The 57,671-nt window shown below is 54.5% G+C and carries 40 protein-coding genes and 3 tRNA genes (1 of these 43 running past the window's edge); 17 read left to right on the top strand and 26 right to left on the bottom strand.

Features of this window, described 5'->3' with window-relative positions:
* Entirely contained in the window at nucleotides 1-1,950 is a 1,950-nt protein-coding gene (locus ABEA08_RS16145) for an alpha-L-fucosidase (RefSeq protein ID WP_345336401.1), read from the bottom strand.
* A gap of 874 nt (nucleotides 1,951-2,824) precedes the next feature.
* Here ABEA08_RS16145 and ABEA08_RS16150 point away from each other — a divergent pair.
* A complete protein-coding gene (locus ABEA08_RS16150; RefSeq protein WP_345336402.1) occupies nucleotides 2,825-3,391 on the top strand; it encodes a nuclear transport factor 2 family protein in 567 nt (188 codons plus the stop codon).
* A gap of 121 nt (nucleotides 3,392-3,512) precedes the next feature.
* Here the strand turns inward: ABEA08_RS16150 and ABEA08_RS16155 are convergent, their stop codons facing one another.
* A complete protein-coding gene (locus ABEA08_RS16155) occupies nucleotides 3,513-3,743 on the bottom strand; it encodes a hypothetical protein (RefSeq protein WP_345336403.1) in 231 nt (76 codons plus the stop codon).
* A 177-nt stretch (nucleotides 3,744-3,920) separates the two neighbouring features.
* On the opposite strand from ABEA08_RS16155, the gene ABEA08_RS16160 reads away from it, so the two are divergent.
* The 3 genes from ABEA08_RS16160 (at nucleotide 3,921) to dmeF (ending at nucleotide 7,945) form a co-directional block, all read left to right on the top strand.
* Entirely contained in the window at nucleotides 3,921-5,156 is a 1,236-nt protein-coding gene (locus tag ABEA08_RS16160) for an NnrS family protein (protein ID WP_345336404.1), read from the top strand.
* A 21-nt stretch (nucleotides 5,157-5,177) separates the two neighbouring features.
* The gene (locus ABEA08_RS16165; protein WP_345336405.1) at nucleotides 5,178-6,557 is read left to right on the top strand and encodes an ammonia-forming cytochrome c nitrite reductase subunit c552; all 1,380 of its coding nucleotides are present in this window, start codon (nucleotides 5,178-5,180) and stop codon (nucleotides 6,555-6,557) included.
* Nucleotides 6,558-6,985: 428 nt separating this feature from the next.
* Nucleotides 6,986-7,945, top strand: coding sequence for a CDF family Co(II)/Ni(II) efflux transporter DmeF (gene dmeF / locus ABEA08_RS16170; RefSeq protein ID WP_345336406.1), 960 nt, complete (start codon nucleotides 6,986-6,988; stop codon nucleotides 7,943-7,945).
* 374 nt (nucleotides 7,946-8,319) lie between these two features.
* Here dmeF and ABEA08_RS16175 read toward each other — a convergent pair whose 3' ends face one another.
* Nucleotides 8,320-9,534 (bottom strand): hypothetical protein, encoded by a 1,215-nt coding sequence (locus ABEA08_RS16175; RefSeq protein ID WP_345336407.1) that lies wholly within the window; start codon nucleotides 9,532-9,534, stop codon nucleotides 8,320-8,322.
* A gap of 521 nt (nucleotides 9,535-10,055) precedes the next feature.
* On the opposite strand from ABEA08_RS16175, the gene ABEA08_RS16180 reads away from it, so the two are divergent.
* The 5 genes from ABEA08_RS16180 (at nucleotide 10,056) to fabA (ending at nucleotide 16,234) form a co-directional block, all read left to right on the top strand.
* Nucleotides 10,056-10,457 (top strand): hypothetical protein, encoded by a 402-nt coding sequence (locus ABEA08_RS16180; RefSeq protein ID WP_345336408.1) that lies wholly within the window; start codon nucleotides 10,056-10,058, stop codon nucleotides 10,455-10,457.
* Between the two features lie 487 nt (nucleotides 10,458-10,944).
* Nucleotides 10,945-12,003 (top strand): tyrosine-type recombinase/integrase, encoded by a 1,059-nt coding sequence (locus tag ABEA08_RS16185; protein ID WP_345336410.1) that lies wholly within the window; start codon nucleotides 10,945-10,947, stop codon nucleotides 12,001-12,003.
* A 161-nt stretch (nucleotides 12,004-12,164) separates the two neighbouring features.
* Complete coding sequence (locus tag ABEA08_RS16190) at nucleotides 12,165-12,914, top strand: hypothetical protein (RefSeq protein ID WP_345336411.1); 750 nt, start codon at nucleotides 12,165-12,167, stop codon at nucleotides 12,912-12,914.
* 987 nt (nucleotides 12,915-13,901) lie between these two features.
* On the top strand, nucleotides 13,902-15,629 hold the full coding sequence (locus ABEA08_RS16195; protein WP_345336412.1) for a S16 family serine protease: 1,728 nt from the start codon (nucleotides 13,902-13,904) through the stop codon (nucleotides 15,627-15,629).
* A 68-nt stretch (nucleotides 15,630-15,697) separates the two neighbouring features.
* Entirely contained in the window at nucleotides 15,698-16,234 is a 537-nt protein-coding gene (gene fabA / locus ABEA08_RS16200) for a bifunctional 3-hydroxydecanoyl-ACP dehydratase/trans-2-decenoyl-ACP isomerase (RefSeq protein ID WP_345336413.1), read from the top strand.
* 121 nt (nucleotides 16,235-16,355) lie between these two features.
* Here the strand turns inward: fabA and rmf are convergent, their stop codons facing one another.
* From rmf to rlmKL, 5 genes are all read right to left on the bottom strand, one after another.
* Entirely contained in the window at nucleotides 16,356-16,532 is a 177-nt protein-coding gene (gene rmf / locus ABEA08_RS16205) for a ribosome modulation factor (RefSeq protein ID WP_345336414.1), read from the bottom strand.
* Between the two features lie 202 nt (nucleotides 16,533-16,734).
* Nucleotides 16,735-18,837, bottom strand: coding sequence for a DUF3466 family protein (locus ABEA08_RS16210; protein WP_345336415.1), 2,103 nt, complete (start codon nucleotides 18,835-18,837; stop codon nucleotides 16,735-16,737).
* A gap of 9 nt (nucleotides 18,838-18,846) precedes the next feature.
* Complete coding sequence (uup, locus tag ABEA08_RS16215; protein WP_345336416.1) at nucleotides 18,847-20,757, bottom strand: ATP-binding cassette ATPase Uup; 1,911 nt, start codon at nucleotides 20,755-20,757, stop codon at nucleotides 18,847-18,849.
* Entirely contained in the window at nucleotides 20,754-20,975 is a 222-nt protein-coding gene (locus ABEA08_RS16220) for a glutaredoxin family protein (RefSeq protein ID WP_345336417.1), read from the bottom strand. Before ABEA08_RS16220 ends, uup begins: the two co-directional genes overlap by 4 nt.
* 7 nt (nucleotides 20,976-20,982) lie before the next feature.
* Entirely contained in the window at nucleotides 20,983-23,082 is a 2,100-nt protein-coding gene (gene rlmKL / locus ABEA08_RS16225; protein WP_345336418.1) for a bifunctional 23S rRNA (guanine(2069)-N(7))-methyltransferase RlmK/23S rRNA (guanine(2445)-N(2))-methyltransferase RlmL, read from the bottom strand.
* Between the two features lie 179 nt (nucleotides 23,083-23,261).
* Here rlmKL and ABEA08_RS16230 point away from each other — a divergent pair.
* From ABEA08_RS16230 to ABEA08_RS16245, 4 genes are all read left to right on the top strand, one after another.
* A tRNA-Met gene (locus ABEA08_RS16230) sits at nucleotides 23,262-23,338 on the top strand.
* A gap of 18 nt (nucleotides 23,339-23,356) precedes the next feature.
* Nucleotides 23,357-23,433 (top strand) — tRNA-Met (locus ABEA08_RS16235).
* Between the two features lie 34 nt (nucleotides 23,434-23,467).
* Nucleotides 23,468-23,544: transfer RNA gene (locus ABEA08_RS16240), tRNA-Met, on the top strand.
* A gap of 561 nt (nucleotides 23,545-24,105) precedes the next feature.
* The gene (locus ABEA08_RS16245; protein ID WP_345336419.1) at nucleotides 24,106-26,550 is read left to right on the top strand and encodes a sulfatase family protein; all 2,445 of its coding nucleotides are present in this window, start codon (nucleotides 24,106-24,108) and stop codon (nucleotides 26,548-26,550) included.
* 321 nt (nucleotides 26,551-26,871) lie between these two features.
* Here the strand turns inward: ABEA08_RS16245 and ABEA08_RS16250 are convergent, their stop codons facing one another.
* From ABEA08_RS16250 to ABEA08_RS16315, 14 genes are all read right to left on the bottom strand, one after another.
* Entirely contained in the window at nucleotides 26,872-27,411 is a 540-nt protein-coding gene (locus ABEA08_RS16250) for a cell division protein ZapC domain-containing protein (protein ID WP_345336420.1), read from the bottom strand.
* Between the two features lie 176 nt (nucleotides 27,412-27,587).
* On the bottom strand, nucleotides 27,588-28,613 hold the full coding sequence (gene pyrD, locus ABEA08_RS16255) for a quinone-dependent dihydroorotate dehydrogenase (protein ID WP_345336421.1): 1,026 nt from the start codon (nucleotides 28,611-28,613) through the stop codon (nucleotides 27,588-27,590).
* A gap of 60 nt (nucleotides 28,614-28,673) precedes the next feature.
* Entirely contained in the window at nucleotides 28,674-33,521 is a 4,848-nt protein-coding gene (locus ABEA08_RS16260; protein ID WP_345336422.1) for an NAD-glutamate dehydrogenase, read from the bottom strand.
* Between the two features lie 244 nt (nucleotides 33,522-33,765).
* Nucleotides 33,766-36,102, bottom strand: a complete 2,337-nt coding sequence (locus tag ABEA08_RS16265) for an efflux RND transporter permease subunit (RefSeq protein ID WP_345336423.1) — start codon at nucleotides 36,100-36,102, stop codon at nucleotides 33,766-33,768.
* Nucleotides 36,103-36,114: 12 nt separating this feature from the next.
* Entirely contained in the window at nucleotides 36,115-37,122 is a 1,008-nt protein-coding gene (locus tag ABEA08_RS16270; protein ID WP_345336424.1) for a WD40/YVTN/BNR-like repeat-containing protein, read from the bottom strand.
* Nucleotides 37,123-37,171: 49 nt separating this feature from the next.
* Nucleotides 37,172-38,536 carry a DUF1329 domain-containing protein gene (locus tag ABEA08_RS16275; protein WP_345336425.1) on the bottom strand — a complete coding sequence of 455 codons (1,365 nt, stop codon included), beginning with the start codon at nucleotides 38,534-38,536 and terminating at the stop codon, nucleotides 37,172-37,174.
* 16 nt (nucleotides 38,537-38,552) lie between these two features.
* Nucleotides 38,553-40,628 carry a DUF1302 domain-containing protein gene (locus ABEA08_RS16280; protein ID WP_345336426.1) on the bottom strand — a complete coding sequence of 692 codons (2,076 nt, stop codon included), beginning with the start codon at nucleotides 40,626-40,628 and terminating at the stop codon, nucleotides 38,553-38,555.
* A gap of 293 nt (nucleotides 40,629-40,921) precedes the next feature.
* The gene (locus ABEA08_RS16285; RefSeq protein WP_345336427.1) at nucleotides 40,922-41,143 is read right to left on the bottom strand and encodes a DUF2835 family protein; all 222 of its coding nucleotides are present in this window, start codon (nucleotides 41,141-41,143) and stop codon (nucleotides 40,922-40,924) included.
* Nucleotides 41,144-41,180: 37 nt separating this feature from the next.
* A complete protein-coding gene (pepN, locus tag ABEA08_RS16290; protein ID WP_345336429.1) occupies nucleotides 41,181-43,784 on the bottom strand; it encodes an aminopeptidase N in 2,604 nt (867 codons plus the stop codon).
* 195 nt (nucleotides 43,785-43,979) lie between these two features.
* Nucleotides 43,980-45,353: a sodium-dependent transporter gene (locus ABEA08_RS16295; protein WP_345336430.1), complete on the bottom strand. Its 1,374-nt coding sequence runs from the start codon at nucleotides 45,351-45,353 to the stop codon at nucleotides 43,980-43,982.
* Nucleotides 45,354-45,478: 125 nt separating this feature from the next.
* Nucleotides 45,479-47,524: a carboxy terminal-processing peptidase gene (gene prc, locus ABEA08_RS16300; protein WP_345336431.1), complete on the bottom strand. Its 2,046-nt coding sequence runs from the start codon at nucleotides 47,522-47,524 to the stop codon at nucleotides 45,479-45,481.
* Nucleotides 47,525-47,561: 37 nt separating this feature from the next.
* The gene (gene proQ, locus ABEA08_RS16305) at nucleotides 47,562-48,236 is read right to left on the bottom strand and encodes an RNA chaperone ProQ (RefSeq protein WP_345336432.1); all 675 of its coding nucleotides are present in this window, start codon (nucleotides 48,234-48,236) and stop codon (nucleotides 47,562-47,564) included.
* Entirely contained in the window at nucleotides 48,226-48,525 is a 300-nt protein-coding gene (locus ABEA08_RS16310) for a hypothetical protein (RefSeq protein ID WP_345336433.1), read from the bottom strand. The genes proQ and ABEA08_RS16310 overlap by 11 nt, the downstream gene beginning before the upstream one ends.
* Nucleotides 48,522-48,998 (bottom strand): GAF domain-containing protein, encoded by a 477-nt coding sequence (locus ABEA08_RS16315; RefSeq protein WP_345336435.1) that lies wholly within the window; start codon nucleotides 48,996-48,998, stop codon nucleotides 48,522-48,524. The genes ABEA08_RS16310 and ABEA08_RS16315 overlap by 4 nt, the downstream gene beginning before the upstream one ends.
* Nucleotides 48,999-49,176: 178 nt before the next feature.
* On the opposite strand from ABEA08_RS16315, the gene ABEA08_RS16320 reads away from it, so the two are divergent.
* From ABEA08_RS16320 to ABEA08_RS16330, 3 genes are read left to right on the top strand one after another with little or no spacing between them, the layout of a single operon-like run.
* Nucleotides 49,177-49,788 carry a paraquat-inducible protein A gene (locus ABEA08_RS16320; RefSeq protein ID WP_345336436.1) on the top strand — a complete coding sequence of 204 codons (612 nt, stop codon included), beginning with the start codon at nucleotides 49,177-49,179 and terminating at the stop codon, nucleotides 49,786-49,788.
* A complete protein-coding gene (locus ABEA08_RS16325) occupies nucleotides 49,766-50,374 on the top strand; it encodes a paraquat-inducible protein A (protein ID WP_345336437.1) in 609 nt (202 codons plus the stop codon). The genes ABEA08_RS16320 and ABEA08_RS16325 overlap by 23 nt, the downstream gene beginning before the upstream one ends.
* Nucleotides 50,367-52,967 (top strand): MlaD family protein, encoded by a 2,601-nt coding sequence (locus tag ABEA08_RS16330; protein ID WP_345336438.1) that lies wholly within the window; start codon nucleotides 50,367-50,369, stop codon nucleotides 52,965-52,967. Before ABEA08_RS16325 ends, ABEA08_RS16330 begins: the two co-directional genes overlap by 8 nt.
* Nucleotides 52,968-53,029: 62 nt before the next feature.
* On the opposite strand, the gene ABEA08_RS16335 is transcribed toward ABEA08_RS16330, so the two are convergent.
* The gene (locus ABEA08_RS16335; protein ID WP_345336439.1) at nucleotides 53,030-54,256 is read right to left on the bottom strand and encodes a nucleoside recognition domain-containing protein; all 1,227 of its coding nucleotides are present in this window, start codon (nucleotides 54,254-54,256) and stop codon (nucleotides 53,030-53,032) included.
* A gap of 64 nt (nucleotides 54,257-54,320) precedes the next feature.
* Between ABEA08_RS16335 and rsmF the strand changes: the two genes are divergently transcribed.
* Entirely contained in the window at nucleotides 54,321-55,730 is a 1,410-nt protein-coding gene (rsmF, locus tag ABEA08_RS16340; protein ID WP_345336441.1) for a 16S rRNA (cytosine(1407)-C(5))-methyltransferase RsmF, read from the top strand.
* Nucleotides 55,731-55,917: 187 nt separating this feature from the next.
* Here the strand turns inward: rsmF and ABEA08_RS16345 are convergent, their stop codons facing one another.
* The 3 genes in view from ABEA08_RS16345 to holB are tightly spaced (at most 60 nt apart) and all read right to left on the bottom strand, a layout consistent with a single transcriptional unit that may run on beyond the window.
* Entirely contained in the window at nucleotides 55,918-56,682 is a 765-nt protein-coding gene (locus ABEA08_RS16345) for a TatD family hydrolase (RefSeq protein ID WP_345336442.1), read from the bottom strand.
* Between the two features lie 60 nt (nucleotides 56,683-56,742).
* The gene (locus ABEA08_RS16350; protein ID WP_345336443.1) at nucleotides 56,743-57,069 is read right to left on the bottom strand and encodes a PilZ domain-containing protein; all 327 of its coding nucleotides are present in this window, start codon (nucleotides 57,067-57,069) and stop codon (nucleotides 56,743-56,745) included.
* A gap of 26 nt (nucleotides 57,070-57,095) precedes the next feature.
* A protein-coding gene (gene holB, locus ABEA08_RS16355; protein ID WP_345336459.1) for a DNA polymerase III subunit delta' crosses the window boundary here: on the bottom strand, nucleotides 57,096-57,671 show its 3' portion. It continues 315 nt past the right edge of the window; 576 of the gene's 891 nt are visible here — the last part of the coding sequence; the start codon falls outside the window, past its right edge; it ends in the stop codon at nucleotides 57,096-57,098.

A 57,671-nucleotide genomic window follows, 5' to 3' on the forward strand; every position in this document is an offset into this window, starting at 1 on the left:
CTATGACCACATTGTCGACCAGGTTGCAGATGCTTGGAACAGCTTTCGAAAAGATGCAGAACAAGTGCGGCATCTTTGCAGCAGGGAATGGGCCAGACTGACCAAATAGATAATGGAATTGGTATGACACGCACCATGACGTACTTGTGCCTTGCCGGCGTACTCGGCGCTGATCGCGTTGAGTGTGATATTGCCGTCTGGGCGCTGTAGTGCATCCGGGAGGTGCTTGATGGTCAGATCCGATACATTGACCGGCGCGCTGCCGTTGCGCGGCGTCAGGGTCAATGTTTGCGCACCGCCTTGCGTCACTACCAACTCACCCACAGTGAAGGGTTTGAGGTACTTGTAGCGCATGTTGGTTTCGCCTGTGGCGGGCAGCCACAGCTCGCTCTGGTATTCGCCCAGCTCTAAGTTCAGGAACGCATCGTCGTTGTTGCCATAGAGCATCTCGATGGCGTAGCGGCCCGGCTCACTAAAGTCGACGTTCCAGCTCAGTGAGGTCTCTTGCCCCTGCCAGTCCATCACACTGTTGTGCCAGGGCTCGTACTTGGCGCCTTGACGCTGAGCATCCAGCGCGCGCAAGACCATGCCATCGGCGGTCATCACCCCGCCCACCTCGAAGATCTCCAGCTCGCCGGTTACTTCCAGAACCACGGTGCTGCTGTGGGGATCCGGCGCTTCGCCGCCCACAGCGATGGTGACGCCTTTGTCATCGCGGTTGACGCTCAGCGCGCTGCGCTTGTCGTCCGCCAACAGGTAGGCGCTGAGCTTGTCGTTGCCCACACCCAATACGCGCAGTTCGCCATCGGATGGCCAGTCGTAGACGTGCAGGTACAAGGTGGTGCCCTTGTCGTGTTGACGCTGGGTCACCGCACCGTTAAACGCCTGCTGGAACTCGAATGGCGTGGCATTCGTACCATGAATGGCTTCGCCGTTCACATCCATCCACTGACCGATCTCCTGCAATCGGTCGATCGACGCTTGTGGGAAGGTGCCGTCCGGCTTAGGTCCGATATTGAGCAGGTAGTTACCGCCCTTGGCGACCACACCGGTCAGGTTGTGGATCAAAGTCGTGGTGCTCTTCCAATCGTGATCCGACACCCGGTAACCCCAGGTGTGGTTCATGGTCATGCAGCTTTCCCAATGGCTGTCGAGCTGAGGTACCGCGGGAATGGACTGTTCATGGGTATCAAAATCGCCGTAGTCCAGGGTGTTGAAGCGACTGGTCAGGCGGCCATTGGAGACGATGTGCGGCTGGTTCCCCCAGAGGATATCGGCCAGCATCTGGCCTTGGCGATCGGTAATGTTGGCGGCCATGTCCCACCAGAAGATATCCAGATCGCCGTAGCGGGTGGTCAGCTCTTCCACCTGAGGACGGGCTATCTCGGCATGGTACTGCTCCACGCGCTCAGGCCACAGAGATTCATCCATGTTCAGATAGGGGCTGAAGCTCTTGTCCCAGTTCGCGCCACCGGCATCACCATGGTTGCCCCAGTCCATTGACTGGGAGTAGTACAAGCCAAAACGCAGGCCCGCGTCGGTCGCCGCGTCTTTCAGCGGCCCCAGCAGGTCTTTGCCCCATGGGGTGTCTTTGACACCCCACTCGGAGGTCGGGGTGTCCCACAGTGCCCAGCCATCGTGGTGCTTGGCGGTGATCACCATGTAGGTCATGCCCGCCTGCTCGGCCATCTCGGCCCAGGCCTTGGGATCGTAATTGACCGGGTTGAACTGGTTGCCCATCTCGATGTATTCGTTGGCGGGGATCTTAGCATTATTCCAGATCCACTCGGCGTAGCGCTGGGTATCATTGCCCTGATACTGGCCCTCCCACATGGCGTACACGCCCCAGTGGATGAACATGCCGAATTTGGCATCGCGGAACCACTCGGTCCGCTGAGCGCGGGTGGCATTGAGATCGACACCACCGGCCATCAAGACATCTTGCGACACAGCGTCCGGGGCCCCATGTGTAGGGGCAGCCAGTGTGGGCAGCGAAAAGCTGGCCAGGAGACAGCCTGTTAATAACGACAGGCGAGGAAAGGGAACGGCGTTTGACACGAATAACTCCATTGTTCTTTGTTCTATTTTTGTTTTGCCATGACAGCGGCTTCGCGCCAACCATAGCAACAGAGTGGCCCTCGCCACCGTGACCTAAATAGCCAGCATCCCTCAATTTACTAATTTTTACAAAGGGTTACACGTAGATATCCAGGTGCCGGGGACGGACTCAAAAGCTTCCGCCAGCACGAACTGATGAGTCGATCGCATGGGCTTACAGCGCATTGAACCGTTGAGGAATGGCACGGATCCGGTTGCATCGCGGTGGGGATCGTGCTGCCGGCCCGTAGGCGACACGCGACACTGGCTGTGTTTCAGACGACGGTTGAAACTACCCGTCACATTGCTCTAAGACCACAAGCGGAGAACGAGCTCCAATGGTTTCGCAACCGGCTTGCTTCAGTACCCGCAGGACGTCGCGTCGCGGTTTCCTATCCAGCAACAAACGAACTTGGGCCCAGGCCAAGAGCCAATGGATGGCTATGGTGGGGCATAACGCCAGCGTCGGGAACGCGTCAAGTCGTGGCATCAGCCAGAGCCAGCCCAAGGGGAGAATAAACAAATGCGATCAGAGTGACGCGGGCAAGCGTTTTGCCTTGCCTTTGGGCGCGTAGCGCGCCGATGCGCCGGAGCCCACTGGGGTTCCAATCGCCCGATGTCATGGGTAAAGTTTCGAATGCTGTGTTTTTATCATCAAAACAGCGTCTAACGGAAGCGAGACGGTCTGATGGGATCGTAGGCAATGGATAAGTAAGGATGTCGTAGCATGGAATTGCTCAATGAAACAAAGCTTAAGCAACTGCTGGATAGGCAGGAGATCGTCGCCTTGGTCAACGATTACTGTAATGCCGCCGATCGGCATGACCAAGAGAAGATGCGAAGCCTGTATCACCCAGATGCGCTGGACGATCATGGCTCCTTCTTCTCGGGATTGGCGATGGAGTTCATCGACATGCTGCCGCAGATCCAAGCGCCCATGGCGATCTTGCATCACAACGTCACCACGGTGAACATCAAGTTGGATGGCGACCGTGCCGAGGGCGAGATCTATATCCTGGCGTTTCACCAGATCAACACCGATGAGGGTCCGATGGATCTGTTGATCGGTGGGCGTTACTTCGACAAATACAGCAAACGGGAGGGTCTCTGGAAGTTTTCGCACCGGGCCGTCGTGGCGGATTGGGCCAACCTGCACCCCAGATCGATCGTCAACTTGGATAACCCGATCATCAAAGGCTCGCTGATCGGCAAACCCGGCACCGCCGATCCCTCCTATGAGTTCTTCTCCCTGTTGAAACGAGGCGAGCGTTCTTGGGGCGATGTCATTGAGTGATCCCTTATTCCCGGCGCCGCAGGCTCATACTCCAAGTTGAGCCCGCGGCAAGGTTAGGCCTGCGACCGCAGGAGCGTCTTTACCGCTCGTGCTTCTCCGTGCCGGGTTGACCATCACCGCATCATAGCGGAATGTCTTTCTTCAAGGTTTCCTGCAGATCCTCGCCACACTGACATTGGGCTTCAAGCTCGTCTAACTTGTCCGAGAGTTGGTCGATGGAGCCTACCGACATCGACGCTTGCTCCGTCGCCATTGGGTAGAGTTCATACTGACCGGAATGAGGCTGCGGGGTGCGCAGGCCATAGCCCAATAACGCCGCACGCTTTGCCAATAAATTAAATCGTAATCCCATCTGCTCGCTCCTGTGCGCTTTGCCCTTGCTTTAAGTGTAACCTGATAGCGGCCAAGGTAACGACATTGTTTCTGGTGGGTTGTTACGCTGCAGCGGGATGGGCAAAACATAGTTAATGCGCACCACTCAGAGGCTATGCTCTAATGGGGTCGCTAAATTCGGATACTGAGGGGCGCCATGCTAAATATCGATGAACCCGTTAGCGCAACACGGCGATGGGCGTTATGGGATCTCGCATTCCGGCCATTTTTCCTGTTTGCCGCACTGTATTCGTGTTTGGCGCTGACGCTTTGGATCACCCATTGGTACCAAGCGGCTCTTCCTATTCCTCAACTGTATTCCCAAGGGTTCTATCGCACCGTGGCCCCGTTATGGTGGCACCCTCATGAGATGCTGTTCGGCTACGCCATGGCGATAGTGGTTGGCTTTCTCTTAACGGCAGCGAAGACGTGGACGCAGCAGCCGACCTATCGTCATAGTGCGTTGATCGTCGTTTTTCTGCTGTGGGCCAGTGTCCGTGTCTTGCTGTTATCGCCGATCAATTTGCCGCTTTGGCTTCCCGCCTTGCTAGAAAGTGCCTTCTTATTGGCCTGCGGCGTGCGTCTTTGGCTGATGGTCTGGCGCGTGCGTCAGTATCGCAATATGGTGTTTCCCCTGCTGTTATTTGGCGCGCTGCTGATCAATCTGTTGAGCTATTACGCGTTGCTTGAGCAAAACTTTTCGTTGGCCAATCATGTGTGGCAAACGATGATCTGGTGGATGGTATTGATGATCACCTTGATCGGCGGACGGGTGATCCCCTTCTTCACCGCGGTACGGCTCAAGCTAACAAAGCCTGAGCCCATCCCGGCTCTCGAGTGGTCAGTTTGGCTCTTTACTGGGGCCATCGCACTGTTCGCTGCCCTTCCGTGGTTCGGGGAAATTGAGGTGATATATCGACAAATGCCCGCGTTCATGTTACTAACGGCTGCGATCCACCTTTACCGCATGTCCCGTTGGAACGGGTGGAAGGCTTACCGAGAGCCGCTGCTTTGGTCTCTGCATCTGAGTTATCTCGTCATCCCCTTTGCCTTGATCGCCATGGCGTATTGGCATGGCGATCCCTACGCCCAACGTCAACTGCTTCACCTACTGGCCGTCGGCTCGATCGGTGGCATGACGCTGGCGATGATCGCACGAGTCTCACTGGGTCATACTGGACGGGATCTCTATGCCGGTCCCTCCATGGCACTGCCATTTGCACTGGTATTATTGGCGGCACTAAGCCGAGGAGTGTTGCCGCTCCTTTGGCCCGAGCGGACGTTTGTTTGGCATTGGCTGGCTGTGATCGGTTGGGTATTGGCATTTGGCTATTTTGTCCTGCGTTATACTCAAATATTGCTCCGCCCCAGACCGGATGGCCGCCCTGGTTGATCCTTATATGGATAATACCTTATGTTAAATGGCGCGTACTTTTCATGTGGCAGCCTGATAACCCTGCTGATTTTGTCGGGTTGCTACGAACCTCAACCGTTTGTCGACAACGCCTCTCAGGCGGAGTCCTATCCGCAGCAATTTCAGGATTGGCAAGCAACGGGGCTCAACTCACAACGTGATGATCTGTTAGCACAGCGCCCCGCCCTGGTGATCCTCTGGGCCGGATCGGCTTATGCCAAAGAGTTTCACAGCCCAAGGGGGCATCGATTTGCACCCGCGGATGTCAGCCACACATTGCGCACTGCCCAGCCACGCTCTTCGACCCCCGAACCTGACGCCGCGGCTCTATCCGCCAGCTGTTGGACCTGCAAGAGTCCAGACTCGGCGCGGATGATCGAGCAGCAAGGTCAATCGACGTTTTCGGCCAGCAGCTTTTACGCCGTGGGGCCTCAGATCGAAAATTCGATCGGCTGCAGCGATTGTCATGATCCACAAACACAGGCTCTGCGCCTCGCCCGACCTCAAGCCCGAGACGCCATGGCGTATGCGCAGCAGACGTATTCGCAACAAAGCCGCGCCATGCAAGCGGCTCAAACCTGCGGCCAGTGCCATGTCACCTACTACTTTCAACGAGATAATCACAATAAGGTGGTGTTTCCTTGGATGTTCGGCTCAACCGCTGCGAAGATCCTGAAATACTACGATGAGCGCCGCTTTGTTGAATGGATCCACCCGATCTCACACGCTCCGATGTTAAAAGCCCGACATCCCGAATACGAGACCTGGAGCCGCAGCCAACATGCCGATGTCGGTGTGACCTGCATCGACTGCCATATGCCGATGAAAACCACGGCGTCCGGGGAAAAAGTGCATGAGCATCGTATTTTGGCAGAAGAGACGGAGCTAGCCGAAGCGTGTGCACAATGCCACCGGGAGCCTCAAGCGGTGTGGCGAGTCATCCAATTGGCGAAGCAAGAACTTGAGCAGGCAAGAGATGAGGTCGAATCGCTGCTTGTGTACGCCCATTATGAAGCCGGCGCAGCGAGAGAGGCGGGGGCGACGTTTGAGGAACTGGCGCCGGTCCTCGTCGCGATCCGCCATAGCCAATGGTACTGGGATTTTGCCGTGGCTTCTCATGGGGTGTATGCCCACAATCCGCAGGAAGCTCGGCAGCTGTTGAATGAGGCTACGCAGATCGTCCTCGGTGCCAGAGCCGAACTTGCGAGCCTACTGAGTGCCCGCGGTGTAAGTGCCGTTCCCTACCCTGATCTTTCCAGTAAAGCCGCTGCGCAGGCGGCGATCGACTTGGACGTGCCTAAATTAATACAGTCGAAAAAGGACTACCTCCTTAATGAGGTCGATAGCAATTGGCCCGCCGTCAACCGACTTGGATACTAAGCGAATTCGATCGAATACATTCCAAAGGTAGCTCACTTCGGTGCCAATACCGGTCATTGGACGTCCCCAAGACCAGATGGATCGACTAGGTGTTGGTCTGCATGGTACTTAAATTCACTCTGACCCTATTGCTATCCATCCACTACAGCTACTGATCCTCGTCTATTACCGATACCCTGCAGGTCGAGGGCATTTTGACGCTTGGTAATTGGGACGGCAAGCTCTCGGGCCCGTGACCGGGGAACGAGCCGTGAAAGCTAGCATCACCACGATCCCGCTGTTCTGTTTGCTTCCTTGAACTAGCTAGACATAAAGTGTTCTGAAAAGTGGCTGCGTAACAATCAAGTGCAAAATCGTGAGGACGGTCACGCCAACTTTTCGATATACCCTTACAATCGACCCACCAAAAGGAATTGAGAATCACTCCCATGCATGAGCATTCATTAGCGCGCTGGCAGCACCAGCACAATTTCGCCGAGCAACAAAAACAGAAGAGGCATGAACGCCGGACGCTATACGTCGTCGTGCTCACGGCGACAATGATGGTCATTGAGATCGTCACCGGCTATGTTACCGGCTCCATGGCGTTGTTGGCAGACGGTTGGCACATGGGGACCCATGTCGCGGCATTTGGATTAACACTGTTTGCCTACAGGTTCGCTACAAAAGCGGCCAACAACCCGCTGTACAGCTTCGGCTCCGGCAAGGTCAATATCCTAGCCGGTTTCACCAGTGCCGTGGTCTTGATCATGGTGGCTGTATTGATGGCTATTGAATCCGCTTGGCGCTTGGTAGCGCCGGTGGCGATCGACTACGACAATGCCCTGTTGGTTGGGGTGGTCGGACTGGTGGTAAACTTGGTTTGCGCGGTGTTGCTGCATCAAGGCGATGATCACCACCATCACCACGGCCATGAAAATCAGGGCCACGACCATAACCACAGTCATGAAAACCACAGTCATGATCACAACCTGTACGCCGCCTACCTGCATGTCATCGCCGATGCGCTCACGTCGGTCACTGCCATCATTGCCTTACTGGGTGCCCGCCACTTTGATTTACCCGGGCTTGATCCCATCATGGGGATCGCTGGTGCTGTGATCATCACGCGTTGGGGTTGGGGACTGATCAAACAGACCTATCCCACGCTACTGGATCGTTGCCCGGACGTTGGATTAACTGAAGAGTTGAAGGACCGGATCGAACAGGACAGCGATAACAAAGTGGTCGATCTGCATGTGTGGCAGATCTCGGGACACCATTGTGCCGCGATCATCAGTTTGGTCACCCATGAGCCCAAGGATCCGTCCCACTACAAGTCACGCCTTGCAGATCTACCCAAGTTGGCCCACATCTCGGTTGAAGTACACCATTGCAGCCAGGGCTGATCAAGTCTTGTTGACAGCGAGCACAGTAAGGCGCTTTTGATGTCAGTGGGACCAACGGGCAATTGGTTCAAGTATGATTCTATTACTCGTCTACAGAGCATAGCCGGCGGCCAGAATAATATGGATTACTACACTAACCGTTTAAAGCGAGTTAACTAAGTACGCTAGTCGCTCATCTCTATCTGATCGTATCCTTGAGCATATCTAAATGAGAACACCACGGCTTGAGAAAATGGCAGTGGCCGAATAACTCATTCGGTTATGTTGGAACAGCAATCGCCATTGGCATCGGTGACACGATTGGGTTGTGACGGAAACTGAAACAGAAAGCGATGCTGACTCAGCACCGCTTTCTAATTGTTTACGAACCGAGATTAAGGACGGCCAACCGGAGGGTGGATCTGGACATTGCCGCCATCCATCTCACCGGTGCACTCTGCTACCGTATTACCAGCAGCATCGGAGATCACCATGTTGATCTGATCCGCCATATTGTCTTTCTTCCCTTGTGGCTCTCCGGAGTCGAGCAGATAGCCGGCACAGGTATAACCGCTTTCATTGTTGAAGCGGCCAGTACATTCAAACACCAAGGTATCGATCTCAAATCCCTTCTTACCGCCGGGCTGTTTTGGTCCAGTGCTGTCCATGTCTAAACATTCGACCACTTCGATGTCGTTGGTGTGGAATTTGTCACCGTCGTTGTCGCCACTGTGGAAGTTGACTTCAAATGCCCCGCTGGGTGGTGGCCCGACGTTACCGCCAAAGGTACACTGTTTCGGACCAGAGACGACGCCGGAATTAAAGAAGCCACCGGTTGTCACCCAACAAGGACGCTCCGGCTCTTCGTCAAAGGTGATCCCGGTAACTGCGCCGGACCCGTTCATCACGATGCGCATAAGGGTTACGCCCTCAATGCCGATATCCGCAATGGTGTTAAAGCCATTATCGCCAACGGCATTGAGTGAGATCATCTTACCGACCTTCGGTAAGCGCGGGCCGTACAGTTCGATGCGGGCACCGCTCTCCCCTTCCTCTTCCTCGATATCCAGATAGCTGACAGAGTTGATCGTCACGCTCTTGCTTCTGGCTAGGCCGCTGAAGTCGAACTCAAAAAATTGACCTTGCAGATCCGCATCGTTTGGATCGGCGACATCTGCATCATCGGCATCAATTAGACCATTGGTATTGGTGTCTTTGAGTCCACTGGACTCATTTATAATCAGTACGTTGTAGAGAGACTGATTGTTTTCATACTGGGAATTTAACTCACCACCGACAACGTCGCCCATATCATCGTCAACACCAAAGCCACCAAACGCTTCATTGGGCGTCCCTAAGTCGTCATCGCCGCCAGTTGGGTTGGCACTGTCGAAGATCACCGCAGCATTGTCGTTTGTCGATAGCTTTGGATTGAAACCGTAGACGGTGATCTCGCCGCCCCTTGTGCCACTGACACCACTTCCTTCCGTCAATTTGTTTACGATATCGCCTTTATTCAGCCCTTCAAAGTTGATCTCTGCTGCATTGAGCGAGGCGGCGATCATGGCACTACTGAGCAATGACATGACCGGCATACTTCTCGATGTCATCATATTTTCCACCTGAATGATTAAGGGATAGAAACGCTTGAAATTGGAGCCCTAAAAGTTTAGTGGCTGCATTCAGTTCCCCAAAGATATTCGACATAAAGTCCGGCGCTTTAGTCATTGTTTTTATTGGACAAATTAAGTTACAGCAATTTATGGCCAGTTAAATCGATAAAAATCAGTTCATTGAAGTTAGATGATTTACGACCTTCAATATTCCAATCTATTCTTTATCGAGTCGACTTTTGCACGCCGTCAACCCGAGCGCTCAATGAGAACGAGGTTAAAACAGCCCAAAGCGTCATGCGGTTTTCACTCTGCTCTTTCTGGTGCCAACACGCGCGCCGGTTACCACATGTGGTAACCGGCGCGCATCTGCTCGGAAACGTACAGTGTTTCACCCGTTGCTGCCTAAGTCTTGCGCGGCGGACGCGTGATCGCGCACTTAGTTCTCTGTCTAGCTGCTTTTCGTATTACCACATGTGATAATGGGCTATCTGTTTGATTACTTGTGCGATTTATCCATGCCAAAGGCCCTCCCATTAGACTGCCAATTTATCGAATTTCTGCTGTCCCGATCGGACCCGTTCCTGATCCGCTATGCCAGCTTGACCCACGCTCAGAATTGGCGAACACGCGTCCGCAAGCAACATCTGCCTCATTGGCAGGAGTTAGAGTTTCATGATCCGGATGCGCTGGAAGCTCAGATCAACGAGTTTGTGGTGCTCACCTTTGGTTCGGGTCGGTTGCCCATGCTCAGGCGGCGCTATGCTACCGAGCGACACCGGCAAAGCAAATCCACTCAGGCGATTGAGCTGGACTCGGATCTGATCCAACGATTGCAGCAACTGAAAACCGAACAGCAGCATCGCAACCTGTCCGACACGGTTCGTTGGTTGACGGAGCAGTTGGATCGAGGCGAGTAAGGGACAAAGTGAGATCAGCGGGAATGGGAAAGGGGATATGAGCAATGCCCTACCGCTTCGGGTTCACTGTCGAAATTAACAACCAAATCTGCATTATGTAAAATGCGCCCTCATGTGGGGGAGTCAGGGTCATGGCGCGCGTTCACGCTTCGAGCTTTACACAAACGATGGCCGCGCAAGGCGCCTGACTGATCGGTTCGGGCCAAGGGCTGCAGCTCGAAATCGACCTTAGCCCGAATGGCGCATTCGTGTTCGCCCTCGGCCACCTTGTCTTACTTTCATTCGGCACGCACCGCACCGCTGGAACGGCAGCCTTCGATATCGTAATTCAAGCCAGTCACTAACCGGTCGATAAGGCCCCCTTGTCTCTAACGCTCCATCAGCTCGATCGTTCGCGATCCTTTTAGATCAACTAATTGCCGTTAGTTGATCTAATGCTGCCGTTCCTCTATTATGCTTAAACTTATGTTTATATGAGCTTTTTAGTGTGGATCTTGTACTGCCGAATTTGCCTGAGCTGATGAATGATCGGCAACTGCCTCAGTTTACCGCTCAGGTTGATCAGTCGGATCTTGATCGTCTGGCTGAGTTTCATCGGGCCCGCCTCGCGGAGAAATCCTGGTTAGCACGCCAGTCCGATCTCCGTCAGTACCTGATCTGGAGTCACTATCAAGGGGTCGAACCGAATCATCCGACCTCCGCCGATCTGTGCTTATGGCTCAGTCATATGGCAACACCGGGCCGGATGAACCGGCTGAAATATTGTCCACAACGGCATGAGTCAACCTTATACGCTGGCGAAGCGCTGGCCATACGCTCCATCCGGCGACGACATTCGAGTGTAAAGTGGTACCTGCAGCAAGTTGGCCCAAACAGCAGCAATCCCGCCGCGGACGATCTGGTGCTGCAGCAGCTCGCGGGCATTGTTCGGATCCTGCCGAGCAAACCCAAACGCGCACCGGGTCTGACCCCCGTAGAGCTGAGCAAGGTGCTGAACGCTATCTCCGGAGATGACTTCATCGGATTGCGTGACAAGCTCTTACTTTCTCTCGGTTTTGCCGGTGCTTTGCGGGTGAGTGATCTTGCCGCATTGCGGATCGAAGATATCCGGATCCAGCCGCAAGGATTGGTATTGGGATTTGAGCAGCGAAAACGTAAGGCTCAGTTTAATCAGATCGCGATCCTGGCCGGCTCAGATCCGAGCCGCTGTCCCAAGATCCTATGCCAACAATACTTAGCACTTCGGGGATGGTTTAGCGGCCCTCTGTTTCGTCGCGCCAATCGTAATGGCGAACCAACCGACAAAGCCCTGCATCCAACTTCTGTTGCCCGCATCATCACCAAACGCGGCGCTGGCAACGTGTCATTACACAGTCCGTTAAGTGGTCACAGCCTACGACGTGGCTTTATTGATTCAGCATTATCAACTGGTGCCCCCATCAGTGAAGTCATGAAGATCTCGGGTCATCAGGATCCCAAAACCCTCATGCTCTATTTGGATGAGATAGGCCAATTTAATCAGCATCCGGCCCAAGGCCTTTATTAATACCCGAGCACTCCGCTACTCTCGCAAATGCGTTAGCCCAGCCCTACTCCGAGTCCGCTCGCATAATCAAGCAGCCTTTGGTTATGGGCCAGAGCAGCGCGCCACTCCGAGCTGATCCGCGCTAGAGCAGCTTAGCGCACAGCGCCCGACGAACTTGGCACGTGCCAAACGCCACGCTGCGCCGAGACCCGCTCTCGTCGTCGACTCAGCACTATGGGATCAGATCTGAACTGATCACCGCCCCATTACTGCTGAACGAGTTGGACTGGTCTGCCATCGGGGATAGACAAGTCATCCATCTCGAGATCGACGTGAAAACGGTACGGGGCCTGCGCATGGGCCTGACGCTGCACGCTGAACCGGCGGATCTTACGGTGCAGTTCTTTGCCACGGCTCAACACCGGCTCATCGCACAACAGCCGATCGCCGCAAGCTCAACCCACTTCTCTCGATTGTTAACCGGCAGTTCAATCACCGCCGAGCTGAGCCTGCCATCAGAGCACAGGATCCCCGACGATCTTCAACTGACATCACTGAGTTTGATCGACACACTGACGCCCATGTCGACCACAACCAATCGCGACAGCAGCGAACTGCTCAACGCCAGCTGTTACGCACCGTCGCTGAACAACGCGATCAACTCCACGGTGATGCTGCTGATCCCAAATGGCTACCTATGCAGCGGTAACCTACTGGCACCCACCGACCAGGCCGATCCGGATAAGCTCTATCTCTATACCGCCGCACACTGCATCTCCGATAGGGCGACGGCACGACATACCCAAGTCATACTGGATTTTTCTGTCCCCTGCGATCAAGAACATCGTCTGGACTACGCCACCTACCTTGGCCAGCTCGGCACGGAACCGCTTCATTCATTAAGCGAGGGCGAACTTGTTGTCACGGGATAGCCCAACTTCCAGCCTCGAGAGGACGGTTCGCTCTATTCGGACGAATCTGATAATAACTTCGCATTGCTTGCCTTTGACAAAGCAGCCCTGCCCGCCGGTGCTGAAGTTCGGCTCTTAGGCTGGTCGGGGGGCCACAGCGATCACATCGGCTTGATCGCGAACAACGTCTCTCATCCACTGGGGTACGCCAAGTCATATAGTGAATTTCTGATCGAAGGCAGTTTAGCGGGCACTCAAACGCTGTTGGCTCGCCCCCTATTGGGCCACACTCAGGCTGGATCCAGCGGTTCGGCGTTGATCAGTGCAAAAGAGCAAGCGTTAGGGGTGCTGTCAGCCGGGCAATTGGAGCCGCCCTATCTTTCCACCTTCTCAAGCTTAGAACGCGCCTATCACCTAGGTTTTTGTGAGCCTTTGACTGGTGATCCCACTTGCAGCGATGCGGTGCCTCAGGCAAGGATGTTTCCTCGCCTGAGGCACCGCAGAGCACAAGGTCAAGCGCTGGCGGCTTAACCCTGTTCGGCCTGTTGCTCGTGCTGATCAGTGTAAGTGAGCGGTGGCGAAGAGTGAATGTTGGTGCGGTTCGTTCCGGCCTGGCATAGGTTGCCAGGTACCCCTTTAGTGGTATGTAGGCAACCTCTTTCTCTGTTGCTAGTAGCTCTCAATGATCTCTACTGCCGGTATGCTCAGTCTCAACTTCACAAACACCACTTCGCCTATACACGTCTGACATCAATGGAACGCTCACACATCTCACATAACCTTTGCTCGTCAAGGATCGAGTTGCACCTCAAGGGCATTCACTATGACGTTGAGGTGCTATGGACTCGGCTATTGCCGGGCAATGTGGACGCCGATCATATCCTAATCAATAGCACGCTGTATATACATACAGGGCGATCAATTTCCTAGCCAAAACCCGCCATAAAGCCCTGTGCTAACTTAAGGGTGTGATATATTCTCTCTTTTCGCGTTTTCGGAGTCCTATCCTTGCACCCTTTGCGTCTTGAGCCGCACCGCCTAATTCCTCGCTTTGAGTTCTCCCCCACCCTAGCTGAGCAGCCCGACACCAGCCCCTGGTTGTTGGGACAGGAGCGCTGTTGCAATGCCTGGCAACTGTTTACCCGTTGCCAAGGCCAACACTTGTTTGTCTCCTCTTTTGCCGGTTTCGATCCTGAGGCCATGCTTGAGAGCCTTTATCGGTCGGCCCCCCTCGTCGCTACGCCGGGCCTGCTCATTGCAGAGGAAACCGAGAGCGGCCAGGTGCTCAAGAAGATCTCCGCGGATGAATGGCAAGGCGAAACCGCAAAACAGACTCTGCTGACGCCTTTGGAGGGGATCCGATTTGTTGACCAACCCCTCTCGCGCAAGACCTTACTTGGTACGATAGACAAGCAAGGTCATTACCATGCAGGCTTGCTGGCCAGCTGTGAAGTTCTGGTGATCCCGGCAGAAGGCTTACTGAATAAACCGTCCCGCTGGTCATTGATCAAAGAAGCGGTAAAACGCGGCTATCTGGCGTTCAGTGGCAGCCCGGTACGTATTCCCCTGACCTGTAAGCTGGTCGTGCTGGGCGACGCCATGGCGTATGACACACTTAATGCCTTCGATCCTGAGTTTGCTGATCTTGTCAGTCTGCTGGCTGAGGCCCAATCCGAATGGTTCGTTGATAAGCCCGAAGATACGACCCAGTGGGCTGCCGCGGCAGATCAGATCAGCACGCTCTATAGTGGCCGTGCGCTCACGACCGATGGACTTGCCCGCTTGGCCCGCTACGCAAGCCGCCTGTGTGAACATCAGGGACGTTTGACCCTCGCGTGGCACCAATTAGGCCAGTTGTTGGCACAATGCCAGGACGGTTCTGAGATCGGCGCTACTGAACTCGAGCACGCATTGACCGCACAGAGTCACCGTCACAACAGCGTTGAGATCTACTCACAGCGCAACGTCGAGGAGTCGCTGGTCAGGGTCGATACGCAAGGCGACAAGGTGGGTCAGATCAACGGCCTAACGGTTGTCGACTATTTTGGCCATAGCTACGGTGAGCCGGCACGGATCACCTGCTCCGTGCATTATGGTGACGGTGAGGTGGCCGATATCGAGCGTAAGTCGGAGCTCGGTGGCAACATCCACGCCAAGGGCATGATGATCCTCTCCGCCTGCCTCTATCGGATCTTCGGTCAAGACGAGCCGCTTCACCTCAGCGCCAATATCGTCTTTGAGCAGTCGTACCAGACCATTGATGGCGACAGCGCATCGCTGGCCGAATACTGCTGCTTGATCTCAACCATCGCCGATGTTCCGGTTAAACAGTCGCTGGCCTTAACCGGCGCAATCGACCAGTTTGGCAATGTTCAGGCTATCGGTGGCATCAATGAAAAGATTGAGGGGTTCTTTCACTTATGCCGCTATCGGGGACTAACCGGCGATCAAGGTGTGATAGTACCAACCGCAAACCTAAGCCAGTTAAACCTCAGCGACGATGTGATCAACGCCGTTAAAGAGGGTCAGTTCCATCTGTATCAAGCCGATAAGGTCGAGGATGCCTTAGCGCTGCTGACCGGCAAAAGCGTCGGCGAAGCCAACGACGACAATCGTTTCGATGATAAGACCTTGTATGGTCTGGTGCAGCAACGGCTGGATACCATGGCGGGCAATAATGAGTCCCAACCCGGCTTTTTGACCCGGATGCTGGGAAAACTTCTCACCCGTAGCTGATCGGAGTTGTTTAGCGTACAAGTGTTCGCTAATCTGTCGGCAGTTTATTGATGTAGGACTCAAGTGAGATGCAAGTGGCAGAAAAGCAACAAGTACAAGCCAGCAGTTACGATAAAGAAGCCTTAGTGCGCAGTGGCCATGGTGCGCTATTTAGTGCCAGCTCACCCCGTCTGCCCAAAGACAATATGCTGATGCTGGACCGGATCGTCGAGATCAATGAAACCGGCGGTAACTTTGGTAAAGGCGAGTTGATCGCTGAACTCGATATCAATCCCGATCTGTGGTTCTTTGATTGCCACTTCGAGTCGGATCCAGTGATGCCGGGTTGCCTCGGCCTCGATGCCATGTGGCAATTGGTTGGTTTCTTTCTTGCGTGGCAAGGCGCTGAAGGTAAAGGCCGTGCATTGGGTGTTGGCGAGGTGAAGTTCACCGGCCAGATCCTGCCGACCAACAAAAAGGTGACGTACCATATCCACCTTAAGCGCACCATCCATCGTAAGCTGATCATGGGTTTAGCCGATGCGACTATCAGCGTCGACGGCCGTGAGATCTACACTGCAACCGATCTGAAGGTTGGCGTGTTCCAGGACACCTCCTCGTTCTAAGCTCGCGATAAAACAACGCCGCGGCTCCATCAGAGCCGCGGCGTTTTTCTTGTCTGTAAGGCGTCCTCGTCGCTCCTTGAGCAGCAACAGAAAAGCCCTCATCGCAGAGGGCTATCAGGGATCATTTAGTAAAGAGTCCGGTTATTCGTCCATCGATGGCTTCGCGCCAACCACCTAACCATTGCATTTTAATGTCGACAGATTGATAGGGGCATTCATCTTTCGACCGACCGGTCAGTCCGGCTTGAAACCCGCGGGAAAAAGCCCGCTCCATTTTGTCCCGTTTTTGTCTCTTCATTGGCATTCCATCCCTATAGACAGTGATGTAGCTTTCGAATCGGCCCGAGAGCCTAAGTCAATATTTGATCTATTATTCACCAAGATCAACTAAGAAAACGACCAAACAAAGCACATTCCGGCTAAGTCCATGAGTAATTTAGATTACTTTTTTATTAAAAAAGGGGCCATTCGGCCCCTTTCATTTGTTGTCTTTTCGACAATTAGCGCTGACGACGGCGCAACCAAGCCAGCGGCGCTAACGCCAACAACCAGCCAAAGCCCAGGCCGGCCCCTTGTCGTTTGTTCGGCTGCATGTTCAGCCCGTCATCCAAAGGAACACCACAGGCGTCGCTTGAAGTGGTTTGCTTCAACACCACCGAGCGCGGAACCTGATCGGTAATGAAGTTGCCATTCGCATCGACGTCGATCACCGGCTTGCCCCGGTTTTCGCCGATCACAATACGGCGAACCGTGCCAATCACGTTACCCTCTTCGTCTTCAACATCAACGAAGTCGGTCTTCAGCCTCGGCAGATTAACCAGCGCCGTTGCAGCAATGGTGCCGTCGTCGGCAATGTGGACACCGTCCACAACCGCAATGTCGACTTCATAGGTCACATCATCATCAAAGTTTTCCGTATCCGTGACCCGATAATTCACGTAAACCGGTTCGCCGTCTTCAGCCAACTCAGTGCCTTCAACCAAACCGCGGGAGCGACAGGTCAACAGCTCATTGAGGTTAACAAACTCATCTTCCGGTTGGTTGTACAGGAAAGCACGGACACGTCTTGGTAGATTCTGCACCGTATCCACTTCAATATTGCCGACGATCATGCCGTTATTGTTAATGGAGCGGGCACGGGAGCTGAAGTCACTCTGCTGTTCGAAGAAGTCGTTGGGCTCGGTGAACTCCAGATCGCCTTCAGCGTTCAGATCAACCCAACCAAATTTCAAACGGGTGTAACCTGAGATAAAGCGCTGAACCACGCCAACCGCGATCCCGCTATCGTTCACGTCATACGCGATCGACTGAAACACTCGGTCACTGTCTTCTAGCGTCGGGCCGATCAACCTGGGTTGATCATTGAAGTCCCACGCCATTGCCCATAGGTTCGAGTTGATGAACTCAACATCATCGGGCGCCGCGTCCGGATCTTTCGCTGCGGGCGAACGACCCACAACCCAGCCTTGGTCGTTCACTCCCAACGCCTGCGTGGTATAGACGTCAGTAGAGCCCTCTTCGACATTAAATGGCAGCGGCAACGCGCGAGAACGTGCCTCATCCACCGTCAAGTCACCAAAGTCCATCTCCCAGCGATAGGCTCGGCTTTGATACGTCAGCGCACTGTTCTGCGCACTTTGAACACAGATCTCGATCGGGTTCGGCTCGGGGACAAAGGTATTGTCGTCCTCATCCTCATCCTCCTCTTCACTTGGGGCACCCAAGTAGAAGGCATCGACACAGCTTTGCAGCGTAGTTTCACTGCTGGAGGACAAGCCAATGGAGGCGTAACCCACCACAGAGCCAAGGTTGTTCATGGCCGAAGCAACGCTGATCCCACCGACATCGATGATCCCATCAAATTCAGTGCCATCGTCAAACGGCGAGATGGCGGTGAACTGAGTAAATGGCGGCGCTAACAGCGTAAACTCGTCCAGTGCATCACTGCGCTGAACGAAGGCACGATTTTCAAAGTCACGGTAGTAAAAGAACTGGTCGTCATCGTAGGGCTGATTGTCGTCATCAACGCCATCCTCATCTTCAAACTCCTCGGGAGAGGGGTTGAAGTTGGGATTCTCGACCGGTGCTTCTTGCGGAGCCGAAGTGGATCCAAAACGTAAGCCGTACGCCTCGGCGCCCGCACCGAAATAAAAGGCGTTGATACGTGGGGTATCATCGTCCTCTGGATCGGGGTTAACCACCGGCACTTTGTCTTCCAACAGAGGCACGTAGACCGGCTCATAGCCATTAGCTTCGTCATGTTGGAACAAGAAATTGTTGCCGACAAACTGACGCCGGATCGAATTCGCCGTTACGCCGCTTTCCGGCAGGATGGCGTTAATATCGTCATCCAGATCGGTGTCTTCGTCTTCGGTGCTGGCATCGTTGACCCCTTTTGACAGGCCGATAACGACGCCGTTACTGACCGCCATACCATAACCCTGTTGGGTGTTGGTGAGCGTGCCTTTAACCGAAAACACCTCGTCCAAATTTACGATTTCATAAACAGGCCACATCTGTGCGGCCTGTGCTGTCGCTCCTAAGGTCAACGCTGCAGCTACAGCAACGGCAACCCCTTGAGCACGATAAGGCATTTGGCTCATACTTTCCCCTTAAGCCTGATCCGATAACGCTTCGAGTTCTTCCCAGCGTTCCAGATCACGTTCCAATTCTTGTTCTTTATTGGCCAAGTCATTGATGACTTTGGTTGTCACCTTTGAGTCTTGCTCAAAAAATCCTGGCTCGGCCATTTGCGCTTGCAGCGCTTCTATCTCAGCTTCTAGGGCTTCGAGTTTTGCTGGTAAAGCTTCAAGCTCGCGTTGAAGCTTGTAGGATAGCTTCTTCGGCTTGCTAACAGAAGGGCTCTTTTCCGCCTTCGGTTCTTCAACAACTTCAACCGCTTGCCCTACTTCCGGCTCACGGTAGAAGGTCGCCCCCTGTGTGGTTGCGTCCTGATAGCCGCCAACGTATTCCGACCAGCCACCCTGTCCGCCAAACCACCAAGTCGAGGTCACGGTATTATCGATGAATTCCCGATCGTGCGATACCAACAACAAGGTGCCCTGAAACTCAGCCAGCTTGGCTTCGAGCAGTTCGAGGGTTTCGACATCCAGATCGTTGGTCGGTTCATCCATTACCAGTAAATTTGCAGGTTTGAGGAACAGCTTGGCCAATAACAGGCGGTTTTTCTCCCCGCCGGACAACGAGCTTACTGGGCTGCGCGCTCGTGCCGGGGCGAACAAAAAGTCCTGCAGATAGCCCAGCACGTGCCGATCTTTGCCTCCCACGGTGACCGTGTCTTTGCCTTCGCCGACGTTTTCCTGCACGGTTTTATCCAGATCCAGCGCGATCCGATGCTGATCGAAGTACGCGACGTCGAGGTTGGTGCCGATCTTGATGGTGCCTTCCTGCGCCTCAAGCTGGCCGAGCAGCAGCTTGATCAAGGTCGACTTACCGCAACCGTTGGGCCCGATCAGAGCGATGCGATCGCCGCGCATTACCGAGGTCGTCAAATGCTTCACGATGGTCTTCTCACTCCAGGCATAACCCAGATCGTTGACATCAAACACCAACTTGCCGCTGCGCTCGCTCTGGTTCATGCTCATATTGGCATTGCCGAGACGAACGATCCGCTCATTGCGCTCACCGCGCATCGCCTTGAGTGCGCGCACCCGCCCTTCGTTACGGGTACGGCGCGCTTTAACGCCCTGGCGGATCCAGGCCTCCTCTTTGGCCAGCTTGCGATCAAACTCGGCCGCCTGCTCCTCCTCTACCCGCAGTGCTTCCTCTTTGCCTTCCAAATAGGCGGCATAGTTGCCGGGGAAGCTCATGATCTTACCGCGATCCAGATCGACGATCCGAGTCGCCATCTTGCGAATAAAGCCACGATCGTGGCTGATAAAGATGATCGAGCCTTCGTAGCCCAGCAATAGGTTTTCCAACCATTCGATGGCATCAATATCCAGGTGGTTGGTCGGCTCATCGAGCAAGAGCACGTCCGGGGCTTGCACCAAAGCACGAGCCAACGCCGCTCGACGCTGCCAGCCACCGCTGAGCGCCCCCATCTTCTGCTGACCATCGAGCTCCAAATGGCTCAAGGTCTGCTGGATCTGCTGTTCAAACTGCCAACCGTTGTGGTGATCCATCGCTTCCTGCGCCTTGGCCATCTTGGCCAGATTGCGATCGCTGGGATCAGCCATCACCGATTGACTGGCCGCCTCATAATCCTCGATGGCCTGACCCGTTTCCGCGAGGCCGAGTGCAACATAATGAAACACGGTACCCGACTCATCACGAGGTGGATCCTGCGGCAAGTAAGCGATCTTGACGCCACTGTTGAGGCCAACCTGACCATCGTCCAGCAGTTGGATCCCCGCGAGCACCTTCATCAGGCTTGATTTGCCGGCGCCATTACGGCCCACCAGACACACACGCTCTTTCGGCTCCAACACAAAATCGGCACGATCAAGCAAAGGGATATGTCCAAACGCGAGTTGCGCTTGGTTTAAACGGATCAGGCTCATACTGCTTCCTCTAGAAAAGCCTTTAATTGGGAGAGATCAAACGGCCAACCTAACTCTTGGCCGTCGGGGCGACGGATCACGGGGATCCGAATGCCATAACGCTCAACCCATTCGGGCTGAGCGCAGATCTCGGTGGCCTCGTAGGCCACTTGAATGGATTGGAGCAGGCCTTCAGCCTGCTCGCACAGATGGCAACCCTCTGTGTGAAAAAGTTGCACACCAGACTCAGGCATGGCGGATCAACCAAGCGTTATGAATGTGCTTGTTGCGGGCAAAGTCCGGTGAGCGGGTCTTATCCGAAATGTTCTCGGCTTTGAGGCCCAACTGCGCCAAACCGTCAGCGTCGATCTTAAATTGACGCTTATTGTTGGAAAACAGGATCTCGCCGCCTGGACGTAACATGCGCTGCAACTGAGTCATCAGCCAGATATGGTCTCGCTGCACATCAAAGGTCTGCTCCATTCGCTTGGAGTTGGAGAAGGTCGGCGGATCAATAAAGATAAAGTCAAACTGCTCCTGGCACTGGCTCAACCATGCCATGCAGTCGGCCTGCTCGAATCGATACTGACGCCCGCGCAGGCGGTTGGCTTTGAAGTTCTCCTCGGCCCAGCGCAGATAGGTCTTGGACATATCCACTGTGGTAGTGGACTTGGCGCCGCCCAGTGCGGCGTGTACCGAGGCACTGCCCGTGTATGCGAACAGGTTTAAGAAATCCTTGCCCGCCATATTTTGCTGGATGTGGCGACGTGCCAGACGGTGATCCAAGAACAAGCCGGTATCCAGATAATCGGTCAGATTGACCAGGAAGGTCGCGCCATACTCGTGCACCTTCATGTCCTGATCGTGTTCCGCCATCCGCTGATACTGCTCTTTACCTTTCTGCTGCCGGCGGGTCTTTAGGACGATCTTCTCGGGATCGATCCCCAACACCTCAGGTACGTTCAACAGCACATCGATCAAACGCTGCTGCGCCTTCATCGGTGCAATGGTTTTCGGCGCGGCGTACTCCTGCACCACCACCCAATCCTGATAGACGTCAATGGCCACGTTGTAATCGGGCAGATCCGCGTCGTAGACGCGATAACATTCTATCGCATCCTTTTTGATCCACTTAGCCAAGCCCTTGACGTTCTTACGCAAACGGTTGGCGAAGTCCTCACCAAAGACGCGGCCAGCCCCGCCTTCGCCGATGCTGTAATTGGCCAGCAAGACCTCTAACGCACCGTTCATCAGCTTGTACTGCTTATCCGCCTTGAGGCGCAACGCATTAAGCAGCATGGGTTCGCTGCACAACAGGCTCACATGCCAGTTGGCCCACTGACTCTTAAACTGGCGCCCCATCGACGCATAGAGGCTCAGCAACACCGGCAATTGACCCAAGCGCTCACCGTACGGCGGGTTAGACACGACATAACCCTTTTGCGCCGGTGGCTCCGGCATATTGAGCGCATCACCGCCCTCAAACTGGATCAGATCTTCCATGCCCGCACGCTCGGCGTTCTCTTTCGCCAAGCCCAGCACGCGGCGATTGATATCGCGACCGATGAAGCGTGTCTTACAGGCCGCGATACCGCGGTTAGAGCGCACCTTGGCTTCGGTTAGGATCTCACGCCACATGTGTTCTTGATGGCCCGCCCAGTGATCGAACCCCCAATAGAGTCGATTAACCAGGGGCGCGGTGTCCGTTGCCATCAACGCCGCCTCGATCAGGACGGTGCCTGAGCCACAGAACGGATCGATCAGCGGTGTGTCCATCGCCTCAGTCCAACCGCTGCGGTACAGGATCGCAGCCGCCAGATTCTCACGCAACGGCGCCTTGCCGGCCTCCAAACGGTAACCGCGCTGGTGCATGGCAGCACCGGTGAAGTTCAAACCCACCAACAACTTGTCACCACGCAGGGCACAATCGATCTTGATCTCGGGGTTAGACCGACTGACCGATGGACGCTCACCGCTCTCCTCGACAAAGGAATCGACGATCGCATCCTTAACCTTGAGTGCGCCAAACTGGCTGTTGCGGATCTCCCGGTTACCACCGTGAAAGTCCACCATAAAGTCTCGTTGACTGCTGAACACCGCCGGCCAATACATCGCCTTAACGTTGTCGTAAAGCAGCTCTGCGGTCTTCGCCTGCACCTCGGCCAGCACCAATACGATACGACTGGCAAGTCGGCTCCATAGACAGATACGGTAAGCCACATCCAGCTCAGCGTGGAAATGAACGACTGCCTGGCCTTCGCGAACATCTTGTGCCCCTAGGGCTTTCAGTTCATCAACCAACAGGTACTCAAGGCCTTTCGGCACAGCGGCATAATAACGCTTCATCTAAATTCGTCTTAGTAACTGGCAAAACCCTCATTATACCGGCTTTTGCGCCACATATCCGAAAGGAAACTGTATTTTGCCCCTTTGGCGATCAAATCATCAGTCAGTTGGTTAGATCCAAAATAATGCTTGCGGCAGCGAGGCAGAATCTTTATAGTTCGCTCCGCTTTCAAAGAGGACGCGGGATGGAGCAGCTTGGTAGCTCGTCGGGCTCATAACCCGAAGGTCGTCGGTTCAAATCCGGCTCCCGCAACCAACTTTGAAATCACTCGGACGCGGAGTGGAGCAGCATGGTAGCTCGTCGGGCTCATAACCCGAAGGTCATCGGTTCAAATCCGGTCTCCGCAACCACTTCCTGCCAGGAAGCAAAATACGGCACAACAGTCGCGGGATGGAGCAGCATGGTAGCTCGTCGGGCTCATAACCCGAAGGTCGTCGGTTCAAATCCGGCTCCCGCAACCACATTTCACAAAAAAGCCAACCTCGCGGTTGGCTTTTTTGTATCTCTATGAACAGAGCTTGGCCCTCTCCCAGTTCCTTCAAGCAAAACCATACAGCACACCTCGTTGACTGTCCCTTCGGGCAATCCGTGCCACAAAATTTCTGAACATCAAGGCTGCCTAGATTTTCTGACATGGGCTCCCCTTAGAAATTAAGACTTTGGCTATCAATGACTTAAACGGACAGCTATTAAGCACTGTGTGACCACTCCACTCCGACCCGATCCCAGAACTTTTAAACAAGCATCGTTTTGCCAATGTCTCTCCGTCCAAACTTGACCTATGCCATGGGTGACTATGCTCCGTAACTGCCCCCTTATGTAACAGGTACCGTGAACGGTTCTCTATCCTCGTAAAACCCAGGACGAGCCAAGTTGTTATGGAATTTGTCGGGATAGCAGCTGTTCAACGTCAATTACTTTGTGAGCAACAGCAGGAATTTTGGTAAAGAAAATAAAATGGGTTTGGGGTGGTTTCAATAACTCTGCCACCTTGGGCCTGAATTATAAAAAAAGGAAGACACATGAGTAATGTTTCAAGGTTGTTGCGACTGGCGCCTGTGGCTGCATTAATCACTTCAACCTATGCGGTTGCCCAACCGCATGTTGTGTTTGTTACGTTCGACGACTTGAATCTCAACAGCCTTGGCGCTTACGGGAATCAACTGGAGGACATTACGCCAAATCTCGATCGTCTGGCCAATGAAGGGATGCGCTTCAATAACTTTCACGTTATGGCAGCCAACTGTACGCCTTCCCGAGCATTCATGATGACCGGAATGTATCAACAAAATAGCCGCATTTTTTCGCTGGGCAAAGCGGGGGCAGGTAACCACACGCTTCGCAATACCATGCCCGCCGTGTTTCAAGCCGCCGGCTATCATACGGGTGTGATGGGGAAGAACCCGCACCAGATGCCTTTCGAGCCACACAGTTCCTGGGATGTCGAATACGATGGCTATAGCTCAACCCGTGTGCCGAGTAACATCTACGACAAGATGATGGCAGCCATTGAGGATGCAAAGGAGAGCGATCAACCCCTGTTCTTTAACCTCAACATCTTCGACCCGCATACCCCTTTTTATGGTTGGCACCCACGCAAAGGGTCGATTGAAGAGACAGGCAATCATCCAAGCCGGATCTACACCGCGGATGAGGTTCCCTATCCGAGCTGGTTCCCCGTTCTGCCGGAATACGCCCGTGTAGGCACAACACGCGATGGTGTCGAAAACGTACACATGCTTGATGAGGTTGCCGCTTACTACAACACGGTAAAGCGTGGGGATGACTCAACGGGCGCCATGATCCAAGCGCTGATCGATGGGGGGATTTATGATGACACCATGATCGTCGTCATCTCCGACCATGGTGCACAGCTGCCTGGCGCGAAAACCTCGCTCTACAATCATGGCACGGCTTCCCCCTTAATCGTCCGTTGGCCTGGCGTGGTTGAAGCCGGATCGGTGAACGATGAACATATGGTGGGCTCAATCGATCTGGTTCCGACCTTTAGCGAGGTGGTGGGGCAGCCCATTCCTATGGAAGTTGACGGCCGTTCCTTCCTGCCGATGCTGCATCAGGAAGAGGTAGGGCCTTGGCGTGAGTTTGTCTATAAACAGCAGAACGATCGCAACCCATCTCGGGCGATCCAGACAACAGATTCGCTTTACATCCTGAACGCCTGGGCGAATGGTAGTCAACGATTTGGCAGCGTTACCACGGGCATGTTCACATGGCGTATGTTCAAGGAGGCAGCGGCCAACCCTGAGCTTGCCCCTATCGTTGAGGACTGGGTCAATCGAATAGAATACCGCATGCCGGAAGAGTTCTATGACGTCGCCAATGATCCCGACAACCTGTACAACCTGATTGATGACCCAGCGTATGCCGATGAGATCGCCCGCCTGCGTCAAATGATGCTGGATGAAGCGGTGACCACTGGCGACGACCTCTTTGTGCCCGCAATCCAAGATCCACAGAACCACGAAGTGCTTGCCTCCGTTATTGACGCTCAGAAGCAATTCCACGCGGATCAGCGCAACGACCCGAACTATTTACGCGTCGTGAACTATGACCCTCTGGATGGATGGATGGTGATAGGTAACACCATTTTCGAACCCTTTGGCGAGTGGGGGATCTGGAAATCTACCGGTGCCGGTGTGGGCTTAACGAAAAATAACGGAGAGCGGAACATGGGTCCGTCTGCCGTTGAATTCGATGGCAAGAAACTGGCCGAGAATGCCTTCCTTGCAACGGCAGAAAGCTTTGACGGTTCCGTTTTTGAACAGATCAAACTCGAACTGCTGGTGCCGAACCACCAGAAATTCGAGCGTAGAGGCCGCGTCGATCGTAAAACGGAGTTGTTCAAATCATCACAGCTGAACGTCGTATACCACGATGGCAATGAGTGGCAAAAAGCGGCTTCCGTCAAAGGGAATCGTATTACTGGCGAGCACAGCTGGACACTGGATGCGCCAGCCGGCGGCTTCCCGACGGACATGCGCATTGGCATTCAAGTCCAGTTTAATGGCGATGGCGGATACGTCACCGTCGACTCTGTCCGCCTGAGCGGATGGCAGGACTGGCAGCAGGTGACCGGTTGGAGTGCTTCGAACAAGCCTGTTGATAACGCATTTTCGCTCACCACTTCGACGCCCGAAGTGGAACTCTCCGGCGCCTTGAAAGGACAGGAGATGGGTCAATTAGAACTCAGCTACGAGTTTAGAGGCCAAAATATCAGCGGGTCTGACCGTCTGCTTGTTGAGATGGCCGATGAAAATGGCTGGAAGAGCATTCAGGTACATAACTTTGACTACGTGATGCTTCAAGGCAGCGCTTACAAGGGGATGATCGAACTCACAAGCCCGCTTCCCGCGCAAACAAAGCTTCGTTTCCGTTTGGACAGCAATGCTGCTAATGCAGCGATTGCTATTAACGATGTGATGCTCAAAACACGTTCCGCGTTCTAAGCGTAAGATCGTGATAGCTGAAAGGCGGTCCTTCGGGATCGCCTTTTTTGATTCAAATGTCGGCGACCCAAATCACGACCAAAGCAATCAGAGCCGCCTAACGACAAGGGCTGTGCAAGCGTTTGCGTGACATTCAACCATTCGAACTGGTTTCGAGCCTGGATTATGCGTTCGGGGATGGAAATGTGGATGCGACTGCTCACACACTGCACCTTAAGCCGATAGCCGTAAATCCCCGGCAAAGTTCCCATGAACTTGGGCTTTGGTTGAGGAGCCCTTCAGCAGCTAAAGGTAATACGTTCAATAAACGATCGACGATCGTTATGCCGCCACAATACGGATCGTTTTGCTCTGCATCGCTGGCATCAAACGATCGTTCATGACTTTGATCAAAGCAAACTGAGACAGACTCTTGCCATTTTTTAACGGACAAGTCGCATCGACTAACATCAATAATGCACACTGCTCATACGCTTCAATGACAATAAACTGATGTCTGCCCTGCTCTGTTTGTAATGTGACCAGTTTACATTGGGTGGCGTACACTATGTGCGGACTGGATTTGAAGTGCCAACTCTTTGGCATCATCGGCAGCGAGAAGAACCGTGCGGCGGTCATATTCAAAGCCAACTGTACCCGTACCGTATCCTCTACCGGCAGTTGCTGCTCCAACTTTTGTACGCAGTCTTGATAATAGTTGGCGTGCTCGGCCGAAAATGGCAAGTCATACAAGCCGTCAGGGATTATCTGCTTACGGGAATACCCGGATAAAAACGCCATATGTCCGCCCAGCTGAATAGCCAGCTTATTGAGCTCAATATGATAGAACCATTTCCAAGTTTGCTCAGGCATTAATGACATCGTGACGAGTCCTTTCCACAGACACACTTTATGCTAGTGCAAATATCAAGCAAGTTGCAACAAAAATAGTCACTTACTAAAACTTAAAGTGCGATCAAAACGATCCGATCCTCGATCGTTTTGATCGCACAAAAAAAGGAGCCTTTCGGCTCCTTTTCATTTAAAGAGCGAATGACTTATTTGCGCGCCAAATAAGCATCAGTAATGTCTTTAATCAATTCCGGACCACAATAGATAAAGCCGGTATAGATCTGAACCATCTTGGCACCCACATCCACTTTATCCATCGCATCTTTACCCGAATCGATACCACCACAGCCCAGAATTGGCATCTTATCGCCAAGGTTCTGATGCAGCTTATCGATGATCACGGTCGCGCGCTCGCGCAACGGCACACCGGACAAACCACCCATTTCACCGTGCTCTGGCAGATGCTCTACCCCTTCTCGGCTCAATGTGGTGTTGGTGGCGATCACGCCATCGAAGCGATTACGTAACAGCGAATCACACACCGCTTTGAGCTCATCGTCAGAAAGGTCTGGGGCAACCTTCAAGGCGATCGGCACATATTTACCGTGCTTCTCTGCCAACTCTTCCTGCTTAGCTTTCAGTGAGGAGAGCAGATCGTCCAACATCTCACCGTACTGCAAGCTACGTAGGCCCGGCGTGTTTGGCGATGAGATATTGACCGCAATGTAGCCGGATACCTCGTAAACCTTCTCCATGCAGTACAGGTAATCGTTCTTACCTTCTTCCAACGGTGTGTCTTTGTTCTTACCGATGTTCACGCCGATCACGCAGTCGCCTGGGTTTGACGCCTTGATGTTCGCTACCAGGTTATCAACGCCTTTATTGTTGAAACCCATGCGGTTGATGATCGCACGTGCTGGTTTCAGGCGAAAAGCGCGCGGCTTGTCATTGCCGGGTTGTGGACGCGGGGTCACAGTGCCAACCTCGACATGGCCAAAGCCCATGGCTGCAAAGCCGTTGATGCACTCACCGTCTTTATCCATACCTGCAGCCAAACCAACTGGGTTCGGGAAGGTCACTCCCATAAACTCCACCGGCGCGTGGGCAACGTTCTGACGATAGAACAGATCCAGCGGCGTATTCGAGGTCATACGGATCCCATTCATTGCGATCGCATGAGCCACTTCCGGGTTGGTTTGGAACAGTACTTTCTGTGCAAGGCGGTAAAACATCATTTCTCCTGTTCTAAAAAAGCCCCGGCCAACACCGGGGCTTCTCCTTGATATCTCTGTTTACATCGATTCTGCAACGGCGTCGCAGCGCATGATCAACAGGTTTAGCTCCCTGAGCGCCACTGAGAACTTGGCAAACTCATGGCTCTTGGAGGTTCTAAACTCCGCGACCATCTGCATCCATCGATTCAAGGTTGCTTGATTTTCATTGACCCATTGTTCGATTATGACATCGGCTTGGCAGACCGTCTGACAGTTTCCGAGCACGACGCGCGTCAAGCGTCGCTGTAACCAATCCAACTCCTCACGGAACGCGGAGCGGGCTAACGCTTGCCAGTGGTTGGCCACTGCCTGCTCATTTATCTGCGCCAGGAACCAGTGAAGCTCGATCTCGGCGCCCAGACGGAAGTAGGTTTCAGCGACCAAACGAACCGGTTTGTGCTCCGCTTCAGCGATCTCGGTAATGTCCAATGCCGAGAACAGCGTGCTCAGCCTGACGATGGTTAACGCCAATGGCTTAGGCACGCCCAGCTTGATCTCCTCGTCCGCCTTAAGCGCGAGTTCCTGCGCTTCATCTTGATGCAACAGTTGGTCAAAACTTTGCTCCAGCTCCGCCACGACCGGACGGAACATGGCCACGTTTTGGGCAATATCTTGATTTCCGCTGCGATGACGCAAGAACCAACGCGTCGCGCGACGCACTGTCCGCTGAAGCAAACACAACATCCGATACTGATCGGCACTGCGGGCGGTACCATCGAGTTCGATGATCTCTGCCTTGATCCGGTCAAAGTCAAACACTTGGGCGGCAATAGTGTAGCTGATAGCGACCTCACAGACTGAGGCCCCAGTCTCATCCTGCATCCGTTGGATGAAGTTCAAGCCCATGTCGTTAATGATGCTATTGGCCAAACTGGTGGCGATGATCTCGCCGCGCAGCGGGTGCTCAGACATATTGGAGGCAAATTTGGCCTGAAGCCGCTGAGGGAAATAGCGCAACAAGCGCTTTGACAGCTCAGCGTTATCGGTGATCACCGGATCAACCAATTGCTCTTTAAGTACCATCTTGGCGTAGGCCACCAACACCGCCAGCTCGGGTCGTGTTAACCCATGGCCTGCAGCCATCCGCTCCCCCAGCTCATCGTCCGCAGGCAAGAACTCCAGTGCCCGATCGAGCTTGCCCTCCTTTTCCAGATAATGAATAAAGCGGATCTGCTCTTTGAGCTGGGTGTCCTTGTTGATCTCGGTGACCGAGATACTCAAGGTCTGCTCGCGACAATCTTGCAGCACGATCTCGGCGACTTCGTCAGTCATCTCTTCAAGTAAGTGGTTGCGCTGCTTCACCGTCAGCTCGCCTTCCGCCACCAACTGATCCAACAAGATCTTTATGTTCACTTCATTATCTGAGCAGTCGACACCGCCAACGTTGTCGACAAAGTCGGTGTTGATCCGCCCGCCAAACTCCGCATACTCGATCCGCCCCAGTTGGGTCAGGCCGAGGTTACCCCCCTCCCCGACCACCTTGGCCCGCAATTGACTGCCGTTGATCCGCACTGCATCGTTAGCACGATCGCCCACGTCGACATGGGTCTCACTGGCCGACTTAACGTAGGTGCCGATCCCGCCATTCCAAAGCAGATCCACCTCCATCTGCAACAGCGCATGCACCAGCTCAGTCGGGGTCATCTGGCCTTTTTTACTGCCCAGCATCGTCTTGATCTGGGGGGTCAGTTTGATCGACTTGGCCGAACGACTGAAGATCCCGCCCCCGTCGGCGATCAGGCTTGCGTCGTAATCCTCCCAACTGGAACGCGGCAACTTAAACAGGCGTGCACGCTCTTTGTAGCTCCGGGCCGGATCCGGATCCGGATCGATGAAGATATGCATGTGGTTAAAGGCCGCCTGCAGACGAATATGCTTGGACAGCAACATGCCGTTGCCAAACACATCTCCGGCCATATCCCCAATCGCCAAACAGGTAAAATCGGTTTTCTGACAGTCGATCCCCAGCTCACGGAAATGCCGTTTAACCGACTCCCAGGCCCCCCGCGCCGTGATCGCCATCTTTTTATGGTCATAGCCAAATTGACCGCCGGAAGCAAACGCATCATTCAACCAAAAATCATATTCTTGTGATATCGCATTGGCGATGTCAGAGAAGGTGGCCGTGCCTTTGTCGGCGGCTACGACCAGATAGGGATCGTCCTCATCATGGCGAACGACATTGCTGGGTAATTGCAGCTCACCTTGCACTATATTGTCGGTGATATCGAGCAGACCGCGGATAAAGGTCCGGTAACATTCCTGCCCTTCCGCCAGCATCGCCTCGCGTTCTTTGGGCAACTGCTTACAGACAAAGCCGCCTTTAGCGCCAGAGGGCACGATCACGGTATTCTTCACTTGCTGGGCCTTGACCAGACCCAAGATCTCGGTACGAAAATCTTCCCGTCGATCTGACCAACGCAAGCCCCCCCGCGCCACCTTGCCCCCCCGCAGATGGACGCCTTCCACCCGGGCCGAATAGACGAAGACCTCGTATTTCGGCACCGGCAGCGGGATATCTGGGATCCGCTCCGGCTGAAACTTAAACGACAGATACGCCTTGGGCTGCCCCTGAGCGTCGACTTGATGGAAGTTGGTCCTTAAAGTGGCTTCCAGCAGTTCGACAAAGCGACGGATGATCCTATCGTCATCCAGGTTGGCCACGTCATCCAATTGGGTCAGTACCTTGGCCTTTAAGGGTTCGATATCGTGTTTGGTTCGGCCGCCAGGCTTAAAGCGCCGACGAAAGATCTCCATCAACAAGCGGGTGATCTCAGGATAACGATCCAAGGTTTCGGCAATATAGCGCTGGGAGAAGGTGTTGCCGAGCTGACGCATATACTTGGCGTAGGCACGCAAAACCGTCACTTCCAGCCCGGTTAACCCCGCCGTCAGTACCAAATGGTTAAACACATCGTTCTCAAAGGTACCGGCCCACGTCTGCGCCAAAGCCTGCTCAAAGCGCTTTTGGTAGCTGGTAATGCTTTCTGAGATCTCGCCCTTGATGGTCATGGCAAAATCGAGGATCCAGAACTCCTCTCCCTCAGAGCTGATCACCTTATAGGGCCGCTCCCCGATCACCCTAAGCCCGAAGTTTTCCAGCATCGGCAGGATATCCGACAGCGGGATAGGTTCATCTTTATGGTACAGCTTCAGGCTGACATGGCGTAAAGCCAACGCCGACTCCTGTGGTCGGTAGAACAGCATACCCAAAGGGTGCTCGGCATCGAGCGCCAATAACTGGTCGATATCCTCCAGCGCCGCGTTGGGGAGTACGTCCTCTTTGTAGCTGCGCGGAAAACCATTAATGAAACGCCGGGATAGCGACTTACCCTCCGCCTCGCCACGACAGTCAAGCAGGGCGGTGTCCAGTTTATCTTCCCAAGTGCGTGCCAGCTCGACCAGGTTGGTCTCCAATTCGTTCACATCGATATCCATATTGTTATCGTCGACCTTGATCAGATAGAGGGTTCGGGCCAAGGTGGATTCGGAAAAGTAGGTGGTAAACTCCACCGAGGTGTCCGTCTGGAAAAAGGCCGCCAGCAAGGCTTGGGTGCGCACGCGCAGATGGGTGTTGTAACGCTCCTTCGAGGTGTAGACCAAGGCCGAAACAAAACGCCCAAACAGATCTCGCCGGACAAATAACCGCACCTTGTCTCTGTCCTGCATATGCAGGATCCCCATGCAGGTCTCGTGCAACTGCTTTTCGGTGGCCTGGATCAGCTCATCCCGTGGAAAGGTTTCCAGAATGTTCACGAGCGCCTTATGATCGTGGCTGCGCGGCGCCAATCCGGAGCGCTCGATCACCCGTTGCATCTTCTGTTTGATCAACGGGATCTGGCCCGGGCTGCGGTTATACACCGTCGATGCGTACAAACCGATGAAGCGATGCTCCCCGACCACATGACCTTGACTATCGAACCGCTTGATCCCGACGTAATCGATGTAAGCTGGCCGGTGCACCCGGCTTTTCGCATTAGTCTTGGTCAAGATCAGGTAGTGGCTGCTTAACGCCTCTTTGCGCGCGGCTTCGGGCAGGGTCGATAACAGCAACCCTTGATGTTGGCTTGGCCGGTTTGCTAGGGTGCCCAAACTGGTGTCGTGGCAGGGCTGTAGGGCGAGATCTCCCTCGACTCGCTTTAACTCATAGTAGCGATAGCCCAGGAAGGTAAAGTGATGATCGGAGATGAAGTCCAAGAAATCTAAAGCATTATCTCGGTCACGGTCGGCACCGATCTTCGGCGCGGTCTTGACCTCTTCGATCACCTTGGCCAATTGAGCCTGCATCGGCCGCCAACCTTCGGTGGAGGCCACCACATCCTCCAGCATTGAGTTCAGCTCATCGGACAAGGCTCGTCGAGCCGCTTCACTGGCCTGGTTTTCGACTTCAATAAGAAACACGGAGATCCGCTCAAACGTCTCCGGTGCTTCCATAACAGACCGTACTTCGATGACCTTGCCCTGCTCATCGCGGCTGATCGCGATCGGCGTGTGGATCATCAAGTGGGCCGAGATCCCAAACCGATTCAATGCCATGGCGACCGAATCAACCAAAAACGGCATATCCGGCTGCACCATCTCAATGATGGTATGGGACGAACTCCAACCATGCGTGCTTTGGCCCGGGTTGTAGATCTGATTAAAGCACCCATCTTGCGGTGAATCGTTGAGGCTCTTCCATAAACTCAAGGTGGCGCCATATAGCTCACTGTCTTTGCGTTGATTCAGTTCATCTTTTGACAAGGTACCGAACAGGATACGGGCAAACGTGTTCAGTAAGTGGGCTTCTGTCTCGGGGTTTTTCCGGCGGATAAGCTCCACCACATTATCTAACAAAACGGACGGGCTGGATTGAAGTGTCGCCATCGTGGTAATTCCTATCGCACAGGCTGGGATCATTTTTGTTTATCGTTGTGAAACGGGCTCTCTCCGGCCCATTTATGCCGAAGCTTATCACCCTTTTACCAACATTGTGAGCCACGACACGTCCATTCTGACCGAAACGCAGCGTTCATCTGCTGCGCAATGAACACCCAAGCGCATCGAATGTTTGTTTATGCAAAAAAGGCCGCATTTCTGCGGCCTTTATTCATACACGATAACCTCTGCGTTATTTGCGCCAGAACATGCGAACCAGAGCCGGCAACACCACAATCGCCCCCAGCATATTGACCAGAAACATAAAGGTCAGCAACACGCCCATATCCATTTGGAATTTCAAGGTCGAGAACACCCAGGTACTGACACCGACAGCTAGGGTGATCCCGGTGAAGATCACCGCATTGCCCCGTTCACACAGAGCCTGCAGATAGGCGTCTTTCACCGGCACGCCCTGACGCAACAATGGCGACATCGTCGAAAGGATGTAGATCCCATAGTCCACACCGATCCCGACGCCGAGTGCGATCACAGGTAATGTGCTGACGGTGAGGCCGATCTGCAGCAGCGTCATCAACGCCTGTGCCAAGGTTGATACGACAAACAGCGGCAGGATCACCGCCACCGTGGCGCGCACGGAACCAAAACTGACCAAACACAGCAAAAATACCGCGCCGTAGACATAGAGCAACATGGGCGTCTGTGCCGCCGCCACCGCTTCGTTTGTCGCCACCATCACCCCGGCCGGGCCCGATGCCAGACGGAAGGTCAACTCGTCGTTATTAAAGTGCGCCAGTTCCGCCTTAACCGCCGCGACCACTCTGTCCATGGTTTCGGCTTTATGATCCTGCAAGAACAGGTAAACCGGCATCACCGAGCAGTTACCATTGAGCAAGCCTGACGAAGTGGGGATCCGCGATGTCGCCTGAACCAGCGTCGCCGTTGTGCGAGGCAGCACCCGCCACTTGGGATTGCCTTCGTTATAACCGCCATTGACCAGTTTAGAGACCGAGCTTAAGGAGGCGGTGGATTGCACCCCATCGACGTTCTCGATCCGCCACTGAAAGCGATCAATGTGATCCATCACATGGTGATAAGTACAGGCCTCTGGAAACGCTTCGACGATCACCGTCAACACATCGGTGGTGATGGCAAAATTATCGGTAATAAATTGGGTGTCCTGGTTATAGACAGAGTCGGCCTTCAAAGCCGGCGCGCCAGCGTGCAGATCACCGATCTTCATCGTCTGTGCCTGCATCCAACCCGCAATAAACAACAACGCCGTCAACCCGATCACTATGCTGGCACGCTTACCCTCGGCAAAACCGGCTATACAGTGCCATCCACGCCAGATCTTGCCTTGGCTCGCGCGCACTCGGGCCAAATAGTGCGGATGGAAGCGGGTATAGGACAGCAGCAGAGGAAGCAGGATCAAATTGGTCAGGATGATCATCGCCACCCCAAGCGATGCGGTGATCGCCAGCTCGCGGATGATCCCGATATCGATCGCCAGCAAGGTCAGAAAACCGACCGTGTCCGAGAGCAATGCCACCATCCCGGGTACCAGCAGGCTGCGAAACGCCGACTCGGCAGCGACTTTAGCGGTGGCCCCTTCCGCAACGCGATGGCCCACCGCGTTGATCATCTGGACGCCATGACTCACCCCAATGGCAAACACCAAAAACGGCACTAAGATCGACATGGGATCCAGGCCGAATCCCAATAGGGTCAGCCCGCCCATCTGCCAAACGACCGCGATCAACGAGCACGCCAACGGCAGCACCGTTAATGACCAACAACGGGAAAAGGCATACACCATCAGCGCCGTAATGGCGATGGCGATAAGGAAGAACAGCACCACATCCTTCGCCCCATCGGCGATGTCGCCGGACATCTTGGCGAACCCAATGATGTGGATCTGGATATCGTCATCTTGAAACTGGCCGCGGATCTGCTGCTCCAGTTGCTCGGCAAACGCCAGCACGTCCATCGGCCGCGTTGTCGGGCCGCCCTCTATCTGCTCCTCTTCGGGGATAGGCACCCAGTCCTGCAACGACGCGGTGACCATCGCGGCGCCAAAGTCTTCGGTGACCATGCGGCCGATGATCCCCGCCTTTTCGACATTGGAACGCACCTGCGCCAAGCCGGCGCTATCCGGGGTAAAGTCGGCCGGGATCACCGGCCCGCCACGAAAGCCATCCTCCACCACTTCGGTAAATCGCGTCGAGGGGGAAAACAGCGATTTAACCTGAGTTCTGTCGACCCCTGGAATGAAGAACAGTTGATCGTGCACTTGCCTCAGTACCGCAAAAAACTTGGGGTTGTAGATATCCCCATGTTGATCCGCCACTGCCACCATAATGCTGTTTGCGCCACCAAACTGTTCCCGATGATCCATATAGGTTTTCATATAGGGATGGTTCAACGGGATATTCTTGGTAAAGGCGGCATCCATTCTTAACTGAGAGGCTGCAATACCCAGCGCCAAGGTAATGATGGTGAACAGTCCCAACACCACTAAGCGGTGTCGAAACAAGACAAGTTCGAGTTTATTGATCCATTTTTCCATCGAATGGCGCCCCTACTGCGGTATGTCGATCCAAGCGACACCATCGCTCCCAGCGATGGCGATCCGTTGATCCAGCGTCTGGGCGATCGCGACCAGATCTTTTCCCTTTGCCACCTCAATCACACGAAAGCTCAGGCCATCGTCGTCACTGATAAGCAGATAACCGGCGTTGCTGACCATGGCAATGCGACCATCCGCCAGCAACAGGGCTTGATTGACCGTTGCATCGATACCACTGTCGATCTCCTGCCACTGTTCACCACCATCCTCACTTCGAAACAGATGCCCTCTTAACCCCATGGCGATCAGGCTACCACTGGGGGTTTCGAGCACGTCATACAAGGAACCGTCATAAAATGGCGGCAACATCTGCCAGATCCGGCCGAGATCATCGGAGCGGGCGATGAATCCCATCTCCCCCACCAAATAGAGCTGACCGGAGCGAAGCCGTCTGATCCGATTGAAATGCGGCAAGATGGCACCCCGCTCATCGAGATACAGGACGTTGTCTTCCAGCTTCAGCTCGTCCAAATACGCCTTGTCCTCTTCGTGCAAGAGCTCGTCATGAAACTCCTCTTGCCACGAACCGGTTTGGCCGTCACGACGGAACATCAGCCCGTACGCACCAACGGCCAACACCGTTGAGCCGTCCAGTGGCAGTACATCCAGCAAAGGCTTATCCAATTCGGGCCGCTGATCCGCAATCTGCCACGTCTTACCGGCGTCCTCCGTCTGCAAGATGGTGGCATCATGACCGACCGCCCAACCTTGCTCACCGGCAAAGCTGACCGCGGTGAGCAATGAGCGAACCGGCACTGCCTGCTGCTCCCAACCGCTCTGTGTCGCGCGCAAGATATGACCGCGATCGCCAACGGCAACCAGACCACTGGGTCCAACACTAAGATCCATAACCGGCGCCAACGATGCCTTCGCCACCAGATCAGCGGGATCATCGACGGCCAAAGCGTCCAAAGGGGAAAGTATTAATATAAAGACAGGGATAACACCAAATAACCGCATAGAACCACCCAAAAAAGGGGCGCCTCAAAAGCCCCCCCACCATACGGAATTAACGTCGACCAGAGCGGCGTAACGCATTTTGAGTAAAGTTACTGGCCTTCAACTCAACGCCAAAATCGGCCACCTTGCCTTCGTTATCCAAGCCCATCGCCATGTACCGACGAGAGTTCAGATCGTAGAACACCTCCAGCGTGGTCCACACCAAGGGCTGATCGTAATAATTCACCGCATGGGCCATCCCGACTCGATACATCTGATCGCGATTATCATAAAGATCCGCCAGCGCGATCTGCCAACTGTCCTCATCCAGGTAGTAGGTGCGCGTTTTGTACAGGTGACGTACCCCGTCTTTTAACGTGGCCTCCACCTCCCACACCCGGTGTTTTTCCCAGCGCACCAACTCCATATTGATGTGGCCTGCCTGGATGATCTCATCGTAGCTGACACCATCGCTATGCAATCGATAATCGTTGTAGGGAATGTAGATCTCTTTCTTCCCCTTCAACTCCCAGTTGTAACGCTCTGGCGAGCCGTTAAACAGATCAAAATCATCCGTTGTCCGCAGGCCATCCGACGCGGTTCCCGGGGTATCAAAGGCCACGTTGGGTGCCCGACGCACTCGACGTTGGCCGGTATTGTAGGTCCACGCCTGACGCGGCTGCTTGCTCTGATCCATGGTTTCATGCACCAGCAGCGCGGTACCCGCCAGACGCGACGGCGCCGTCACCACCTGCTTGAAGTAAAACAGCAGGTTATCCTTGGCTAACACCGCCGGATCGGTACCTGGGATCCCATAAAGGAACTGGATCTGCTCATTGGTTTCCACCAAGGTAAATTTACCCGAAGGCGTCGGTGCCGCCTGGTTGCGCTGGATCTCCGCCGAAGCGCCGCGATAACGCAATACGTGGTTCCAGATCGCTTCGATACCATTTTGCGGGATGGGGAACGGGACACCCACTGCAGCTCCTGAGATCCCATTACCGCCAGCAACTAACTTGGTCTTGGTTGCATTTTCAATGCTGGCGTCGTAGATAAACTGCGGATAGGACGCGCTGCGATGCGTCGGGTAAACGTTCATCTCAAAGCTGTCCGGGTATTTGGCGAACATCTCCTTCACACCCGGTGTTAAAAAGGCGTCGTACTTCGCCATATTGGCACTGGTGATGGTAAACAGTTTGGGATCAGCGCCATAGGGATCCAGATGAAATTGACCTTCGCTGTACCCCGAAGGCGCTTGCGTGATCCCACCATTCCACGCCGGGATAGAGCCATCCGCATTGCCCGCCATTTCCGCACCGATCGGCGTCAACGACTTGCCTAATTCCGCAGCCTGCTCAGGACTCACTTGAGCAAGGGCACCGGCACTGCCAAGCACAAGGCTCAATGCCGACGCTAACAAGGTGTACTTATTCATAAACTTCATCCCTGAACTAGATTGAAAACTTGATATTGAAGGAGACAAAATCTTTGTCTTCCAAGGCATTGGTTGAGCCTTTGCCGCCCCAGAAGGCGTTGTAACTCAAGTCCATCGACCAGGTACTCTGGTAATCTCCGGACAGGGTAAACGCCGCCGACTGACGCTCTTCAATGAACAAGAACAGCGGATCCGGTGTGGTGCCATTCACGTCATGAGAGAACACCACCCGTGGCGAGATGTTCCAGCCAAACATCGCATTGTTAAAGTCCGCCTTGGCGATCAATCGGTAACCCCAAGCATTGTCGGTTGGAAACGCATCTTCCTCGGCCCCGTTATGCAGCAGATTCAATACCCCTAAGGATGACTCTCGGCCCGCCGCGCCTGCCCGCTCCGTCCCAGGACCGTTCATGCGCAGCACGGACGGATCCGGCATATCGTGCAACCAGACACCCCCCACTTCCGCCAACATCACCAGATTATCCATGCCCAAGGTTGGGCCAAAGATGTGGGTAAAGGTCACCTGCGCTTGGGTTGAGTCCGTCAGGACATAGCCTTGGGCCGATTGGCCCGGCATCGCTTTACTGCCGTCGGGCAGAACATATTGTGACAGGCCTTCAAACACGCCATAGGTCACCGGATCAGCGTTAAACAACTGCTCCGGCATGGCAGCAAACAACAGCTCCACATCGTCGATCTGCAGTGGCTCATCCTGTCGGAAGGCCACTTCACCGGCCACTGCCGTATCGCCCCAAGTCGTATTAAACGAGGCACCATAGAGCTTAATGTCTTCCGGGTACTCGATCACCGCTTTAGAGAAGCTATTAAGACCCAGCAGATCGCTGCGCGTGACATCCTGGCCACTGGCGGCGATCGCCCCCAATGTCTGCAGATCCGCCGTCACTGCTGCGCTACGGAAGTCGGCGGTTTGGCCCGAGATGATAGGACGACGACTGTGGTAATTCATGTAGTAGAGGCCAAACTCGGTGTCGTTCAGCGCCGGCGAGAAATAGCTCAACTTGATGCCGTACTGGCCTTGGTCATCCGGCTTTTGCTCATGACCTATCAAGGTGGTTTTGGTGGGATAAGCCAGCGCCATTGCGCCCAAGTCGTCAGCGCCGATCTGACCAGACAACGCACTCTTTGCCAACAGGTTGTATTCACTGAGCAGATGGTCGAGACTGATGTCCGGGTTGGAGGTAAAGCCCAACTGAGCATTACTCACATAACCACCGGCACCGGCAAAATCGTTACTGGAGAAGTAGGTACCCGTCACTGGCAAACGCGTTTCTTCCCAGCGATATTGGTAATAGGCTTCGACGTTGAAACTGTCAGTCAGACCCAAACTGGCCCACACCATGCCGACGGGGATGAACGCCTCTTTTAACTCAGAGCCTGGTGCCTGCAGCCGTGCCAGATCGACCGGGTTGATCGAGTTGATCCCATGGCTGATCAGCGTGCTCTCACCCCAGCTAACCACCTGCTCACCGATCCGCAGGGAGAATGGCATCTCGCCCAATTCCCAGTCAGCAAAAAAATAGGCGTCCAACAAGCGAATGTCTGAACACGCGTATTCACTGGCCTTTTTATCCTCACAGACATCGAACTCTTTGCCTGTGAGTGGATCGCGGTAATTGAAGCTGCCGTTTTTCAGCTTATTATCGTAAAAGTACATGCCACGCACAAAGACGCCCATGTTGTCGTACACCAACTCGAGCTCGTGCAAGCCTTTAAACAGCTCAGAAAAGGTATCGCCTTTGTCATAGAGCATGTTGGCCAGATCGCCGTTGGCGGAATAGGAGCCAGGCATCGCGAAGATTTGGCTGGACTCGAGGCGAAGATCATTGAAGCCGGCCGCTATGCCATTGAAATTCACAAAGCCATAGCCGTTCCAGCCAAACCGGTTACTCTTGGCTAGGTTATCGAGGTTGCGATCCTCAGCCCGCCAAGCCGCCCCCACGGTCCATGTCGAATCAAAGCTCCCTTCAATATCTCCCCAATTGAACGAAACTGCGTGAACTGGCCCGGCAAGCACGGCGGTGACACTGGCGGCCAAGACGGATCTACGAAAGCGGAATGCACCTGCAGTCATTATCGCTTCTCTCCCTTCCCTGATAGTTGTGAACATTGGCATCCGTTACCACGGAGTTACCCAATTGTTATCCCAACCATCAGTCAACCGCAACCACTTTGGGTTTTAAAAGAGCTTTAATTTTAACGGCTTAGCGAAGTTTCAAACGAACATTTGAATATGAAGATTTAAATACTGTCAGCAGAACAAACTTGATCTCACCCAAAGTCTTGATTAATAGTGGTTTTTTCTTGCATGGATTTCAGGGTGCTACGGCACCTACCGGCCCTTCCGTTTGAAGTTAACACTCTAAACTACGCACCTCGCTCCAAACTAAGTAGGCTACCGTCTGCCGCGAGCGTCAACGTAAACCATCCCCTTACCCCCTCGGATCGTAAGAAGGGTCGAAAGAAGCGTGGGTGAATGTGCAACACCTTTCCTTGTGTCGAGCGACAGACCACCCGATCGGCCTGACCACGATAATAACGCTGCATCTCCTGCCAGCCGATATTGAGAAAAAAACGATGAGACTGCATAAAAATAGGGGGGAGTAAAACTCCCCCTCCTGTACACCTAACCTAATGACTTTGATACTTTTTCATAAAGATCTTTGCTCAGATCTGGCAACGATGCCAACCGCTCTAACTCCACTGTCATCAAGGTTCGACGTTCGCCATCGACCTCTTTGAGCGCCATCAGTGGCGTCATGATCCGTGCGGCACATTGAGGGTTGATCCCATTCAGTGCGATCAGCTGATCGGTCAAGAAACGGTAACCGGAACCATCCGGTGCATGAAAACCATTGCGGTTGAGTGAAGCGAAAGCACCGATCAACGCCCGAACCCGGTTTGGGTTGGCCATATCAAACGCTGGATGAGCCATCGCCTGTTTGATATGCGTCAAAACATCGGTATTAGCAGCGGTTGCCACCTGCACAAACCATTTATCCATTACTAACGCATCGTCTCGCCATTGCTGTTCAAATGCCAGCATACAATCGGCTGCTCCAGGCAGGGCGCCTTGATTCAGTGCATTCAACGCCGCCAAACGATCGGTCATGTTATTGGCAGTATGGTACTGCTTTAGGCAAAGTTGCTCACTGTTGGCCTTACCGCCATGAGCCAATAGGAGCAGGCAAGCGTTCTTCAGCGCCCGCTCCCCCACCGCCGCGCCCGTTTGCTGGTATTCCGGTTGTATGCAGGCGCGGTAGCGCGCGCTCAGCTCATCTTCAAGTTCAAGACCCAACTGTGTCAGCGCCGCTTTGCGCGCGAGATGCAGGCTTTCGACATCCAAACCGGCTTTCTCCTGCGCCAATGCGGCTTCCGCTGGCAGCGTCAGGATCTCTGCAGCCAAAGCCGGATCCAATCCGTCATTGAGCACCACCGCCCGCAGCGCATCAACCACGGTCATGCTGAGCTGAGTCTGCTCCTCCTCGACCATGGCGAAGATCTGCTGCGCCAACAAGCGCTGACTGGCATCCCATCGAACAAAATCGTTCTTAGCGTGCGCGATCAACAAAGCCAGATCAGACTCGCTTTGTGGTTGCATCACCTTTACTGGCGCCGAGAAATTATCAAACAGCGACAACACCACAGGGCCGGCGATCTGCTCAAATTCCCAACTCTGCTCGGATCCGGTTAGATCCAGTACCGGGGCAACGGCTTTGCGGTCGATCAGCAGCGGCAGATCCTGACCTTGTTGGTTCAGCAACTGCAGGGCCACAGGGATATGCAGTGGCCGCTTCTGTGCTTGGTCCGGCGTGGCCGGCGTATGCTGCTTCAAGGTCAATCGATAGCGCTGAGCCACCGGATCGTACGACTCAGACACTTCGACCACCGGAGTGCCTGACTGACTGTACCAGAGGCTAAATTGCGTCAGATCCACCCCGCTGGCATCCGCCATGGCCGCCACGAAATCATCGCAGGTTACCGCCTGGCCATCATGCCGCTCAAAGTACAGCCGCATGCCCGCCTGAAAGCGTGCCTCCCCCAACAGGGTATGCAGCATACGGATCACTTCCGCGCCTTTGTCATACACAGTGACCGTGTAGAAGTTATTCATCTCGATCACTTTATCCGGCCGGATCGGGTGCGCCATCGGCCCGGCATCCTCGGCAAACTGATGGTTACGCATGGTTTTCACCGCCAAGATCCGGTTGACCACCTCTGAGCCGACATCCGATGAAAACTCCTGATCGCGAAACACCGTCAGACCCTCTTTCAGACTCAGCTGAAACCAATCACGGCAGGTCACCCGATTTCCGGTCCAGTTGTGGAAATACTCGTGGCCAATGATGGATTCGATCCGATGATACTCATCATCCGTCGCCGTTTGCGGATCCGCCAATACCGCCTTTGAGTTAAAGACGTTCAGTCCCTTATTCTCCATCGCTCCCATGTTGAAGAAATCGACGGCAACGATCATGTAGATATCCAGATCGTATTCCAGACCAAAGCGCTGCTCGTCCCATTGCATCGACAACTTCAGCGAATCCATCGCATGTTGACCGCGGGACAGATTGCCTTTATCAACAAACAACTCAAGCGCCACCTCGCGGCCTGAGACCGTGGTGTAGCGATCACGCAGCACATCAAAGTCACCCGCCACTAAAGCAAACAGATAACTCGGTTTGGGAAAAGGATCCTGCCACTGGGCGAAGTGCCGGCCATCCGCCAGATCGCCGCTGGCCACCTTGTTGCCGTTCGACAACAGATAGGGGTACAGGGCTTTATCCGCTTCTATACGCGTACTGTAACGCGCCAGAACATCGGGGCGATCAAGAAAATAGGTAATGCGCCGAAAGCCCTCAGCCTCACATTGAGTGCAATAGGCCCCACCGGACTTGTATAACCCTTCCAGGGCCGTGTTGTTGGCGGGGTCCAGCCAGGTCTCAACCGTCAGTTCGAACTCCGCGAGATCGGCCTGGATGATCATCCCATTCTCACCCACCTCGAAACGGTCAGCCGCCAAGGCTTCACCATTAATCGCCACACCAATGCACTGCAGCTGATCGCCGTCCAGCACCAACTGAGTGGCGGCGGGGTTTTGCCGCTTTACCTGTGAAACCGCGATCACCTGCGTGCCATGCTCTTCCAGTCGAAACAGCAGATCGACCGATCCAATGGTGTGATCGGCCGGACGGTAGTCGGCGCGCAATTTTGCTTGCATATCCTGCATCGGTTGCAGTCTCCTTACTTCCTGTTGGTAGCGGACATCATCGCAGCCGCCTGAATGCTTAGCGACAGTATATCCAATCGGAGATTGACCAGAAGCCACGCCCCGCAAATGAAGGCAACGAACGAACAGTTAATAACCTGTACTCACGTAAGTCATGGTTTCCGCTCCTGAAAAAAGCATGACGGGCTTGATGACTCACAGCGACATCAGCCCCAACTGCTGCAGCAAGACCAACCCGATGGCAAAAGGCGCAATATAACGCACTGACACCCGCCAAAGCCGATAGATAGCCACTTGAGTAGCAATGGTCCGCTGGCTGAGATCCCGCTTCACCACAAACCCGATAAATATCGCCGTCATCAAACCGCCTATCGGCAACATCAGGCTGGAGGTGAGGTAATCGATCGCATCAAACAGATGGAACTGGACACCGGCGATCTCCAGTTGAGCCCAAGGCGCACCGGTGAGCGAAAACACCGTCAACAAGCTCAGTAGCCAGATCCCCGCCCCTGCGGTGATCGCGGCATTCATACGACCAAAACCGCGTTTCTCCACTAGCCACGCAACCGACGATTCGATCAAAGCCAGTGCCGACGTGAACGCCGCCACCACCAGCATCAAAAAGAACAGGCCACCGAACAGTTGACCAAAGGGCATATCACCAAAGGCGATGGGCAAGGTCATGAAGATCAAACCGGGGCCTGCGCCGGGCTCCAGGCCATGGCCAAACACGATGGGATAGATGGCCAACCCCGCCAGCACGGCAACCACGGTGTCCATCAGCGCGATCAACACCGAGGTCTTCACCAGCGAGGTGTCATCCGGCAGATAAGCGCCGTACATGGTCATGATCCCGGACGCTAAGGAGAGCGTGAAAAAGCTATGGCCCAGCGCCACCAACACCCCTTTCCAGCTCAACTTGGAAAAGTCGGCACTGAACATGAAGTCGAATGCCGCCTGAAAGTTGCCGCGTTGCGCCGCATACAACACCATGATCACCAGCAACACAAACAACGCCGGCATCATCCAATTCACCGCACGTTCCAAGCCGTCCTTGACCCCAAACCCCACCACCACCACCGTGGTCGCTAAGATGGCAAAACTCCATGCCATTAGTGCATAGGGCTGGGCATTGAGCTGGGTAAACATCTGGGTGATCTGATCCGGTTTCAACCCGGTAAAACTGCCGCTAAATCCGTAATAGGTATAAGCCAATGCCCAGCCTGCGATCACCACATAAAAGCTGAGGATCAAAAATCCGCTGATCACCCCAAACCAGCCGACAATTGACCAACGTGGCGTCGCCCCTGAGGCCTCGGCTAATAAACGGGCGGAGCGGGACGGAGCCTGCCGGCCGAATTTGCCGATCATCACTTCCGCCATCATTATCGGGATCCCGATAAAAAAGATGCAAAACAGATAGACCAGCACAAAGGCGCCGCCTCCGTTTTCACCCATGATATATGGGAATTTCCAGATATTTCCTAAACCAACGGCCGCCCCAGTCGCAGCAAGGACATAGGTTAACCGACTGGACCAGCGAGCATGGGTCACCGTGCTACGGTTCATATTTATTCCTTGATGTTACCGTTGTGTAAACACCCTCATTTCTACACGCTCTGCGGACAACGAGCAAGGCTTCAGATACAAAAAACGCCACTGAAAAGTGGCGTTTTTATATATTTATTCGACAGTTATGACGGCTTTTTCTGTTTCGCTACGCGCGTCCAGTCAACCATGTCCAAGGTAATAGAGCCGGCCTCATCCAGCAGGAAATCGGGTACTTCCAGCTCGTCAGCATCAGCCAGATCTTCCACCGGTGGCATATCATGCAAAGCGCGACGGACATTCATCCGCGCCAGTGCGCGCTGATCATCCGCTTCATCTTCGGCACGTCGCTCGGCAATATTTAACGAGATCCAGCCTTTGTCTTTATTGGCGCGATAGCGCTCAATATCATCATTCAGCATAGAGAACTCGACATTGTCGCCGGCACGCGTCTGATGACGTTGGCTCAGATAGCTGACCATATCCGGTGCGATCTGATCCAAGGTACCGTATCGCGCTCGAGGCACGGAATCCCAAGGCAAAGCGTTCTTCTCCTGAGATTCACCAAACTCCCCGTCCATGACGTAACTTGGGAACAGCAGATCTGGACTCACTCCTTTGAGCTGCGTGCTTCCTCCATTGATGCGATAGAATTTCGCAATGGTGTAGGTCACGTTCCCCATCGGCTTGTCATACAGATCGTAGATCCGCCCCAACTGGCGATGCTGCTGTACCGTGCCCTTGCCGAAGGTTTGCTCACCAACGACCAAAGCTCGACCATAATCCTGCATTGCCGCGGCAAAGATCTCCGACGCCGATGCACTGTAGCGATCGACCATCACCGTCATCGGGCCGTCGTAAGCCAACTTCCCATCGCTATCACCATTGACCGTGATGCGACCACGCTGATCGCGGATCTGGACCACCGGACCTTGGCGAATAAACAGGCCGGACAACAGGCTGGCTTCGCTCAAAGCACCGCCACCATTGCCCCTCAGATCGATGATCAGGCCCTCTACATTCTGCTCTTCCAGTTTTACCAGCTCACTGGCAACGTCCTGGCTGATGTTCATGTAGAAGCTTGGAATGTTGATCACACCGAGTCGACGCGCCTGATCATTGCCTTGATCGATCTCAAGCACCTCTGACTTCACAGCGCGATCTTCTAATCGAACCTTATCTCGGGTGATCTCAATGGTACGGGCTCTGGCATTGTTGCCATCTTTTGCCGCCAGCACTTCCAGTGTCACGACGGTGTCTTTCGGGCCCTTAATGAGCTCCACAACATCGTCCAAACGCCAGCCAATGACATCGACGATCTCTTTGCCAGCTTGGCCAACACCGATGATCCGATCTTCCGGCTTCAAGTCACCTTGCAGATCCGCAGGACCACCGGTCACCAGTGAGCGGATCACCGTGTAGTCATCGTTCATCATCAACACAGCCCCGATCCCCTCGAGAGACAGGTTCATCTCCTGCTGGAATCGGTCCGCATTACGCGGAGAAAGGTAACTGGTGTGCGGCTCTACCGTATAGGCAAAGGCGTTCATGGCGCCTTGGAATACGTCTTCACTCTGGGTCTGAGTCAGGCGCTTGATGGCGTTACGATAACGCTTTTCAAGCATGGATTGGATCTCATCCCACTCCTTGCCCGTCATCGCCAGGTTCAGCGCATCGTATTTGACCCGCTGACGCCAAAGCTCATCGAGCTCCGCCGTATTCACCGGCCAAGCGGCCTCTTCCCGGTCAAAGTCATACTTATCGCCAGGCGAATCGAAATCGATCTCATCTTCAAGCAGCGTCAATGCATAGCTCAAACGCTCAAATCGTCGTTGCATCGAGAGTTCGAACAAGTCGTAGACTTTGTCCAGATCGCCCTGAGTAATGTCATTGACGAAGCGATCGCGCAACGTTTCGAATTTCGCGACATCGGAGGCCAGCAGAATGGACCGGTTAAAGTCCAACTGCTGCAAAAATCGATCGAACGCCTGACTGGAAAACGCTTCGTCGAAGCTCACTTGACGATAGTGCGAGCGAGTGAACAGATCCGTCACCCGTTTACTGGCTACCTTATGCTGAGATTCCTGCTTTAATTCAGGCAGATCGCTCAGCGAATAATCCGTGGTATCTGCAAATGCTTGCGCACTAAGCAGTACGCCCGCGATCACAGCGGATAAGGTTCTCTTAATCATCAACTCGCAACTCCTTCTGGCACGATACGCAAAATTTTTAAACGCGAATGTGCTCGGCTTTGACCTTAACAGTTAAACCGGACTCCAGTCGAACCATGACGTCATCGCGGTTCAGATCGACTACAACCCCTTTGGCCGGAGTCCGACCCAGCTTCACCATGACGGTTTGATTTACGCTGAGCTTATCTGCTGAGACTTTCTCCAGCGGCGGGAGGTTCCGCTTCTGTTCAACTTTTTGTGCCGGTTTAGACTTAAGCTTAGCCGGTTTTGCTTTCTCGGCGCGCTCCGCACGCGCAGGACGACGACGCTCTTTAGCTGCCTTCGGATCCTTCGCTTGCTTCTCTTGACGAGCCGCTTTCGCTCGCTCCTGACTCTCTTTCAGCGTCTTCTCAGCATGCTCAATGTGCTCGGCGTCAAGCGCACCACAGTCGTTGCCGTCCAGATCAACCCGAACCGCGCCAGCTTTAGCGCAGCGCAGGTAGCGCCAGCTGTTGGTGTAACGACGAATGGCCTGGCGCAGTTGAGTCTTGCTGACCTTCTCGTCCCCTTCTAAGCGCTCTGCCAAGTCTTGAAACAAACCAATTTTTAAAGGCTTTGCGTCACCTTCTACGGTAAAGCAAGCGGGGAAACGTTCCGCCAAATAGGCGATCACTTCCTTCACGTCCTTCAGCTTTTCGGTGGTTTCTGGGGTGTTGTTTTGTTCAGTGGTCATCAAACTCTTCCTGGCCCTGCTCTGGGTCAAAATGGGAAAATAGTGCTTCGACGAAAGTATCGATCATTTCGTCATCCAACTCTAGGAGTTGTGGGTTATGTTGCCAATCCAGCCAAATCGACTCCAACATCTCCTCTAGGAGGATGGTATCGACGTCATCATCGGCCTTATCGTATACGGCATGATACATACGATTGAGATTTTCTGCGGCAAGGGTCTCCTCGCCTTCCCACTCACCGACTTCAGATGGTTCCATCAGGTAAGTGTGAATATCTACATGTTCTTTCAAGCGTGTTGCTCCAAATGTTGCTGAAGTACATCAACAAGCATTCGCAATCCATCGACGTCAGCCTGACTGAAACGCGCGATCTCCGGGCTATCGATATCCAATACCCCGATGATCTGCTCTCGTACCCTGATCGGCAACACCACCTCCGAAGCGGAAGCCGCATCGCACGCAATGTGACCCGGGAATTCGTGAACATCCATGACTAACTGATCTTCGCCGGTCGATACCGCCGTGCCGCACACACCTTTCCCTACCGGGATCCGCACACAAGCCACTTGCCCTTGAAAAGGCCCAAGAACCAATCCATCAGGCGTATCCAGCAAGTAAAAGCCAGCCCAGTTAACCCGGTCCAGTGCGTTATAGATCAGCGCAGAGAGATTAGATAGATTTGCGACGACATTTGCCTCGCCATCGATCAGGCTTTTCGCCTGTCGCGACAGCAGAGCGTAGTCTTGAAATTCAGCAGACGACATCTTCAAAATTTTAGAATAATAATCAGCCTGCCATTAACACAGTTTCGCCACCCAGAGTCAAGGTGAAAGCGCCAGTTCGGCGGCTAACTGCGCACAGATTCAACGCCTGTCAGCTCAGGTTCAGTGATGATAGACTAAGGTACTGAATTTAGGATGAAGAAAAGGATCAGGGAACGTTTTGCTCCAGAAAGCCATCTTGTGCCCTACCTGCGACACGTTGATCAGCAAAGCCACGCTTCGCCATGGGATCAAAGCCTATTGCCCGCGCTGCGCCAGTCAGGTGTATCACCAGCCCTATTGCGATCTGGCCGGTCTGGCCGCCATGACGCTGGCTGCGTTGATGATCTATTTCCCGGCGAACCTCCTGCCGATCTTAGAGATCAACCTGGTCGGCAACCTACGCAGTACGACGGTGCTGCACGGCGCACTCACGGTCTTTGAGCAAGGCTATTGGTTGGTTGCCATTGCCGTGATCCTGACCGGATTGGTCGCCCCCTTGCTGCTCATGCTCTCCATCCTCTGCCAACTCTGGTTGCTGAAAACGAGACGGTATCCCCACCTCCTGCGCTGGCTGCTGCTGCGCCATAAAACCCTCAACGAGCTGTGCATGATTGAGATCTATCTGATCAGCCTGTTTGTTTCGATCTTCAAGTTAATCGACATTGCTGATCTGACCTACGGATGGGGCATCTTATGTTATATACTGCTGTTTATCATGATTTTTTATGTGCAGTACGAGTATAACTCGCAACGTATGTGGGACTACTATGAACGTCAGGCCGAGTCCTAAGTTGCGACTCTGTAGCGGGTGCGAATTAACCACGGGCGCAAAGAGCCACTGCCCCCGCTGTGGTACCGCCCTGTTTGATCGGCGCCCAAACAGCCTGCAATACAGCTGGGCTCTGTTGATCACCGCGGCGATATTGCTGTTTCCCGCCAATACGCTCCCGATCACCCAATTTACCAATCAGGGCCTGACGACCTACGACACCATCTATAGCGGGATCGTATCCTTAGTGGATAACGAGATGCCCGCCATCGCCGTGATCGTCTTCACCGCATCGGTCGCGGTGCCTATTGCCAAAGTGATCGGTTTAACCCTGATCCTGCTGACCATTCAGCGTCAATGGCCATTGTCGAAAACCCGGCTCACCCGCTACTTTCACATCATTGAATTCATTGGCCGTTGGTCAATGCTTGATCTATTTGTGATCTCCATCGTTGCCAGCTTAATCAACATGGGGCAACTGCTTCATGCCAAACCGGCGCCTGCTGCCACCTACTTTGCGCTGGTTATCTTGCTCACCCAATTGGCCGCTAAGTGCCTTGATCCTCGCCTTTTATGGGATCTTGAAAAGAAGCCTCACCATGACTGAAGTACACCAACCACAGATCCGCCGGAAAAAGAATCTCTCACCGATCTGGATCCTGCCCATCCTTGCTGCCTGCCTGGGCCTCTGGCTGTTGTTCAGCTACATCCAGCAACGCGGCACCAATATCCAAGTGGACTTCCCCAGTGCCGCGGGGATCGAAGCCAATAAGACGCTGGTTCGTTACCAAGGGATCGTGGTTGGCCAAGTCACCAACGTGAAGCTGGCCTCTGATCAGCAATCGGTCAACGTCAGCATCAAGATGGATCACAGCGTCGATGATCTGCTGCGCAAAGGGGCGCATTTCTGGTTGGTGACCCCCAAGGCATCGTTAACCGGTTTTGAAGGGCTCGATGCCCTGTTCTCCGGCAACTACATCACCATGGCACCGGGTACCGGCGCCAAAAAAACGCACTTCGAAGGTCAGTTTGAACCGCCGGTGGCCAGCCGAATGATGGATGGCCTGCCGCTTCAGATCATTGCGCCGCAACGTGGTTCGCTGGACATCGGTAGCGCCATCTACTTTCAGCAAGTTAAGGTTGGTGAGATCGTCAACTTTCAGCTGGATCAGGACCAACACCGAGTGATTTTCGATGCAGAGATCGAGAGCCGCTATCGCTCGCTGGTGCGTCATAACAGCCGTTTCTGGAACACCTCAGGTGCGGCCATCGACGCCAGTCTGCAAGGCGTGAAGGTTGAGCTGGAAAGCCTGGCCAGCCTGCTGGCTGGGGGCATCGCGTTCTCCTCCCCAGAGGATGGTCACCCCCCGGCCCCGGATCAATCATTTGCGCTGTACGACGACGCCAAGGCAGCAAAGCCGCAACAACGCATTACCCTGTATGCCGACGACGCAGAGGGGATCAACGTCGGGGCCGGCATCCGCTACCGTGGCGTAACCCTCGGCCAGATCGAACAGGTCAACCTGACCGAGCAAGGGGTTGAATTCAATGCCAGCATCGACAATCGCTATGCGTCATTCTTACGCAGCGAAACCCAGTTTAGCCGGGTCAGTGCCAAACTCGGCCTCGATGGGCTCGAGCATGTAGAAACCCTGTTGCTGGGCGACTTTATCCGGATCTGGCCCGGTCAAGGCGACAGCGCCGAGCGGTTCGAATTGCTCTCGGCGACACCGCAACAACTGGAGAATGGCCGTCTGTTCACACTGGAACATGAACAGTTGCATGGCGTCAGTATCGGCGCCCCTATTCGCTACCGTGGCGTCACGGTTGGCGAGATCCTCGACGTTGCGCTGACCGACAGCGGCGTCGAAACCCAGATCTGGCTCGATACGCCCCATCACGAGCGGGTTAAGATCAACAGTCGATTCTGGGTTCAGGCAGCGCTGGACATCCGCGCCGATCTCGCGCAGCTGACCATACAGTCTCAGCCGTTGGGTCAGCTCATGGCCGGTGGACTGAGCTTTAGCAGTGGCGATGCCCCCGTCGCCGACAGCGCGCAGCGCTTTCGTCTCGCACCGGATCGAGACAGCGCCTTTGTCGCGGAGCCGCTGCGTTTCACCCTCCAAGCTCACGCGCTCAATGGTTTGGGCATTGGCGCCCCGCTGCTCTATCGAGAATTGGAGATCGGACAGATCGAGCGGATCGCGCTGGAGCAAGGGGAGCTGGAACTGCAGTTGAGCATCGACGATGAGTACCGCAACTTGCTCACGCCCAGCAGCCGCTTCTGGCACCACAGTGGGGTTAAGATCGCCGGCTCGCTGGCCGGCGTCGAGGTACAGGCCGGTCCATTGCCGACACTACTGCGCGGTGGCCTCAGTTTTGACAATTTGGATCCCAACGCCGCCCCCGGCATGCCGGAGCACACACACGTCTTCGCCAGCCGAAACGCAGCGATGCAACCCGGCGAGCCCATCGAGCTGTTCCTGTCTGCCCAGCATCCGATCCAAGCCGGAGCCGACATTCGTTTTCAAGGCCATAACGTGGGTAAGACGACACAGGTTGAGCTCACCGATGATCTGAAAGATCAACGGATCCAAGCCGAATTACACCGTCGATGGGCCGATCAATTCCGCCGCATGGACAGTCAGTTCTACCTGGTGAGCGCTCAGATCGGCCTAGGCGGGATCCGCAACCCGGAAACACTCTTACTGGGCAACCACATCGCCGTGCTGCCGGGCAGCGAACCTGAGCTTGCAACTCAGTTCAATGTGGCCGCGACCCCACCGGTGATGGCACCGTTTGGTGACGGGCTTCGCTTAGTGTTGGATCAGCAACGGCTGGGCTCATTGCACATCGGCAGTCCGGTGTTATATCGCCAGATCAAGGTCGGCGAGGTGATCCACACCCGTCTGGCTGAGGATGGCGCCTCGGTGGATATCGAGCTGCAGCTCATGCCCCAGTATCAACACCTGGCCAATCGCTCGAGTCAATTCTGGAACGCGTCCGGACTGAACATCGACATTGGCCTGTTCTCCGGTGCCGAGATCCAGTCCGAATCACTGGAAACCTTGCTGTCCGGCGGGATCGCCTTTGCCACGAAAGACACCACCACCAGCGAAAATCAGTTAAACGACGGTGATCGTCTGCCACTGAACAGCAAACTCAATTCCGCATGGCTGAAATGGCAACCTCTGTTGTAGCTAGGCCAGAGTGATAATTCGCGGCCGCTCGATACACCGAGCGGCCGCTATCCATTAACCCGTTAGCCAAAGAACCAATAGGCCACCGCGATCGCCGCAAGGATCCCGGCCAGATCGGCCAGCAAGCCACAGGGGATCGCATGCCGCGTGCGGCGGATCCCGACCGCACCAAAATAGACCGCCAGCACATAGAAGGTGGTTTCGGTCGAGCCTTGAAACACCGACGCCAACCGCCCGGCAAAGGAATCCACCCCTTCACTGGCCAACGTATCCAACATCATGGCACGGGCACCGGAGCCACTAAACGGCTTCATTAACGCCGTCGGCAACGCTTCGATAAAACGGGGATCCCAGCCCAAACTATCGACGAGAAGTCTCACCCCCCACAACACGCCATCGAGCACACCAGAGCCGCGTAAGCTGCCGATCGCCAGCAGCATCGCCAGTAAGTAGGGGATCAGTCGCACCGTAGTATGCAATCCCTCTTTGGCACCGACGATAAACTCATCAAACAAAGCCACCTTGCGCCACGCGCCGACCGCCAGGATGGTCATGATCAACGCAAACAGGATCGCATTGCTCCACAGCACCGAGAACTGTTGCAACTGCACGGTCGTATACGCCGACAGGTTGGCCAATAACGCCGCCAACAAAGCAAAGCCGCCACCAAACCACAGCAGCAGCACCTTGTCCCACAACCGGATCCGCTGCACCAAACAGGTGATCAACAAGCCCGTGAGGGTTGACGCGCAGGTCGCCAACAAGATGGGAATGAACACATCCGTTGGATTGGCCGCCCCTTGCTGAGCGCGATACAACAACACCGCGATGGGAAACAGGGTCACCGACGAGGTGTTAAGCACCAGAAACAGGATCTGCGCATTACTGGCCACGGCCTTATTCGGATTAAGGCTTTGCATCTGCTCCATGGCACGGATCCCCATCGGCGTGGCGGCATTATCCAACCCCAGCGCATTGGCCGACAGGTTCATGGTCACCGAGCCCAACGCAGGATGGCCTCTTGGGATCTCAGGCATCAAGCGGGCAAATAAGGGGGAGAGCAAACGCGCCAGAGCATCGATCAGGCCGCCACGCTCGCCGATCTTCATCAGGCCCATCCACATCGCCATGATCCCCGCTAGGCCGATCCCGATCTGCACCGCCAACTCCGCCATGGCGAACAGTTGCTGCAGCCAACGAGAAAACACCTCAGCGTCGCCCAACCACCATTGGCTCAAGCAGCCCAAGGCCGACACCAGGAAGAATCCGCCCCACACTCTGTTTAACACGCCCTGCTCTCCTCGCTTTCCCTATGCTATAGTTGCCGCCGATTTTTCCCTCAGGAACCGTACTATGGTCCAGTTTCCGCAGGCATTTCTCGACAGCATCGAGGCCATCTTACCTGCCCACCTCAATCTTGACGACTTTGTCGCCATCAGTCAGCAGCCGTTGCGCCGCGCGATCCGGGTCAATACCCTGAAGATCAGCGTGGCAGAATTTGAGCAAGGCATGACCGCCCAAGGCTGGCGCCTGACCCCAGTGCCTTGGTGCGCGCAAGGATTTTGGCTGGATCGGGACAACGATGATAATCAACTGGGTAATACCCCAGAGCATTTGGCGGGCTTGTATTACATCCAGGAAGCGTCGTCGATGATGCCGCCCACCGCGTTATTTGCGCTGGCCAACGCACCACAACACGTACTCGATGTTGCATCGGCACCCGGCTCGAAGACCTCGCAGATGGCCGCGTTGATGGGCAATGAGGGGGTGTTGATCGCCAACGAATACTCCTCGAGCCGGATCAAGAGTCTGCACGCCAACATGCAGCGCTTGGGGATCCGCAATGTTTCACTGACCCACTTCGACGGCAAGGTCTTCGGCCCGACCCTGCCCGAACAGTTTGACGCCATCCTGCTGGATGCGCCCTGCTCGGGCGAAGGCACGGTTCGCAAAGATCCCGACGCGATGAACAATTGGAGCATGGAAGCGATCCACAGCATCGCCGACGTGCAAAAGTCCCTGATCGACTCGGCCTTTGCCGCCCTCAAGCCGGGCGGTGTCATGGTCTACTCCACCTGTACCTTGTTGTCAGAAGAAAACCAAGCGATCTGTTGGTACCTCAAGCAGCAGTTCCCGGAGCAGGTAGAGTTTATCTCCTTAGCCGAGCTGTTCCCCGGTGCCGAGCGTGCCTGCACCGAAGAGGGGTTTCTCCATATCTGGCCTCAAATCTACGACTCAGAAGGGTTCTTTGTCGCGGCGATCCGCAAAACCGGATCGATCGATACCGAGCATAAACCGCCGCACCTAAGAGCCTTTCCGTTTGCCCACGCCAAACGAAAGCAGATCGCGGAATTGTCCGAATACTTCGACAGCCAACTTGGCCTGACTCTGCCTGCCGGGCAGATCATGGAGCGCGAGAACACACTGTGGTGGTTCCCCGAGGGGTTAGAACAATACATCGGCAAGATCCGCATGAACCGATTGGGGATCCGACTGGCTGAGGTGCACAAGCACGGCTTTAAGACGCAACATGAAGCCATCATGTCATTGCCGCTGGCCAGCAACAAAACGGCTCAGTTGGATCGCGAGCAAGCCACCCAATATCTGATGGGCCGGGACGTGATCATGAATAACCCCGGCGCCAAGGGTGAGGTGATCGTGACCTTCGACGGCCATCCGCTGGGCCTGGCGAAATGGGTCAAGAACAAGCTGAAAAACGGCCTGCCTCGTGAATTGGTCCGGGACAAGATCAGCGTCTGCTGAACCAGCCTCATTCTGGTTGAGCGAACCCAAAGCAAAAAAGGTGCATAAATTGCACCTTTTTTTAAACCTCGGCTACACTTGCGTGATATCACCGCAGCGAAACTTCAATCCTTCACTGCAGTGGCACTTCCCCTAAGCCTGTGACATCGGAATGGTTGCGGGCTTTTTTTTGTCCGCAAAACGCCGCTTACGCCAGCTTAAACAACCGATGGAAGTTGGCGCCAGTGGCTGTCACCAATTCGTCGAAACGCACCTGCTTGAGATCCGCCACATATTGAGCCACCTCATGCACGTACGCAGGTTGGTTCGTCTTGCCGCGGTATGGCATTGGTGCCAGATAAGGCGCATCGGTCTCAACCAGCAAGCGATCCAGTGGGATCTTTCGCACCACGTCACGGAGCGCTTCGGCATTACGAAAGGTGACGATCCCTGAGATGGAGATATGCAGGCCCAGATCCAGCGCGGCCTTAGCCATCTCCCAGTTCTCGGTGAAGCAGTGCAGTACCCCGTGCTCGGCCCCGCACTCGCGCAGGATCCCGATGGTGTCTTCACGGGCATCACGGGTATGGATGATCAAAGGCTTATCCAACTGACGGGACAGTTCGATGTGATCAGAAAAGGCCTGCTGCTGGGCCGCTACCGTGTCTTTGCTGTAGTAGTAGTCCAAGCCGGTTTCGCCCAGTGCGACCACCTTAGGATCCGCCGCCTCTTGCGCCAACCACTGACGGTCGTAGCCATCCTTCACATCAAGTGGGTGGATCCCGCAGGAGATCACCACATCATCGAAAGGCGCAGCCAAAGCCTTCATACGCGGGTAGCCAGACTGACTGACTGAGACACACAGCATCTTCTCGACACCGCGGGCACGGGCCCGATCCAAGATGGGGGCAAGCTGTTGGGGATCATCGCCTTCGATCAGGCGATCCAGATGACAATGGGAGTCAATAAGCACAAGTAGTCGTCCGCTGTTTTTCACTAAGCGGCACAGGGTAAACCCAATCGGATCCAGGATCTACATGGTTGAGGTCAATTGCTCAGAACTCAGCTCACCAACCAGTAACTGCTCGATGCGCGGCTTATGGGGATTGTCTTCGATACGAAAGCCCAAGCCCACACCCGGTGGCCGGCCGCCTTGGGATCCCAGCGGGTTGCACCACACGACGACCCCTTCAAACGTCAACCATTCATCCGAGTCCGGCAGCGTATAGCGTGCGGTCAAGATCTCCCCTAATGGGTACTCTTTACTGCTAACAAAGAACAAACCACCGTGGCGAATAAAGGGCATGTACGCCCGATATAGCTGCGCCGTCGTATCGAATTGAGCTTCAAGCACTACCATAGACATCCCTGCATTGGCTCGGCTAACTACCGATGTAACTGACTTAAAAGTCGCTGAAAAATGGCAGCGAGATTGACACCAGACTGACGCTCTAACCACTGGATCTGCGTCATGATCTGCGGCATTACCGCATAATAACGCGCCATTCGCTCAGGTTCGAGCCGTATGGCCCCTAACAACTCAAAGTACAGCACTTTTAATAACATAGCGCCACTTTCTGCCGGAATAGCGGCCAACTTAGGTTCCAGCAACCCACTTTTCAAACTCTGGCGCCACCAACCGCGCCATTGCTTTATCTGATCGATCTCGCCGGTCTCAAGCCACTGTTTCAGCAGCACAGGGCCGCCGATCAACCGCTCCCAGTAGGGCCAGGTGCCCAGTCGCTGTCGCTCACCGCCAAGATACTGCTGTAACTGCTGCTCCGTTGCCGCAGGCACCTTCAGTCGCTGACAGCGGCTGGCGATGGTTGGGAGTAGTTGTTGCGGGCTGTGGGTCAGCAGCACCAGATAGACCCCGGGCATGGGCTCCTCCAAGGTCTTGAGCAACGCATTCGCTGCCGCCCCATTCATCCGCTGTGCATGATGGATCAGCACCACGCGGGC

This window comes from Ferrimonas pelagia (assembly GCF_039543565.1).
Lineage (GTDB): Bacteria > Pseudomonadota > Gammaproteobacteria > Enterobacterales > Shewanellaceae > Ferrimonas > Ferrimonas pelagia.

Coding starts and splice junctions, on each gene's coding strand:
- ABEA08_RS16275 (WP_345336425.1), bottom strand. CDS start 38,536: ATGAATAAGTACACCTTGTTAGCGTCGGCATTGAGCCTTGTGCTTGGC.
- pepN (WP_345336429.1), bottom strand. CDS start 43,784: ATGCAGGATATGCAAGCAAAATTGCGCGCCGACTACCGTCCGGCCGAT.
- fabA (WP_345336413.1), top strand. CDS start 15,698: ATGCAAGTGGCAGAAAAGCAACAAGTACAAGCCAGCAGTTACGATAAA.
- ABEA08_RS16175 (WP_345336407.1), bottom strand. CDS start 9,534: ATGACATCGAGAAGTATGCCGGTCATGTCATTGCTCAGTAGTGCCATG.
- ABEA08_RS16315 (WP_345336435.1), bottom strand. CDS start 48,998: ATGTCGTCTGCTGAATTTCAAGACTACGCTCTGCTGTCGCGACAGGCG.
- prc (WP_345336431.1), bottom strand. CDS start 47,524: ATGATTAAGAGAACCTTATCCGCTGTGATCGCGGGCGTACTGCTTAGT.
- ABEA08_RS16325 (WP_345336437.1), top strand. CDS start 49,766: ATGAACGTCAGGCCGAGTCCTAAGTTGCGACTCTGTAGCGGGTGCGAA.
- ABEA08_RS16285 (WP_345336427.1), bottom strand. CDS start 41,143: ATGCAGTCTCATCGTTTTTTTCTCAATATCGGCTGGCAGGAGATGCAG.
- ABEA08_RS16350 (WP_345336443.1), bottom strand. CDS start 57,069: ATGGTAGTGCTTGAAGCTCAATTCGATACGACGGCGCAGCTATATCGG.
- rlmKL (WP_345336418.1), bottom strand. CDS start 23,082: ATGAAGCGTTATTATGCCGCTGTGCCGAAAGGCCTTGAGTACCTGTTG.
- dmeF (WP_345336406.1), top strand. CDS start 6,986: ATGCATGAGCATTCATTAGCGCGCTGGCAGCACCAGCACAATTTCGCC.
- ABEA08_RS16245 (WP_345336419.1), top strand. CDS start 24,106: ATGAGTAATGTTTCAAGGTTGTTGCGACTGGCGCCTGTGGCTGCATTA.
- ABEA08_RS16270 (WP_345336424.1), bottom strand. CDS start 37,122: ATGCGGTTATTTGGTGTTATCCCTGTCTTTATATTAATACTTTCCCCT.
- ABEA08_RS16150 (WP_345336402.1), top strand. CDS start 2,825: ATGGAATTGCTCAATGAAACAAAGCTTAAGCAACTGCTGGATAGGCAG.
- rmf (WP_345336414.1), bottom strand. CDS start 16,532: ATGAAGAGACAAAAACGGGACAAAATGGAGCGGGCTTTTTCCCGCGGG.
- ABEA08_RS16165 (WP_345336405.1), top strand. CDS start 5,178: ATGTTAAATGGCGCGTACTTTTCATGTGGCAGCCTGATAACCCTGCTG.
- ABEA08_RS16180 (WP_345336408.1), top strand. CDS start 10,056: ATGCCAAAGGCCCTCCCATTAGACTGCCAATTTATCGAATTTCTGCTG.
- ABEA08_RS16250 (WP_345336420.1), bottom strand. CDS start 27,411: ATGTCATTAATGCCTGAGCAAACTTGGAAATGGTTCTATCATATTGAG.
- ABEA08_RS16280 (WP_345336426.1), bottom strand. CDS start 40,628: ATGACTGCAGGTGCATTCCGCTTTCGTAGATCCGTCTTGGCCGCCAGT.
- ABEA08_RS16330 (WP_345336438.1), top strand. CDS start 50,367: ATGACTGAAGTACACCAACCACAGATCCGCCGGAAAAAGAATCTCTCA.
- ABEA08_RS16265 (WP_345336423.1), bottom strand. CDS start 36,102: ATGGAAAAATGGATCAATAAACTCGAACTTGTCTTGTTTCGACACCGC.
- ABEA08_RS16295 (WP_345336430.1), bottom strand. CDS start 45,353: ATGAACCGTAGCACGGTGACCCATGCTCGCTGGTCCAGTCGGTTAACC.
- uup (WP_345336416.1), bottom strand. CDS start 20,757: ATGAGCCTGATCCGTTTAAACCAAGCGCAACTCGCGTTTGGACATATC.
- proQ (WP_345336432.1), bottom strand. CDS start 48,236: ATGACCACTGAACAAAACAACACCCCAGAAACCACCGAAAAGCTGAAG.
- ABEA08_RS16260 (WP_345336422.1), bottom strand. CDS start 33,521: ATGGCGACACTTCAATCCAGCCCGTCCGTTTTGTTAGATAATGTGGTG.
- rsmF (WP_345336441.1), top strand. CDS start 54,321: ATGGTCCAGTTTCCGCAGGCATTTCTCGACAGCATCGAGGCCATCTTA.
- pyrD (WP_345336421.1), bottom strand. CDS start 28,613: ATGTTTTACCGCCTTGCACAGAAAGTACTGTTCCAAACCAACCCGGAA.
- ABEA08_RS16160 (WP_345336404.1), top strand. CDS start 3,921: ATGCTAAATATCGATGAACCCGTTAGCGCAACACGGCGATGGGCGTTA.
- ABEA08_RS16210 (WP_345336415.1), bottom strand. CDS start 18,837: ATGAGCCAAATGCCTTATCGTGCTCAAGGGGTTGCCGTTGCTGTAGCT.
- ABEA08_RS16155 (WP_345336403.1), bottom strand. CDS start 3,743: ATGGGATTACGATTTAATTTATTGGCAAAGCGTGCGGCGTTATTGGGC.